Source organism: Streptomyces sp. NPDC037242, from assembly GCF_055604165.1.
In genome coordinates, this window is record NZ_JBVJUY010000031.1 from 56,273 (window position 1) to 104,540 (window position 48,268).

At 73.2% G+C, this 48,268-nt stretch carries 48 protein-coding genes (1 of these 48 only partly in view); 15 read left to right on the forward strand and 33 right to left on the reverse strand.

Translation table 11 applies throughout. From position 1 onward, the window contains the following. The 3 genes in view from ACZ7GJ_RS29790 to ACZ7GJ_RS29800 are tightly spaced (at most 33 nt apart) and all read right to left on the reverse strand, a layout consistent with a single transcriptional unit that may run on beyond the window. Positions 1–655, reverse strand: the 5' portion of a protein-coding gene (locus ACZ7GJ_RS29790) for an acetyl-CoA C-acetyltransferase (protein ID WP_470756003.1). It extends 503 nt beyond the left edge of the window; the window shows 655 of its 1,158 coding nt (coding positions 1–655); the start codon lies at positions 653–655; the stop codon falls past the left edge of the window. Between the two features lie 23 nt (positions 656–678). Next, positions 679–1,287, reverse strand: coding sequence for a TetR/AcrR family transcriptional regulator (locus tag ACZ7GJ_RS29795; protein ID WP_365923904.1), 609 nt, complete (start codon positions 1,285–1,287; stop codon positions 679–681). A gap of 33 nt (positions 1,288–1,320) precedes the next feature. Continuing rightward, positions 1,321–2,136 (reverse strand): SDR family oxidoreductase, encoded by an 816-nt coding sequence (locus ACZ7GJ_RS29800; protein ID WP_470756004.1) that lies wholly within the window; start codon positions 2,134–2,136, stop codon positions 1,321–1,323. An 88-nt stretch (positions 2,137–2,224) separates the two neighbouring features. On the opposite strand from ACZ7GJ_RS29800, the gene ACZ7GJ_RS29805 reads away from it, so the two are divergent. Further along, complete coding sequence (locus tag ACZ7GJ_RS29805; RefSeq protein WP_470756005.1) at positions 2,225–3,370, forward strand: acyl-CoA dehydrogenase family protein; 1,146 nt, start codon at positions 2,225–2,227, stop codon at positions 3,368–3,370. Further along, positions 3,370–4,356: an acyl-CoA dehydrogenase family protein gene (locus ACZ7GJ_RS29810; RefSeq protein WP_470756006.1), complete on the forward strand. Its 987-nt coding sequence runs from the start codon at positions 3,370–3,372 to the stop codon at positions 4,354–4,356. The genes ACZ7GJ_RS29805 and ACZ7GJ_RS29810 overlap by 1 nt, the downstream gene beginning before the upstream one ends. 40 nt (positions 4,357–4,396) lie before the next feature. Here the strand turns inward: ACZ7GJ_RS29810 and ACZ7GJ_RS29815 are convergent, their stop codons facing one another. Continuing rightward, a complete protein-coding gene (locus tag ACZ7GJ_RS29815; RefSeq protein WP_470756007.1) occupies positions 4,397–4,753 on the reverse strand; it encodes a hypothetical protein in 357 nt (118 codons plus the stop codon). Positions 4,754–4,823: 70 nt separating this feature from the next. Continuing rightward, complete coding sequence (locus ACZ7GJ_RS29820; RefSeq protein WP_470756008.1) at positions 4,824–5,552, reverse strand: SDR family NAD(P)-dependent oxidoreductase; 729 nt, start codon at positions 5,550–5,552, stop codon at positions 4,824–4,826. An 87-nt stretch (positions 5,553–5,639) separates the two neighbouring features. On the opposite strand from ACZ7GJ_RS29820, the gene ACZ7GJ_RS29825 reads away from it, so the two are divergent. Together ACZ7GJ_RS29825 and ACZ7GJ_RS29830 are read left to right on the forward strand one after the other, a co-directional pair. Next, on the forward strand, positions 5,640–6,251 hold the full coding sequence (locus ACZ7GJ_RS29825; protein ID WP_470756043.1) for a PadR family transcriptional regulator: 612 nt from the start codon (positions 5,640–5,642) through the stop codon (positions 6,249–6,251). A 108-nt stretch (positions 6,252–6,359) separates the two neighbouring features. Next, on the forward strand, positions 6,360–6,884 hold the full coding sequence (locus ACZ7GJ_RS29830) for a pyridoxamine 5'-phosphate oxidase family protein (protein ID WP_470756009.1): 525 nt from the start codon (positions 6,360–6,362) through the stop codon (positions 6,882–6,884). 8 nt (positions 6,885–6,892) lie between these two features. On the opposite strand, the gene ACZ7GJ_RS29835 is transcribed toward ACZ7GJ_RS29830, so the two are convergent. The 7 genes from ACZ7GJ_RS29835 to ACZ7GJ_RS29865 form a co-directional block, all read right to left on the reverse strand. Continuing rightward, on the reverse strand, positions 6,893–8,218 hold the full coding sequence (locus ACZ7GJ_RS29835) for a DUF1906 domain-containing protein (RefSeq protein WP_470756010.1): 1,326 nt from the start codon (positions 8,216–8,218) through the stop codon (positions 6,893–6,895). Between the two features lie 83 nt (positions 8,219–8,301). Beyond that, positions 8,302–9,393, reverse strand: a complete 1,092-nt coding sequence (locus tag ACZ7GJ_RS29840) for a hypothetical protein (RefSeq protein ID WP_470756011.1) — start codon at positions 9,391–9,393, stop codon at positions 8,302–8,304. Continuing rightward, a complete protein-coding gene (locus ACZ7GJ_RS29845; RefSeq protein WP_470756012.1) occupies positions 9,390–9,587 on the reverse strand; it encodes a hypothetical protein in 198 nt (65 codons plus the stop codon). The genes ACZ7GJ_RS29840 and ACZ7GJ_RS29845 overlap by 4 nt, the downstream gene beginning before the upstream one ends. Before the next feature lie 83 nt (positions 9,588–9,670). Next, entirely contained in the window at positions 9,671–10,132 is a 462-nt protein-coding gene (locus ACZ7GJ_RS29850; RefSeq protein ID WP_470756013.1) for a GNAT family N-acetyltransferase, read from the reverse strand. Positions 10,133–10,346: 214 nt separating this feature from the next. Next, positions 10,347–11,807 carry a glutamate synthase subunit beta gene (locus ACZ7GJ_RS29855; protein WP_365923824.1) on the reverse strand — a complete coding sequence of 487 codons (1,461 nt, stop codon included), beginning with the start codon at positions 11,805–11,807 and terminating at the stop codon, positions 10,347–10,349. Beyond that, a complete protein-coding gene (gltB, locus tag ACZ7GJ_RS29860) occupies positions 11,800–16,338 on the reverse strand; it encodes a glutamate synthase large subunit (protein ID WP_470756044.1) in 4,539 nt (1,512 codons plus the stop codon). The genes ACZ7GJ_RS29855 and gltB overlap by 8 nt, the downstream gene beginning before the upstream one ends. Positions 16,339–16,713: 375 nt before the next feature. Continuing rightward, the gene (locus tag ACZ7GJ_RS29865; RefSeq protein WP_470756014.1) at positions 16,714–17,445 is read right to left on the reverse strand and encodes a VIT1/CCC1 transporter family protein; all 732 of its coding nucleotides are present in this window, start codon (positions 17,443–17,445) and stop codon (positions 16,714–16,716) included. Positions 17,446–17,714: 269 nt separating this feature from the next. Between ACZ7GJ_RS29865 and ACZ7GJ_RS29870 the strand changes: the two genes are divergently transcribed. The 7 genes from ACZ7GJ_RS29870 to ACZ7GJ_RS29900 all read left to right on the forward strand — a co-directional run bounded on the left by ACZ7GJ_RS29870 (position 17,715) and on the right by ACZ7GJ_RS29900 (position 26,599). Further along, positions 17,715–18,701, forward strand: a complete 987-nt coding sequence (locus ACZ7GJ_RS29870; protein WP_470756015.1) for an ADP-ribosylglycohydrolase family protein — start codon at positions 17,715–17,717, stop codon at positions 18,699–18,701. Positions 18,702–19,189: 488 nt separating this feature from the next. Next, entirely contained in the window at positions 19,190–20,359 is a 1,170-nt protein-coding gene (locus tag ACZ7GJ_RS29875; RefSeq protein WP_470756045.1) for an ADP-ribosylglycohydrolase family protein, read from the forward strand. Continuing rightward, positions 20,356–21,501: an ADP-ribosylglycohydrolase family protein gene (locus ACZ7GJ_RS29880; protein WP_470756016.1), complete on the forward strand. Its 1,146-nt coding sequence runs from the start codon at positions 20,356–20,358 to the stop codon at positions 21,499–21,501. Before ACZ7GJ_RS29875 ends, ACZ7GJ_RS29880 begins: the two co-directional genes overlap by 4 nt. Before the next feature lie 431 nt (positions 21,502–21,932). Continuing rightward, positions 21,933–23,624, forward strand: coding sequence for an ADP-ribosylglycohydrolase family protein (locus ACZ7GJ_RS29885; protein WP_470756046.1), 1,692 nt, complete (start codon positions 21,933–21,935; stop codon positions 23,622–23,624). Then, positions 23,621–24,547, forward strand: coding sequence for a ribokinase (rbsK, locus tag ACZ7GJ_RS29890; protein WP_470756017.1), 927 nt, complete (start codon positions 23,621–23,623; stop codon positions 24,545–24,547). Before ACZ7GJ_RS29885 ends, rbsK begins: the two co-directional genes overlap by 4 nt. Continuing rightward, a complete protein-coding gene (locus ACZ7GJ_RS29895) occupies positions 24,544–25,779 on the forward strand; it encodes a CaiB/BaiF CoA transferase family protein (RefSeq protein ID WP_470756018.1) in 1,236 nt (411 codons plus the stop codon). Before rbsK ends, ACZ7GJ_RS29895 begins: the two co-directional genes overlap by 4 nt. Before the next feature lie 4 nt (positions 25,780–25,783). Next, entirely contained in the window at positions 25,784–26,599 is an 816-nt protein-coding gene (locus tag ACZ7GJ_RS29900; protein ID WP_470756019.1) for an HpcH/HpaI aldolase/citrate lyase family protein, read from the forward strand. Between the two features lie 34 nt (positions 26,600–26,633). Here the strand turns inward: ACZ7GJ_RS29900 and ACZ7GJ_RS29905 are convergent, their stop codons facing one another. The 12 genes from ACZ7GJ_RS29905 to hisI all read right to left on the reverse strand — a co-directional run bounded on the left by ACZ7GJ_RS29905 (position 26,634) and on the right by hisI (position 37,393). Next, positions 26,634–28,001, reverse strand: a complete 1,368-nt coding sequence (locus tag ACZ7GJ_RS29905; protein ID WP_470756020.1) for a glycosyl hydrolase family 28-related protein — start codon at positions 27,999–28,001, stop codon at positions 26,634–26,636. Positions 28,002–28,130: 129 nt separating this feature from the next. Further along, on the reverse strand, positions 28,131–29,159 hold the full coding sequence (gene lgt, locus ACZ7GJ_RS29910; RefSeq protein WP_470756021.1) for a prolipoprotein diacylglyceryl transferase: 1,029 nt from the start codon (positions 29,157–29,159) through the stop codon (positions 28,131–28,133). Positions 29,160–29,246: 87 nt separating this feature from the next. Next, entirely contained in the window at positions 29,247–30,185 is a 939-nt protein-coding gene (locus ACZ7GJ_RS29915) for a DsbA family protein (protein WP_470756022.1), read from the reverse strand. Positions 30,186–30,280: 95 nt separating this feature from the next. Then, on the reverse strand, positions 30,281–31,096 hold the full coding sequence (trpA, locus tag ACZ7GJ_RS29920) for a tryptophan synthase subunit alpha (RefSeq protein WP_470756023.1): 816 nt from the start codon (positions 31,094–31,096) through the stop codon (positions 30,281–30,283). After that, complete coding sequence (gene trpB, locus ACZ7GJ_RS29925) at positions 31,093–32,349, reverse strand: tryptophan synthase subunit beta (protein ID WP_393818638.1); 1,257 nt, start codon at positions 32,347–32,349, stop codon at positions 31,093–31,095. Before trpB ends, trpA begins: the two co-directional genes overlap by 4 nt. Positions 32,350–32,552: 203 nt before the next feature. Next, complete coding sequence (gene trpM / locus ACZ7GJ_RS29930) at positions 32,553–32,762, reverse strand: tryptophan biosynthesis modulator TrpM (protein WP_365923850.1); 210 nt, start codon at positions 32,760–32,762, stop codon at positions 32,553–32,555. Positions 32,763–32,771: 9 nt separating this feature from the next. After that, positions 32,772–33,581 carry an indole-3-glycerol phosphate synthase TrpC gene (gene trpC, locus ACZ7GJ_RS29935; protein WP_470756024.1) on the reverse strand — a complete coding sequence of 270 codons (810 nt, stop codon included), beginning with the start codon at positions 33,579–33,581 and terminating at the stop codon, positions 32,772–32,774. A gap of 162 nt (positions 33,582–33,743) precedes the next feature. Further along, complete coding sequence (locus tag ACZ7GJ_RS29940; protein ID WP_470756025.1) at positions 33,744–34,238, reverse strand: DUF2752 domain-containing protein; 495 nt, start codon at positions 34,236–34,238, stop codon at positions 33,744–33,746. A 68-nt stretch (positions 34,239–34,306) separates the two neighbouring features. Next, entirely contained in the window at positions 34,307–34,564 is a 258-nt protein-coding gene (locus ACZ7GJ_RS29945; protein ID WP_470756026.1) for an HGxxPAAW family protein, read from the reverse strand. Positions 34,565–34,791: 227 nt separating this feature from the next. Next, a complete protein-coding gene (locus tag ACZ7GJ_RS29950) occupies positions 34,792–35,484 on the reverse strand; it encodes a TIGR02234 family membrane protein (RefSeq protein ID WP_470756027.1) in 693 nt (230 codons plus the stop codon). 14 nt (positions 35,485–35,498) lie between these two features. After that, positions 35,499–36,989 (reverse strand): anthranilate synthase component I, encoded by a 1,491-nt coding sequence (locus ACZ7GJ_RS29955; protein ID WP_470756028.1) that lies wholly within the window; start codon positions 36,987–36,989, stop codon positions 35,499–35,501. Positions 36,990–37,009: 20 nt separating this feature from the next. Further along, on the reverse strand, positions 37,010–37,393 hold the full coding sequence (hisI, locus tag ACZ7GJ_RS29960; protein WP_470756029.1) for a phosphoribosyl-AMP cyclohydrolase: 384 nt from the start codon (positions 37,391–37,393) through the stop codon (positions 37,010–37,012). An 84-nt stretch (positions 37,394–37,477) separates the two neighbouring features. Between hisI and ACZ7GJ_RS29965 the strand changes: the two genes are divergently transcribed. After that, a complete protein-coding gene (locus ACZ7GJ_RS29965) occupies positions 37,478–38,110 on the forward strand; it encodes a TIGR03085 family metal-binding protein (RefSeq protein WP_365923862.1) in 633 nt (210 codons plus the stop codon). A gap of 21 nt (positions 38,111–38,131) precedes the next feature. On the opposite strand, the gene ACZ7GJ_RS29970 is transcribed toward ACZ7GJ_RS29965, so the two are convergent. The 9 genes from ACZ7GJ_RS29970 to hisD are packed head-to-tail and all read right to left on the reverse strand — an operon-like array spanning position 38,132 to position 45,110. Next, on the reverse strand, positions 38,132–39,358 hold the full coding sequence (locus ACZ7GJ_RS29970; protein WP_470756030.1) for an MFS transporter: 1,227 nt from the start codon (positions 39,356–39,358) through the stop codon (positions 38,132–38,134). 38 nt (positions 39,359–39,396) lie between these two features. Beyond that, the gene (hisF, locus tag ACZ7GJ_RS29975; protein ID WP_470756031.1) at positions 39,397–40,152 is read right to left on the reverse strand and encodes an imidazole glycerol phosphate synthase subunit HisF; all 756 of its coding nucleotides are present in this window, start codon (positions 40,150–40,152) and stop codon (positions 39,397–39,399) included. Continuing rightward, positions 40,149–40,538: a RidA family protein gene (locus ACZ7GJ_RS29980; protein ID WP_470756032.1), complete on the reverse strand. Its 390-nt coding sequence runs from the start codon at positions 40,536–40,538 to the stop codon at positions 40,149–40,151. Before ACZ7GJ_RS29980 ends, hisF begins: the two co-directional genes overlap by 4 nt. Then, complete coding sequence (gene priA / locus ACZ7GJ_RS29985) at positions 40,535–41,272, reverse strand: bifunctional 1-(5-phosphoribosyl)-5-((5-phosphoribosylamino)methylideneamino)imidazole-4-carboxamide isomerase/phosphoribosylanthranilate isomerase PriA (protein WP_470756033.1); 738 nt, start codon at positions 41,270–41,272, stop codon at positions 40,535–40,537. The genes ACZ7GJ_RS29980 and priA overlap by 4 nt, the downstream gene beginning before the upstream one ends. Next, the gene (gene hisH / locus ACZ7GJ_RS29990) at positions 41,272–41,922 is read right to left on the reverse strand and encodes an imidazole glycerol phosphate synthase subunit HisH (RefSeq protein ID WP_470756034.1); all 651 of its coding nucleotides are present in this window, start codon (positions 41,920–41,922) and stop codon (positions 41,272–41,274) included. Before hisH ends, priA begins: the two co-directional genes overlap by 1 nt. Continuing rightward, complete coding sequence (locus ACZ7GJ_RS29995) at positions 41,919–42,086, reverse strand: hypothetical protein (protein WP_470756035.1); 168 nt, start codon at positions 42,084–42,086, stop codon at positions 41,919–41,921. The genes hisH and ACZ7GJ_RS29995 overlap by 4 nt, the downstream gene beginning before the upstream one ends. A gap of 2 nt (positions 42,087–42,088) precedes the next feature. Then, positions 42,089–42,682 carry an imidazoleglycerol-phosphate dehydratase HisB gene (gene hisB / locus ACZ7GJ_RS30000; protein WP_365923874.1) on the reverse strand — a complete coding sequence of 198 codons (594 nt, stop codon included), beginning with the start codon at positions 42,680–42,682 and terminating at the stop codon, positions 42,089–42,091. Next, on the reverse strand, positions 42,679–43,791 hold the full coding sequence (locus ACZ7GJ_RS30005; protein ID WP_470756036.1) for a histidinol-phosphate transaminase: 1,113 nt from the start codon (positions 43,789–43,791) through the stop codon (positions 42,679–42,681). The genes hisB and ACZ7GJ_RS30005 overlap by 4 nt, the downstream gene beginning before the upstream one ends. Beyond that, the gene (hisD, locus tag ACZ7GJ_RS30010; RefSeq protein WP_470756037.1) at positions 43,788–45,110 is read right to left on the reverse strand and encodes a histidinol dehydrogenase; all 1,323 of its coding nucleotides are present in this window, start codon (positions 45,108–45,110) and stop codon (positions 43,788–43,790) included. The genes ACZ7GJ_RS30005 and hisD overlap by 4 nt, the downstream gene beginning before the upstream one ends. Before the next feature lie 150 nt (positions 45,111–45,260). On the opposite strand from hisD, the gene ACZ7GJ_RS30015 reads away from it, so the two are divergent. The 3 genes from ACZ7GJ_RS30015 to ybaK are packed head-to-tail and all read left to right on the forward strand — an operon-like array spanning position 45,261 to position 48,134. Next, on the forward strand, positions 45,261–46,859 hold the full coding sequence (locus tag ACZ7GJ_RS30015) for an oxidoreductase (RefSeq protein WP_470756038.1): 1,599 nt from the start codon (positions 45,261–45,263) through the stop codon (positions 46,857–46,859). A 46-nt stretch (positions 46,860–46,905) separates the two neighbouring features. Beyond that, positions 46,906–47,643, forward strand: coding sequence for an LON peptidase substrate-binding domain-containing protein (locus ACZ7GJ_RS30020; protein ID WP_470756039.1), 738 nt, complete (start codon positions 46,906–46,908; stop codon positions 47,641–47,643). Beyond that, positions 47,643–48,134, forward strand: coding sequence for a Cys-tRNA(Pro) deacylase (gene ybaK / locus ACZ7GJ_RS30025; protein ID WP_470756040.1), 492 nt, complete (start codon positions 47,643–47,645; stop codon positions 48,132–48,134). Before ACZ7GJ_RS30020 ends, ybaK begins: the two co-directional genes overlap by 1 nt. The last annotated feature ends 134 nt before the right edge of the window (positions 48,135–48,268 follow it).

A 48,268-nucleotide genomic window follows, 5' to 3' on the forward strand; every position in this document is an offset into this window, starting at 1 on the left:
GGGTGGTGTCGCGGCGCGGGCCCTCGTCCGCCGCCACCCCCCCGTACGGCACGATCTCCCGCTCGAAACGGCCCTCGTCGATCGCGCGGATCGCCCGCAGGTGGCTGGAGAGCGCGAAGCGCTCCATGTCCTGCCGGGAGATCCCCCACTTCTCGGCGATGAGCTGCGCGCCGTGGAACTGGTTCACCGGGGCGTCGCCGTACCGCTCCCGCCAGCCCGCCGACCCCGCGTACGGGCCCTGTGCGAAGCCCAGCGGCTCCGCCGCCTGCCGCGACGCGAAGGCGATCGGGATCATCGACATGTTCTGGGTGCCGCCCGCGACCACCAGGTCCTGCGTGCCGGACATGACGCCCTGCGCCGCGAAGTGCACCGCCTGCTGCGAGGACCCGCACTGGCGGTCGATGGTGACCCCGGGCACCTCCTCCGGCAGGCCCGCCGCCAGCCACGCCGTGCGGGCGATGTCCCCCGCCTGCGGCCCCACCGTGTCGAGGCAGCCGAAGACCACGTCCTCCACCGCGGCCGGGTCCACCCCGGACCGCTCGACCAGCGCCTTCAGGACGTGCGCGCCGAGGTCGGCCGGGTGGACCGCCGACAGGCCCCCCTTGCGCCGCCCCACGGGGGTGCGTACCGCTTCGACTATGTAGGCCTCGGGCATCGGGACTCCTCGGGGTTTCCGGGTCAGGTGCGTACGGCGATCCCGTCCAGCACCATCGACAGGTACTGGCGGGCGATCTCCTCGGGGCTGTGCCGGCCGCCGGGCCGGTACCAGGACGCCGCCACCCACACCGTGTCGCGCACGAAGCGGTAGGTGAGGCGGATGTCGAGGTCGGCGCGGAAGACCTGGGCGGCGACCCCTCGCTCCAGCGTCCCCAGCCACGCCTTCTCGAACTTCTGCTGCGAGTCGGAGAGGTAGTGGAAGCGGGGCTGGACCGACAGGTGCCGGGACTCCTTCTGGTAGATCGCGACGGCGGCGCGGTGCCGGTCGATCTCCCGGAAGGACTCGGTGACGAGGGCCTCGATGGTCTCCCTGGGGCCGAGGCCCGCGGCGAGGACGGTGTCGTAGCCCTGCCACAGCTCGTTCAGGAAGGCCGAGAGGATCTCGTCGAGCATCGATTCCTTGGAATCGAAGTGGTAGTAGAGGCTGCCGGCGAGCATGCCGGCGGCGTCTGCGATCTTGCGGACGGTGGTGGCGTTGTAGCCCTGCGCGGCGAAGACCTCGGCGGCGGTGGCGAGGAGTTCTCGACGGCGCTCGGGCGAGGCCGTCACCTGCGGCTTCTTCTTCTGCATCGGCTCGTTGGTTGGCACGCGTCCATTCTCGGCCTACGCGCGCTGGCTGCTGACCGACACGGTCTCGCCCGTCATGTACGAGGAGTAGCCGCTGGCCAGGAAGACGATGACGTTGGCCACCTCCCAGGGCTCGGCGTACCTGCCGAAGGCCTCACGGGCGGTCAGTTCGCGCAGCAGTTCCTCGCTGGTGACCTTCGCCAGGTGCGGGTGCATGGCCAGGCTCGGGGCGACGGCGTTGACCCGTACGCCGAACTCGGCCGCCTCCAGCGCCGCGCAGCGGGTCAGTGCCATCACCCCGGCCTTGGCTGCGGCGTAGTGGGCCTGGCCCGTCTGGGCGCGCCAGCCGACGACGGAGGCGTTGTTGACGACGACCCCGCCCCGGCCGGACGCCTTCAGGGAGCGCAGTGCGGCGCGGGTGCAGCGGAAGGTGCCGTTCAGGGTGACGTCGAGGACCTTGCCCCACTGCTCGTCGGTCATGTCGACGAGGTCGGCGGTCCCGCCGAGTCCGGCGTTGTTGACGATGATGTCGAGGCCGCCGTGGGTCTGTTCGGCGAGTGCGAAAAGGGCCCGCACCTGCTCCTCGTCGGTGACGTCGCACGGGAGGGAGGTGACGCGGTCGGCGCCGAATTCGGCGGCGAGCGCGTCCTCGGTCTCCTTCAGGCGCCGGGCGTGCGCGTCGCCGATGACGATGCGGGCGCCCTCCTCCAGGAAGCGGCGGGCGGTGGCTCCGCCGATCCCGGCGCCGGCGGCGGCGGTGACGACGGCCGCGCGGCCCGTCAGCAGGCCGTGCCCGGCGGTGTACTCGGGCGGGTTCATGCCCGTACCTCCTTGGTCCTCGACGCTGCTCATGGCCGTACGTTAACCTACCAAACACTTGTTAGGGAAGGATGTGCGCATGCGGCGTCGCCATCGCCGCCCCGAAGGAGGCGAACACCTGATGGATCTCACCCATTCGGCGGAGGTGGAGGCCTTCCGGGAGCGGGCGCGGGCCTGGCTGGCCGCGCACGTGCCCGCCGCGCCCCTGCCCTCCTTGGAGACCGCGGAGGGCTTCGCGGCCCACCGGGAGTGGGAGGCCCTGCTGCACGCCGACCGCTGGTCGGTGGTGTCCTGGCCCGAGGAGTACGGGGGCCGGGGCGCGGACCTTGAGCGGTGGCTGGTCTTCGAGGAGGAGTACTGGGCGGCGGGCGCGCCCGGCCGGGTCTCCCAGAACGGCATCAACCTGCTCGCACCTACCCTCTTCGACCACGCGACGGCGGAGCAGCGGGCCCGGGTGCTGCCGTCCATGGCGAGCGGCGAGGTGATCTGGGCACAGGCCTGGTCCGAGCCGGAGTCGGGCTCCGACCTGGCCTCACTGAAGGCGCGGGCGGTGCGCACCGAGGGCGGCTGGCTGCTGTCCGGGCAGAAGACCTGGTCCTCGCGGGCGGCCTTCGCGGACCGGGCGTTCGGCATCTTCCGCACGGATCCCGAGGCCCCGAAGCCGCACCAGGGGCTGACGTATCTGATGTTCGACCTGCGTGCGCCGGGGGTGACGGTGCGGCCCATCGGGCGGCTCGACGGCAAGCCGGCCTTCGCGGAGCTGTTCCTGGACGAGGTGTTCGTACCGGACGCGGACGTGATCGGGGAGCCGGGCCAGGGCTGGCGGATCGCGATGTCGACCACCGGCAACGAGCGCGGGCTCACCCTGCGCTCCCCCGGCCGGTTCCTGGCCGCCGCGGACCGGCTGGTGTCGCTGTGGCGGACGGCGGGCGATCCGTCCGACACGGCGCTGCGGGACCGGGTGGCGGACGCGGTGGTCGGGGCGCGCGCCTACGAGCTGTTCACCTGGGCGGGCGCCTCCCGCTTCGCGGCGGGCGCGACCATCGGCGCCGAGTCCAGCCTGAACAAGGTGTTCTGGTCGCAGTACGACATCGCCCTGCACGAGACGGCACTCGACCTGCTGGGGCCGGACGCGGAGCTCGCGGAGGGCGAATGGGCCGAGCCGTGGATCTTCTCGCTTGCCGGGCCGATCTACGCGGGGACGAACGAGATCCAGCGCGACATCATCGCCGAGCGGCTGCTCGGCCTCCCGAAGGGCCGCCGCTGATGCACTTCCTGCCGACCGGGGAACAGTCGGACTTCGCCCGTACGCTGCACGACCTGCTCGGAGCCGCGGACGTCCCCGCGGCGGTACGGGCCTGGGGCTCCGGGGACCACGGCCCGGGGCGGGCGCTGTGGGGGCGGCTGGCACGGACGGGGCTGTTCGCCCTGGCCGCGGACGAGGCGTACGACGGGGCCGGGCTGCTGCCGCTGGAACTGTCGCTCGGCTTCGTCGAGTTGGGCCGGGCGGGGGTGCCGGGGCCCGTGGTGGAGACGGCGGCCGCCTCGGTCCTGCTGTCCGAGCTGGGCGACGGGGCGCTGGCGAAGCGGTTCCTCCCGGGTCTCGTGGCGGGCGAGGCCTCGGCGACGCTGACCCTGCCGGGCGGGTCCCCGTACGCCCTGGACGCCGACGCGGCGACGTACCGCTTCGCCGTGTCGCAGGCGGGTGAGCTCCGGCTGGCGGGCGACGGCCCGGGCGGGCTCCTGGCGTCCACGGACCCGGCGCGGCGGCTGTCTCTGCCGGCTCCCGGAGGTGAGCTCCTCGCGGCGGGCCCGCGGGTGGTGGCGGCGGCGGAGTCGGCCGGCCGCTGGGCACGGCTGCTGACGGCCGCCCAGTGCCTCGGCATCGGCGAGGCACTCCTGGCCCGCACGGTGGAGTACGCGAAGCAGCGCACGCAGTTCGGCACGCCGATCGGTGGTTTCCAGGCGGTCAAGCACCGGCTGGCGGACACGCTGCTCGGGCTGGAGTTCGCCCGGCCGCTGCTGTGGGCGGCGGGCCTGTCCCTGGAGGCGGGCGATGTCGCGGCGGCGAAGCTCACCGCCGGCGAGGCGGCGTACGCGTCGGCCATGACGGCGCTCCAACTGCACGGCGCGGTCGGCTACACCCAGGAGCTGGACCTCTCCCTGTGGCTGCGCAAGGCCCGCCCGCTGCGCGACGCGTGGGGCACGCCCGCGCAGTGCCGCGCGGCGGTCCTCGGGGCGCGGGTGCGGTAGCGCGGGTGCGCCGCCGGGCCGAACGCGGGGCGCCCCGGTTTCAGCGGAACTCGCGCACGACCTCGATCCGGCCGACGATGTGCGCGTTGAACTCGTCCAGCTCCTCCGCCGGGACCCACAGCTCCAGGATCGTCTCGCCGCCGGCCTGCTGGACCGGGTAGCGGGACAGGAAGGCGGTGTCGACCTCGAAGCGCGTCACGAAACCCGCGCCGTCGTGCTTGACGTTCCAGTCGCGGGCGATGCGGATCGCGTAGTCCTCGTCGAGGACGGGGTAGAAGATCGGCTGCTCGGGCAGCCGCGGCGGCCAGGCCCGGAAGCCGAGGGCGCGGACGAGGTCGAGCTCGACGGGGCCTGTCGGGCGCCAGAGGGTGGTGGTCGGGGTCGGGGTCGTGGACATGCGCCTGACGCTACGGCGCGGGGAGGGGCTCTGGCCAGCGGATATGGCGAGGACGGGCAGCAGTCGGCCGTCAGGCGGTCGTCATGCCGCCGTCCACGGTGAACTCCGCGCCCGTGACGTACGAGGACGCGTCCGAGCAGAGGAAGAGGACCAGCTCCCCGACCTCCTCAGGCCGTCCCATCCGGCCCAGCGGGACGTGCGACCAGTCCCGGCCCGCGACCGCCGCGGCCACCATGGGGGTGTCGACCGCCCCCGGGTGCACCGAGTTGACCCGGATCCGGTCGCCCGCCAGGTCCAGCGCCGCCGACCGGGTCAGCCCGCGGAGCCCGAACTTGGTGGACCCGTACGCCGCGTGGCCCGGGATGCCGACGAGCCCGGCCGTGCTGGAGATGTTCACGATCGAGCCGCCGCCGGCCGCCCGCAGCAGCGGGGCCACCGCCTGGATGCCGAGGAACGGTCCCAGCAGGTTGACCCGCAGCAGTGCCTCGAAGTCCGCGAGCCGCTGCTGCTCGACGTGGGCCGTGCGCCACAGCGCCGCGTTGTTGACCAGCGCCGAGACCGTGCCGAAGGCGCGCACGGCCTCCCGTACGACCTCCGCCCAGCTCGCCCCGTCGGCCACGTCGTGCCGTACGAACAGCCCCTGGTCGCCGAGTTCCGCCGCGACCGCCCGGCCCTCGTCCTCCCGTACGTCGGTGACCACCACCCGCGCTCCGGCCTCCGCGCACAGCCGGGCCTCCGCCGCGCCCTGGCCGCGCCCGGCGCCGGTGATGACGACGACCTTCCCTGCCAGTGAGGTCACGGCTCCACCCTCCTAGGTGTTCTGATCAGGAATACTTCTAGCAGTCATATCCAGTCGGAGGAAGGGGCGTTGCCGACCGGCCATAGACTGCGCTGCGTGGCAGACGACACGAACAGGCGCACGCTCCCCGCGACCGGCTGGGCGGTGCTCGGACTGCTCTCCTTCGGTGAGGAGCTCTCCGGCTACGACCTGAAGAAGTGGGCGGACGGATCGCTGCGCTTCTTCTACTGGAGCCCCTCCTTCAGCCAGATCTACAGCGAGCTCAAGCGCCTGGAGCAGGCCGGCTACGCCTCCTCCCGGACGGTCGCCCAGGAGACCGGCACCCGCGACAAGCGCGTCTACCGGATCACGGACGAGGGCATGGCGGCCGTACGGGAATGGGCGCGCGGGGCGCCCGTCGACCCGCCGGTGCTCAAGCACGGGCCGATGCTGCGGCTGTGGCTCGGCCACCTGCTGGAGCCGGAGCAGATGCGCGAGGTCCTCGTACGGCACCAGGAGTACGCGGAGGACATGCGCCGCCGGGCGGTGGCCGACGCGGAGAGCGCGAAGGGCGAGGCGGCGTGGGCGTACCCGGCGCTCACCCTCAAGTGGGCCGAGCGCCACTACGCCTCGGAGCGGGACCTCGCGGCGGCCATGCTGGAGGACATCGAGGCACTGGTGGCCGGCGGCGCGCCCGCCGAGCCGGACGAACGCCCGTAGGTCCGCAGGTCCGTACGCCCCCGCAGGCCCGAGTGCCCGGCAGCGGCCGGGCGCCGGCCGGGCGCGCGCCTGAACGGCCGCTGCCCGGTCAGGCGCTTTCATGGGGGCATGACGAAGAACAACTGGGCGTCGTTCGAGAAGGCGGAGCCGGAGTTCGCGGCGGCGGTCCGGGCCCGCTTCGCGCAGTACCCCCACCACGTGCTGGCCACCCTGCGCAAGGACGGCTCCCCGCGGGTGACCGGGCTGAACGTCGACTTCCGCGGCGGCGAGATGTGGCTCGGCATGATGCCGGGGTCGATGAAGGCCAAGGACCTGCAGCGCGACCCGCGCTTCGCGCTGCACAGCAATCCCGGCGAGGGCGAGACCATGCCGGACGGGGACGTACGGATCTCCGGGCTCGCGGTGGAGATCGTCGACCCGCCCGAACTGCACCGCTACGCGGAGGAGACGGATTCCCCGCATCCGTTCCACCTCTTCCACGCGGACCTGACGGAGGTGGTCCACGTCGGCGTCGAGGGGGACGACCTGGTGGTCAGCTCGTGGACCCCGGCGCACGGGATGCGCACCGTCCGCCGGGGCGACGACGACGAGCCGCCGCGGGAGGATCCGGCTCCCGCGGGACCCGTCAGCTGAGGGACCCGTCAGCTGAGGAAGCCGACGGCCCCGAAGGCGGCGGGGGTGACGTCGACCCAGTTGCGGTCGATGTTGATCGTGACCCCGCCGTAGGAGGCGTCGTGGTCACCGCGGAACTGGTGGGCGCGGCGCGGGCCGGCCCATTGCCGGGTGCCCTGGGGCAGGCCCATGTCGGCGTCGCCGACGGAGGCCGAGCCGTTCCAGCGGGCCACCCAGAGCACGTCCGGCATGGCCTGCGGGGCCTGCTCGTAGTGGGCGCTCAGCGCCTTGGCGCCCGAGCTCGCCGAGACGTAGGCCGCCGCGCGGTAGCCCAGCTCGTGCAGCCGGACCGTCCAGGCCGTGAGGTAGGCGACGACGGGGGCGTCCCAGGTCGCGCGGTCCGTGTAGTTCTCCAGGTCGTTGTAGAGGACCGTGCCCTCGGCCAGGCCCAGGTTCCGGGCCGCGGCCACGGCGCCCTCGGCCTCGGCCCGGCCCTGGTCGTTGGCCCGGGAGGGGTCGGAGGACAGGCCGGTGCTACTGCTGCGCCAGGGCTGCGGGCCGACCCAGATCGGCATCAGGTGCCAGCCCGCCGCGGTCTGGCGGCTGACCCAGCCGGCCGTGAGCTGCGGCTGGGCGCAGGCCCGGGCGCGGCCGCCGATGTAGACGCCGATCGCGCCGAAGGGCGACTCGGCCCGCCAGGTGTCCATCGAGTACGGGGTGGGGGCGGTGCAGGCGTCGAAGCCCTCGCCGCGGAACGGCTCCTGGGCGGTACGGGCGCCTGGCCCGGCGGCGACGGCCGGCTCGGCGAGCACGGGGCGCGGCGCCGGGCGCGGGCCGGGGCGCGGGCCCGGTGCGGCGGCGCCCCCTGCCGCACGGCCCCGCTCCAGGACCTCTCGTACCGCGTCGGAGGCGACCCCGTACGAGACGGTGGCCATCACCCCGGAGCGGTGCAGGGCGTACCGCAGCTCGTGGCTGTCGCCCCGGGACGGGGGCAGCGCGTCGCCCCCGTCGACGCCGAGCGTGGGGACGTCGGCGCGCGGCGGGGCCCCGTCGAGGGGCTCCAGGTGCAGGGTGTCGGCGCGGTCGGCGACGGCGCGCCCGGTGGCGCACTCGCTCTGGGCACCGGCGTGCCCGAGGTACAGGGTGGGCAGGTCGAGGCGCAGGCAGGCGCCGGGGTTGCGGTCGAGGTCGACGATGCGCCAGTCGGCGGGGACGGAGAGGCGCAGGCCGCGGTAGTCGACGGTGCGGCCGTCGTCGCCGGGGGCCGTGCGGGCCGGGACGGCGGCGACGGCGGCCGCGGAGGGGACCAGCAGGGCGGCGCCCAGCAGGCAGCGGAGCAGCGTACGGGAGGGCATGTGACCCACTGTTACCAGACGCCGGAGCCCCTCAACTGCGCCGAGGAGCCCGGCCGATGGCCCGTACGGCCTAGCCGCGCGGCCTAGCCGTCCTGCTGGTCCGCGAAGGCGGGGAGGGCGAAGATCCGCTCCTTGCCCGACTCCTCCATGAGTTCGACCAGGGGCAGGACCAGCTCCCACAGGTCCTGCTTGTCGACCTCGCGGACGAGGGCGTCCAGTTCGGCGTCGCCCAGTCCGGCGGCGGCGTCCGCCACCACCTTCCGCGCGTCTTCGGGCAGTACGCCGACCAGCGGGAGGAACTCCCCCCACAGCGCGGTCGCCACGACGGCCCGTACGACCCCGGCGAGCACCTCCGGGTCGCGCAGCGAGTCGAGGCGGGCCACCGCGAGCCGGTCCTCCTCGCCGAGCAGGGCGACGAGCGGCAGCAGCGCCTCCCAGAGCCCCTCGGCGTGAGTCACCCGCACGAGCGAATCGAGCTCGGCCCCGTCGAGGCGGGCCGTGAGCTGGGCGATCCGCAGCCGCTGTGCGCCGCCGACCATGGCCGCGACGGCGAGGGCCTCCTCCCAGAGGCCGCCGGCCGCGGCGGCCCGGACGACCGAGCCGAGCCTGTCGTCGCCCATGAGTTCCAGGATCCGCGGCAGCCGCTCGGGCAGGTCCACGTAGAACCCGGCGCGCAGGACGGCGGTGTCGCTGACCTGTTCCAGGATCCGGCCGAGGACCTGGTCGCGCATGTGGCCGACGAAGCGCCCCATGGTGAGGTGGTCGCCCCGGTCCGCCAGGACGACGGCGATCCGTACGACGAGCCCCTCGTCGAGCCGGTCCACGATCCCGGCGATCCTCCTCGGGTCGAGGTGGGCGCACGACTCCGCGGTGAAGGAGACGGGCAGCTTGGCGATGATGTCGTCGGCGCGGCCGGCCTCCAGCCGGCCGGCGACGGCGGCCGCCAGTCGGGGGCCCAGCGCCTTCTGCGAGATGGCGGCCGCGACCCCGGCCGGCACCAGCTTGGTCGCGGCGGCGATCCGGTCGAGCATCTCGGGCGCCCGGTCGTTCAGCACGGCGGTGACCTGCTCCCGGAAGGCCCGTACGTCCGCGTCGGGCAGCCCGCCGAGGAACGCGAGCTCGGCGGGCGCCGCGCCCAGCAGCCTGGCGACCTTCTCCACCTCGGCCCGGCTCACCGGAACAGCACCTTGCGTACGGCGCCGCGCGCGAGGGCGGGCACCAGCTTGAGCGCCTCTTCGGCGGCCTCGCTCAGCCCGCCGGCCTGCCGAGCCCGCTCGGCCTTCAGTGCCTGGGCGAGCCGCGCCAACTCCCCGGCGGGCAGCCCCTTGAAGGATTCGGGAGGCGTGGCGCCACCCAACTCCGCTCCCAATCGGCCAAGTTCCTCATCGACACTCACGGGATGACCTCCCACACCAGAGACGACGGCTCGCCCCGAGCGTGGTCCCGTATTGACTAATAGTCAATACTCGCGGGTAGGGCAGTGGCCGCCCGCACCATGAGGACGTCCACCTCGTCCTGAGCCTCGACGGCGAACCCGTACCGCTCGTACAGCGCCTGCGCGGCGCTCCCCCGCAGCACGCCCAGCCGCAAGTCGACCCCGGCGGCGTCGGCCCGCTCCACAACGCCCTGCAGCACGCGGGACCCTATGCCCCGGCCCTGGTGCTCGGCGGCCAGGTAGAAGTGCTCCAGCAGCAGCCCGTCCCCGTCGGGCCGCACGGTGAAGCACCCGACCACCTGCCCGCGCGCCACCAGTACGGAGGAGTACTCCGCGGAGAACGAATCCCGCAGCCGCTGCCGCACCCGGTGCTCGTCGTACCGCCCGAGCCTCTCCAGATCCCCCCGCAGGACCTCGGCCCGCAACTCGGCGAGCACCTCCACGTCCCCGCCCTCCGGCGCCCTTACCTCGACATCCATCGGACGAGTATCCCAAGCCCCCTGCCGGCCCCGCGGACCGCCCGGTGGCGGGCCCGGAACGCCACCGCGCCCGCCATCCCTGGTCGGGGACATGGCGGGCGCGGTGTCAGAATTCCGTACGCCGTTGTACGGACCGTATGAGGGGTCCTCCCGGGGGAGGGGTCCTGCCGGCGTGCTTCCCTCCCCGCGCCGGGGCGCGGGGAGGGGGTGACGGTCAGACCGTCAGTGAGCGGTCCGTCGGCTTGACGGGGTACGGGAGGGCGCTGGTGCCGGTCAGGAAGCGGTCCACGCCGCGGGCGGCCGAGCGGCCCTCCGCGATGGCCCACACGATGAGCGACTGCCCGCGGCCCGCGTCACCGGCGACGAAGACGCCGTCGACGTTGGTCGCGTAGGAGGCGTCGCGCTCGATGTTGCCGCGTGCGTCCAGGGCCAGGCCGAACTGCTGGACCAGGCCGTTCTCCTGGTCCGTGCCGGTGAAGCCCATCGCCAGGGTCACCAGCTGCGCGGGGAGGACGCGCTCGGTGCCGGGCTTCTGGACGAGCTTGCCGTCGACGAACTCGACCTCGACCAGGTGGAGGGCCTGGACGTTGCCGTCCTCGTCGCCCTCGAAGTGGGTGGTGGAGACGGAGTAGACCCGCTCGCCGCCCTCCTCGTGCGCCGAGGTGACCTTGTACAGCATGGGGAACGTCGGCCAGGGCTGTCCCGTGGGACGGTCCTCGGACGGCTTCGGCATGATCTCCAGCTGCGTGACCGAGGCCGCGCCCTGGCGGTGGGCGGTGCCCACGCAGTCCGCGCCGGTGTCGCCACCGCCGATGACGACCACGTGCTTGCCCTCGGCCGTGATGGGGGGCGCCACGAAGTCGCCCTCCTGGACCTTGTTCGCGAGGGGGAGGTACTCCATCGCGAAGTGGATCCCGCGCAGGTCGCGCCCCGGGACCGGCAGGTCGCGGGAGACGGTGGCGCCCGCCGCGATCACGACGGCGTCGTAGCGCTTGCGCAGCTGTACGGCGTCCAGGTCGCGGCCGATCTCCACGCCCGTACGGAACTTGGTGCCCTCCGCGCGCATCTGCTCGATGCGGCGGTTGATGTGCACCTTCTCCATCTTGAACTCGGGGATGCCGTACCGCAGGAGGCCGCCGATGCGGTCGGCCCGCTCGTACACGGCGACCGTGTGGCCGGCCCGCGTCAGCTGCTGCGCGGCCGCCAGGCCCGCCGGGCCCGAGCCGATGACGGCGACGGTCTTGCCGGACAGGCGCTCCGGCGGCTGCGGGGTGACGTTGCCGTTGTCCCACGCCTTGTCGATGATCGAGACTTCGACGTTCTTGATCGTGACGGCCGGCTGGTTGATGCCGAGGACGCACGCCGACTCGCACGGTGCGGGGCACAGGCGTCCCGTGAACTCCGGGAAGTTGTTCGTCGCGTGCAGCCGCTCCGACGCCGCCGACCAGTCCTCGCGGTACGCGAAGTCGTTCCACTCCGGGATGAGGTTGCCGAGCGGACAGCCGTTGTGGCAGAACGGGATGCCGCAGTCCATGCAGCGGCCGGCCTGCTTGCTGATGATCGGGAGCAGCGAGCCCGGAACGTAGACCTCGTTCCAGTCCTTCAGCCTGTCGGCCACGGGACGGGTGCAGGCGGTCTCGCGCGGGGTGGTGAGGAAGCCCTTCGGGTCAGCCATTGGTCGCCGCCTCCATCATCTTCTCGGTGGTCTCGGACTCCGAGAGTCCGGCCAGCTCAGCGGCGTCCTTGGCGGCGAGCACTGCCTTGTACGTGGTCGGGATGATCTTGCTGAAGCGGTCCACCGCGGCGGACCAGTCAGCCAGGAGCTTCGCGGCCACGGTCGAGCCGGTCTCCTCCTCGTGGCGGCGCACCACATCGTGCAGCCACTGCTTGTCCGTGTCGGACAGCTCGGTCTCGACGGCGCCGGCGTTGCCGACGTTGACGTTGTTGCGGTCGAGGTCGATGACGTACGCGACGCCGCCCGACATGCCGGCCGCGAAGTTGCGTCCCGTCTCGCCGAGAACGACCGCGTGGCCACCGGTCATGTACTCGCAGCCGTGGTCGCCCACGCCTTCCGAGACGACCAGCGCGCCGGAGTTGCGGACGCAGAAGCGCTCGCCGGTGCGGCCGCGCAGGAACATCTCGCCGCCGGTGGCTCCGTAGCCGATGGTGTTGCCGGCGATGGTGGAGTACTCGGCGAGGTGGTCGGCGGCGCGGTCCGGGCGGACCACGATCCGTCCGCCGGAGAGGCCCTTGCCGACGTAGTCGTTGGCGTCGCCCTCCAGGCGCAGGGTGATGCCGCTCGGCAGGAAGGCGCCGAAGGACTGGCCGGCGCTGCCCGTGAAGGTCAGGTCGATGGTGTTGTCGGGCAGGCCCGCGCCACCGAACTTCTTGGTGACCTGGTGGCCGAGCATGGTGCCGACGGTCCGGTTGATGTTGCGGATCGCGACCTGGGCGCGGACCGGCTGGGCGCTCTCGGCGGAGTCGGCGTTCAGCGCGTCGGCGGCGAGCTCGATGAGCTCGTTGTCGAGGGCCTTGGCCAGACCGTGGTCCTGCTCGATCAGGGCGTGGCGGACCGCGCCCTCGGGCAGCTCCGGCACGTAGAAGAGCGGCTCGAGGTCGAGGCCCTGCGCCTTCCAGTGCGTGACGGCCTTGCTGGTGTCGAGCAGCTCGGCGTGGCCGACGGCCTCCTCGATCGAGCGGAAGCCCAGCTCGGCGAGGAGCTCGCGCACCTCCTCCGCGATGAACTCGAAGAAGTTGACGACGAACTCGGGCTTGCCGGAGAAGCGGTCGCGCAGGACCGGGTTCTGCGTGGCGATGCCGACCGGGCAGGTGTCCAGGTGGCAGACGCGCATCATGACGCAGCCGGAGACGACGAGCGGCGCGGTCGCGAAACCGAACTCCTCGGCGCCGAGCAGCGCGGCGATGACGACGTCGCGGCCGGTCTTGAGCTGGCCGTCCGTCTGGACCACGATGCGGTCGCGCAGCCCGTTGAGCAGCAGGGTCTGCTGGGTCTCGGCGAGGCCGAGCTCCCAGGGGCCGCCCGCGTGCTTGAGCGAGGTGAGCGGGGAGGCGCCCGTACCGCCGTCGTGGCCGGAGATGAGGACGACGTCCGCGTGGGCCTTGGAGACGCCCGCCGCGACCGTACCCACGCCGACCTCGGAGACCAGCTTCACGTGGATGCGGGCGACCGGGTTGGCGTTCTTGAGGTCGTGGATCAGCTGAGCCAGGTCCTCGATGGAGTAGATGTCGTGGTGCGGCGGCGGGGAGATCAGGCCGACGCCCGGGGTGGAGTGCCGGGTCTTGGCGACCCACGGGTAGACCTTGTGGCCGGGCAGCTGGCCGCCCTCGCCGGGCTTGGCACCCTGCGCCATCTTGATCTGGATGTCGTCCGCGTTGACCAGGTACTCGCTCGTGACACCGAAGCGGCCGGAGGCGACCTGCTTGATGGAGGAGCGGCGCGCCGGGTCGTACAGGCGGTCCGGGTCCTCGCCGCCCTCACCGGTGTTGGACTTGGCGCCCAGCTGGTTCATGGCGATGGCGAGGGTCTCGTGCGCCTCCTTGGAGATGGAGCCGTACGACATGGCGCCGGTGGAGAAGCGCTTGACGATGTCGGCGACCGACTCGACCTCGTCGATGGAGATGGCCGGCCGGGCCTCGGTGTTGAAGCCGAAGAGGCCGCGGAGCGTCATCAGGCGCTCGGACTGCTCGTTCACCCGGTCCGTGTACTGCTTGAAGATGTCGTACCGGCGGTTGCGGGTGGCGTGCTGGAGGCGGAAGACCGTCTCCGGGTCGAACAGGTGCGGCTCGCCCTCGCGGCGCCACTGGTACTCGCCGCCGATCTCCAGCGCGCGGTGCGTGGCCGCGATGCCGGAGGCCGGGTACGCCTTGGCGTGGCGGGCGGCCACCTCCTTGGCGACGACGTCCAGGCCGGCGCCGCCGATCTTGGTGGCGGTGCCGTTGAAGTAGGTCTCGACGAACTCCTCGTTCAGGCCGACGGCCTCGAAGACCTGGGCGCCGCGGTAGGAGGCGACGGTGGAGATGCCCATCTTGGACATGACCTTCAGGACGCCCTTGCCGAGCGCGTAGATCAGGTTCTTGATGGCCTGCTCCGGCTCCAGGCCGGACAGGAAGGTGCCCGCGCGCAGCAGGTCCTCGACGGACTCCATGGCGAGGTACGGGTTGACCGCGGCCGCGCCGTAGCCGATGAGCAGCGCGACGTGGTGGACCTCGCGCACGTCGCCGGCCTCGACCAGCAGACCCACCTGGGTGCGCTGCTTGGTGGCGATGAGGTGGTGGTGCACGGCGGAGGTGAGCAGCAGCGAGGGGATCGGCGCGTGCTCGGCGTCCGAGTGGCGGTCCGAGAGGACGATCAGGCGGGCGCCGTTCTCGATGGCCGCGTCGGCCTCGGCGCGGATCTCCTCGATCCGCGCGGCCAGCGCGTCGCCGCCGCCCGAGACCCGGTAGAGGCCCGAGAGGGTGGCCGCCTTCATCCCCGGCATGTCGCCGTCGGCGTTGACGTGTATCAGCTTCGCGAGCTCGTCGTTGTCGATCACCGGGAAGGGCAGCGTGACGCTGCGGCAGGACGCGGCGGTCGACTCCAGCAGGTTGCCCTGGGGGCCGAGCGAGGACAGCAGCGAGGTGACGAGCTCCTCGCGGATGGCGTCCAGCGGCGGGTTGGTGACCTGCGCGAAGAGCTGCGTGAAGTAGTCGAAGAGCAGTCGCGGGCGCTCGGACAGCGCCGCGATCGGGGAGTCCGTACCCATGGAGCCGAGCGGCTCGCCCGCGGTACGGGCCATCGGCGCGAGGATGATGCGCAGCTCTTCCTCGGTGTAGCCGAAGGTCTGCTGGCGGCGGGTGACCGAGGCGTGGGTGTGGACGATGTGCTCGCGCTCGGGCAGGTCCGACAGCTCGATCTCGCCGGTCTCCAGCCACTCCGCGTACGGCGCGGCGGCGGCCAGCTCGTTCTTGATCTCGTCGTCCTCGATGATCCGCTTCTGGGCGGTGTCGACGAGGAACATCTTGCCGGGCTGCAGGCGGCCCTTGCGGACGACCTTGGCCGGGTCGATGTCGAGCACGCCGACCTCGGAGCCGAGGACGACGAGGCCGTCGTCGGTGACCCAGTAGCGGCCGGGGCGCAGGCCGTTGCGGTCGAGGACCGCGCCGACCTGGGTGCCGTCGGTGAAGGTGACGCAGGCCGGGCCGTCCCAGGGCTCCATCTGCGTGGAGTGGTACTTGTAGAACGCGCGACGGGCCGGGTCCATCGAGGTGTGGTTCTCCCACGCCTCGGGGATCATCATCAGCACGCTGTGCGGCAGGGAGCGGCCGCCGAGGTGGAGCAGCTCCAGGACCTCGTCGAAGGACGCGGAGTCGGAGGCGTCCGGGGTGCAGATCGGGAAGATCCGGTCCAGTGCGCCCTCGCCGAAGGCGTCCGACGCCAGCTGGGACTCGCGGGCCTTCATCCAGTTGCGGTTGCCCTTGACCGTGTTGATCTCGCCGTTGTGCGCGACGAAGCGGTACGGGTGGGCGAGCGGCCAGGACGGGAAGGTGTTCGTCGAGAACCGCGAGTGGACCAGGGCCAGCGTCGACGCGAAGCGGCGGTCGGAGAGGTCCGGGAAGAAGGGCTCCAGCTGGCCGGTGGTCAGCATGCCCTTGTAGACGATGGTGCGGGCGGAGAGCGACGGGAAGTAGACCCCGGCCTCGCGCTCGGCGCGCTTGCGCAGCACGAAGGCCTTGCGGTCGAGCTCGATGCCGGTCGTCCCGTTGCTGACGAACAGCTGGGAGAAGGCCGGCATGGTGGCGCGGGCGCCGTTGCCGAGGAGGTCCGGGGTGACCGGGACCTCGCGCCAGCCGAGGACCGTGAGGTTCTCCTCGGCGGCGATGGCCTCGATCTGCGCGACGGCCTGTGCGGAGTCGTCGGCGGGGAGGAAGGCGATGCCGACGGCGTACGCGCCGGCCTCGGGGAGCTCGAAGCCGGCGACCTCGCGCAGGAAGGCGTCGGGCACCTGGGAGAGGATTCCGGCGCCGTCGCCCGAGTCGGGCTCGGAGCCGGTGGCGCCTCGGTGCTCAAGGTTCCGCAATACGGTCAGTGCCTGCTCGACCAGCGTGTGGGTCGCCTCGCCGGTGAGGTTCGCCACGAAACCGACGCCACAGGCGTCCTTCTCGTTGCGCGGGTCGTACATGCCCTGCTGGGCGGGGCGACCGTCCATGGGCGACCAGGCGGTGGTGCTGAGGCCGGTCGCGGAGTGCGTGGATGCGGAACGCATCGGCTCTCCCGTCGTCGTCGTGGCATATGTGCATAGCCGAGGGACGACGTTGGCCCTCTGCGAAATTTCGTGCAGATTACATGATGACGACTATCCCGAGAAGCGGATATGTCATTCCAGCATGCGGACACTGCCCGAAGCGGGAAGGGGGGACTTTCGCAGGTGTGGGGCGAACCGGTCACGGGGCGAAGGTCCCGACGCGGGTGGGCCTCATTGCCCGCAGCGCCCTGGTCTGATGCCCGGCGGACACGGGATCGAAACCGCCGAGTAACTGACTAAATATGTTGCCTACTGCATAGTGTCTCACTCCCAGCGCGGTCAGCCTACGGCTCCACCGATCCAGGTTCCCAGGATGTACGTCACACCGGCGGCCGCGCCACCCAGCGCGAGCTGCCGCAGACCGCTGTACCACCAGGACCGGGCGGTGACCCGGGAGACGACCGCCCCGCAGGCGAAGAGCCCCACCAGGGCCAGCAGCACCGCGGGCCACAGGCTCGTGGCGCCGAGCAGGTACGGCAGTACGGGGAGCAGCGCGCCCAGCGCGAACGACCCGAAGGAGGACACGGCCGCGACCAGCGGCGACGGCAGGTCGTCGGGGTCGATCCCGAGCTCCTCGCGGGCGTGGATCTCCAGCGCCTGCTCGGGGTCGCGGGAGAGCTGCATGGCCACCTCGCGGGCCAGTGCCGGCTCGACACCGCGCGAGACGTAGAGCTCGGCGAGCTCCTCCATCTCGTCGATCGGGTGCTTGCGCAACTGCTGACGCTCTATGTCGAGTTCGGCGAGGACGAGCTCACGCTGCGAGGCGACCGAGGTGTACTCTCCGGCCGCCATCGAGAAGGCACCCGCGGCGAGCCCCGCCAGGCCGGTGATCACGACGGTGTGCGGGGAGACCGCGCCGCCGGCCACACCGGTCATCAGGGCGAGGTTCGATACGAGACCGTCCATGGCACCGAAAACGGCCGGCCGCAGCCATCCGCCGTTGACGTCACGGTGCGTGTGGTTGTCGCGGTGGGCGGTGTGCAGCGGCGCTTCGATGTCGATGATGGACATGCCGAATATCTCCCCTTTTGTACGAGTGGGTACGCGAAGGCGGCTCCGCGCACGACACGCAGGCACCCACTCCCCCTGAACACCTCGAAACTACGCACGATTTCAATCGCCCGCCAGCAAGGAAGGCCGTACTTACCTGGGGTTTTGCGGGTCGGCGACCGGGTGACGGCAGTGCGGGCGGGGCGTTTTGCAACGGGCGACAAACCGCATGCCGTGGCACAAATCCCCCAAGGGCTCAATATGAGTCCCATCAAGTGGAGAGGCGCGCCATGGAGCTGATTGCATGCAATCCGCAGGTCCTCCTCGAACGGGCCAGGGGCGCTCTTCTGGGACTCGCGGTGGGTGACGCGCTGGGCGCCCCCGCGGAGAACATGAAGCCGTCGGAGATCCGGGCGAAGTGGGGCCGTATCGAGGGCTTCGTGTCGGAGGACCCTGCGGGCACGGACGACACCGAGTACGCGATCTTCTCCGGGCTGCTGCTGGCCCGCCACGGCTCGGCCCTCACGGTCTCGCACGTGGAGCGGGCCTGGCACCACTGGATCGCCGACCTCGACGAGGGGCCGTTCCGCGGGGCCGGCTTCTCCGAGCGGGGCACCCTGGAGAACCTACGGCGCGGGCTCGCGGCCCCGATCTCGGCCCAGCACCGCCACGCCTGGTCGGACGGCCTGGCCATGCGGGCGGCGCCCTTCGGGGTCTTCGCGGCGGGCCGCCCGGCGGAGGCGGCCCGCCTGGTCGCGATCGACGGCTGCGTGAGCCACGACGGCGAGGGCATCTACGGCGGCCAGGCGGTGGCCGCGGGCGTCGCGGCGGCCATGGCCGGCGGCAGCGCGGCCTCGGTGATCTCGGCGGCGCTGTCGGTCATCCCCTCCGACTCCTGGACGGCCCGCTCCCTGCGGCGGGCGGTGACGGCCGCCCCGCGCGGTGAGCGGGCGGTCCGCTCGGCCGTCGTGATCGGCGGCTACCCGTGGACGGACCTGGCCCCCGAGGCCGTCGGCCTCGCCTTCGGGGCGTTCGCCGCGTGCGCCGGCGACTTCCCGGGTTCGGTGCTCATGGCGGTGAACATGGGCCGGGACGCGGACACCACGGCGGCCGTGGCGGGCGCGCTGTCCGGTGCGATGTCCGGCACCTCCGCGATCCCCTCCACCTGGTCCTCGGCGATCGGCCCGGTCCGCGGCAGCTGCCTCCCCTCGATGCGCGGCTACCACGTCCTGGACATCGCGGACCTCCTCACCCCGGAATACGAGACCCCCCGATGACACCCTCCCCGGCCCCCGCCCCTTTCACCCCGGACCCCCTGTCCGACCCGCCGACGGGCGCGGCCCGGCCCGCCACCGCGGCGCCGGCCACCACTGCCCCGTCGGCCGCGCCTGGCCCGGAGTCCGCGGCTTCCGCGGTGGTCGCGGCAGTGCCCGTGTCCGCGGCAGGCGCAGCACGGCCCGCCTGCTCGCCGTCGGCCTCCTCCTCCTCCTCCTCCTCGGCCGAGCCTGGCGCGGTGGTCGCGCTCTCCGCGGTCGTCGCGCCTTCCACTGCGACCGCGTCGGCAGCTGGCGCAGTGGCGCCCGTGTCCCCGTCGGCAGCGCCTCCCGGGGTGGCCGCCGCGCTCGACGGGACACCGGCCGGGCTCGGGCTCGCGGTGGCGGACGCGGCGGTCGGCGTTGAGCGGGTGGCGCGCGGGCGGGCTCGTACCGTCGTCGCGGTCTCCGGTTCGAGCGGGGTCGAGGCGCGGGCCGCGGCGGCCGGCGGGGTGCGCCGGATCGAGGGGCTCCTCCTCGGGCTCGCCGCGGGCGACGCCGCCGGGTGGCCCGCGGCCCGCCACCGCGCCAGCCGGATGCCCGAGTGGACCCGCCGCCTCACCCGCGAGCTCGACACCTTCGCCGAGCAGAACGCGACCACGACCCTGCCCGTACCGATCGCGCTGAACCAGCCCCCGGAGCCGCTGCGCCTCGGCCCCTCCGACGACGCCGAGTGGGCCGCCTTCGCCGCCGAGTCCGTACTGACGGCCGCCGGGGTCCTGCTCAGCGACCTGAGCCGGTCGCGCCGGATGCGCGCCGCCATCGACCTCGCCTGGAACGCCCTGGCGAGCGAGGTGGCGGCCGCGGCCGAGCGGGCCCCCGAGGTCGAGTCGGCGGTACTGCCGCTGCGCGCCCGGATCTCCGTACGGGCCGGGCTCGGCAACCTCGCCACCGGCCTGCGCCCGCCCGCCACCGGCCACGACAACCCGCACTACTTCGACGACGCCGCCTGCATCCGCGCCTGCGTCCTCGCCGTCGTCCACCCCGGCGACCCCGTCGCGGCCGCCGACCTCGCCGAGTTCGACGCCCGCTACACCCAGGACGGCGACGGCGTCCACGGCGCCCGCGCGATGGCCGCCGCCATCGCCACCGCCCTCGGCTGCGGGGACCCCGACCACGCGGTGGACGCCGCCGTCGACGCGGCCCTCGAACAGCTCCCCGCCTCCACCGAGATCGGCCGCAACGCGCGCCACGCCGTCAAACTCGCCCGTACCCATACGGGCGGTGGCGGCGCGTTCGCCATCGTCCCCACCCTGGAACACGAGATCGTGGACCACGTCTACAGCTACGGAATCGCCGCCGCCGAGACCGTCCCGGTCGCCCTCGCCCTCGCAACCGCCGCCCGCGGCAAGGTCGTCGAGGCGGTCCCGGCCGCCGCCTGCCTGTCCCGCGTCGCGGACTCCGCGCCGGCCCTCGCCGGAGCGCTCACCGGCGCGCTCGGCGGCGGCGACTCGATCCCGCCGGCCTGGCGAGACGCGTGCCGGACCCTCTCCGGCTGCGCCCTCCCCCGCCTCGCCGGCACCGATCTCGTCGAACTCGCCGCACTGCTCACGCGTACGGAACTCACTTCACCCAAGTCCCAGCCCCAGAACCAGACCCAAGGAATGATGATTCGGACATGACGCTCACGTTGGAGGACCGGGCCGCAGGCGCCCTCGTCGGAGCCGCCGTCGGCGACGCCCTCGGCGGCCCGGTCGAAGGCTGGACCCCGGAGCAGATCGTGGAACGGCACGGTGGCCGCGTCCACGGCATCGTCGGCCCGTGGCACGAGGACTGGCGTACGGCCAGGCCCATCGCGCCGTACCACAAGGGCGACGGGCACGTCACCGACGACACCCTCATGACGCACGCGCTGGTACGGGTCTACGAGGCCGTCCGGGACCACCTGGACGCGTACGCGGTCGCCGAGCACCTGGTCCCGGACCTGATGTCGACACCGCGCTGGATCCCGGAGCTGGAGGCGCACGCCCTGCCGCTCCAGCGGGTGTTCCTCGCGGAGAAGTGGATCGTCGCGCGGATCCACTACGCCCACGTCGACCCGCGCGAGGCCGGGGACGGCAACATCGTCAACTGCGGCGCGGCGATGTACATGGCGCCGGTCGGCATCGTCAACGCGGGCAATCCCGGCGGGGCGTACGCCGAGGCGCTGGACGTCGCGGGGGCCCACCAGTCCTCGTACGGGCGGGAGGCCGCCGGGGTGTTCGCGGCGGCGGTGGCGGCGGCGTGCGCCCCCGGGGCCACGGCCTCTTCGGTGGTGGACACCGCGCTGTCGCTGGCCAAGGACGGCACCCGCGCCGCCATCGCGGCCGTCTGCGAAGCGGCCCGGCGCCACCGGGACTTCGAGTCGGCGCTCGCCCCCCTGCGGGCGGCGGTGGCCCCGTACGACTCGGTCGGCCCGGACTACCGCGCGCCCTCGCTCGGCGCGCGCCGCCCCTCCCGGCTCCACGCCATCGAGGAACTCCCGGTCGCCCTAGGGATGCTGCTCGTCGCGGACGGGGGGTACGAAGCCTCGGTCCTGGGCGCCGTCAACTACGGGCGGGACTGCGACTCGATCGCCACCATGGCCGGGGCCCTCGCGGGGGCCCTGGGCGGTGAGGCCGTGGTCCCCGCCGGCTGGGCGAAGCAGGTCGCCGAGGCCAGCCGCCTGGACCTGCACGCCCCGGCCGCGTCCCTGGCCGCCGTGGCCCGCGAGGTCTTCACCCGCGACCGCACCCGCCGCCGCGCCCACGAGTCGGCCTTCACCACCCTGACGACCCCCCGATGACCCCCGCCGAAACCCCCGGCCCCGGCCCCGCCGGGGCAGTCGCCCCGCCTACGACCGCCACCCCGTCCCGGGCCGGCAGCCCCACCGACGCCCCCGCCCCCGGCCCCGGCCAGAAGGACGGCTCCGCCAGGGCAACCGGCCCGAGTACGACCGATATCCCGGCCCGGACCGGCAGCCCCACCCTCCCGCCTCACCGATCCGACACCTCCGACTCCAGCCAGGAGGGCAGCCCCGCCAGGGCAACCGACCCGGCTACGACCGCCACCCCGTCCCGAAGCGGGACACCTGCCGGGACAACCGGCCCCACCACAGCACCCCGCCGGGGTACGCCCACTGCCCCGGCCCAGATCGGCAGCCCCGCCGGGGCAACCGGCCCTGGTGCGGGCCCGGTTCGGGGGCTCGGTCCCGGGCCTGCCGACGGCGGCGCCGAACTGATCCGGCTGACCTGGGCCCAGCCGGAGGACCTGGTCGGGCACGAGTTCCGCCAGGCGGCCGAGGACGGGCGGGGGGCAGCCGCCGAGCCGCTGCTGCGCACCTGGCTGGCGGCGGGCGGGCACCCGGCTCCCGAGCGGGCGGGCTCCTCCCCCACCCCCGCCTCCCCGGCGCTGCGCGCCCTGGCGTCCGACCTCCTGACCGCCCTCGCCCAGCTCCCGCTCCCCCAGGCCCCCGCCGAACCGGAGTCCTGGCCGGCCATCACCGCGACCTGGCCCGCACGGGCGGCGGCCGCCGGCACCGACGGCCAGGCCGCGCCGGCCCACCCCGGCCCACCCGGAGCCGAGGCAGCCGCCGGAGGCGGGGCGCTGTCCGAGGCCGGAGCGGCGGCCAGGACCGCAGCAGCGCACGGGCCGGAGGCTGCCGCCAGGACCGGGGCAGCGCCCGCAGCCGGAGCAGCGGCCGGGATGGCAGCAGCGCACGGCGCCGGGTCGGCGAGTAGGACCGCGGCAGCGCCCGGACCCGAGGCAGCCACCGGGCCAACGCACGGGACCGCGGCACCGCACGGGACCGGGGCAGCGGCCAGGACCGGAGCGGTACCGCACGGAGCCGGAGCACCCGCGGCGGCGAGCGGCGGCGGAGGCGGGTTCGTGGGGCGGCTGGAGGCGGCTTGGGTGGGGCGGGCCGTCGGGTGTCTGCTCGGCAAGCCCGTCGAGAAACTGCCGCTCCACGGGATCCGGGCCCTGGCCCGGGCCACCGGGAACTGGCCGCTGAACGACTGGTTCACAGCCAAGGGCGTACCGCCCGAACTGCTCGCCGCCCACCCGTGGAACCGCCGCTCCGCCCCCACCTCACTCGCCGAGAACATCGACGGCATGCCCGAGGACGACGACCTCAACTACCCGCTCCTCGGGCTCCGCCTCCTCCAGCGCCACGGCAAGGGCTTCACCACCGCCGACGTCGGCCGCCTCTGGCTCGACGAACTCCCCGCCGGCCGCACCTTCACCGCCGAACGCGTCGCCTACCGCAACCTCCTCCAGGGGCTGGAACCCCCGGCGACCGCCACCCGCCACAACCCCTTCCGCGAATGGATCGGCGCGCTCATCCGCGCCGACGTGCACGGCTGGACCAACCCCGGCGATCCGGCCGCCGCCGCGGCCCAGGCCTACCGGGACGCCGCCCTGACCCACACCGCCAACGGCGTCTACGCCGCGCTCTTCGTCGCCGCCGCGACCGCCGAGGCCGCCACCGGCCGGGCCGACGTCCACACCGCGCTCCGGGCCGGGCTGGCCGTCGTACCGCCCGGCTCCCGCCTCGCCGAGGCCGTCCGCTTCGGGATCACTGCGGCAGAGCGGGAGACCGACTTCGACCGGGTCGTCGACCGGCTGCACGCCCGCTACGGCCGCCACCACTGGGTCCACGCCCTCCCCAACACCGCCCTGATCGCCGCCGCCCTCACCCACGCGGACGGCGACTTCGGCCGGTCCATCTGCCGTGCCGTGTCCGGTGGTTGGGACACCGACTCCAATGGGGCCACCGCCGGAGCCCTCGCCGCGCTGGTCGTCGGCGAGGTCCCGCACCGCTGGTCCGCGCCCCTGAAGAACCGCCTCGCCACCAGCGTCGCCGGCTTCGACGGCATCGGCTTCGACACCCTCGCCCACCTCACCGCTCAGGAGGCAGCCCGCTCATGACGGCCATCGCCGTGCTCGGCAGTACCAACATGGACCTCGTCGCCTACGTCCCCAAGGCCCCCCGCCTCGGCGAGACGGTGACCGGCCGCGCGTTCCGCACCGTCCCCGGCGGCAAGGGCGCCAACCAGGCCGTCGCCGCCGCCCGCTCCGGCGGGGAGGTGGTGATGATCGGCGCGGTCGGGGCCGACGAGTTCGGCGTACGGCTGCGCTCCGCGCTCGCCGCGGCGGGGGTGGAGACGGCCGCCCTGCGCACCGTCGAGGGCGCCAGCGGCACCGCGCACATCACCGTGGACGACGAGGGCGCCAACAGCATCATCGTCATCCCGGGCGCCAACGCCCACGTCACCGGCCTGGAGGCGGGTGACGAGTCCCGCATCGGCGCCGCCGGCTCCCTCCTCCTCCAGCTCGAACTCCCCCTGTCCGCCGTCCTGGCGGGGGCCCTCGCGGCCCGCGCCCACGGCGTGCGCACGATCCTCACCCCGGCTCCCGCGCAGCCGCTGCCCGCCGAACTCCTCGCCGCCACCGACCTGCTGGTGCCCAACGAGCACGAGGCCGCCGCCCTCACCGGGCTCACCGACCCCCGCCAGGCCGCCGAGGCCCTGCTCAACGACGTGCCCGAGGTGGTCATCACGCTCGGCGCGGCCGGGGTGCTGTACGCCGCCCGCGGGCGGGAGCCGCTCTCCGTGCCCGCGCCGCGGGTCCGGGCCGTGGACACCACCGCCGCCGGGGACACCTTCGTGGGCGCCCTCGCCGTGGCGCTGGGCGAGGGCCGGGCCATGCCCGAGGCCCTGCGCTGGGCCTCGGCGGCCGCCGCGCTCTCGGTCCAGCGCCCCGGCGCCCAGGACTCGATGCCGACCCGCGCCGAGACCGACGCCGCGCTCGCCCCGGCAGGTCACAACCCCGCGCCCGGAGCCGCGTCATGACGCCGATGCCCGACACCGCGCCCAAGTCCGACACCGCGCCCCGAACGCAGGGGCCCCTGCAAGGCCTGCGCGTCCTCGACCTGGCCACCCTCTTCGCCGGGCCCCTCGCCGCCACCCTGCTCGGCGACTTCGGCGCCGAGGTGGTCAAGGTCGAGCACCCCCGCCGCCCCGATCCCTCCCGCGGCCACGGCCCCGCCAAGGACGGCATCGGGCTCTGGTGGAAGCTCCTCGGGCGGAACAAGCGGACGATGACCCTCGATCTCTCCACCCCGGGCGGCCGGGACACCCTGCTGCGCCTCGCCGCCACCGCCGACGTGATCGTCGAGAACTTCCGGCCCGGCACCCTGGAGCGCTGGGGACTGGGCTGGCCCGAGCTGTCCGCCGCCAATCCCCGGCTGATCCTGACCCGCGTCACCGCGTTCGGCCAGGAGGGCCCGTACGCCCACCGCCCGGGCTTCGGCACCCTCGCGGAGGCGATGAGCGGGTTCGCCGCGATCACCGGCGAGCCCGACGGGCCGCCGACGCTGCCGCCGTTCGGGCTCGCGGACTCGATCGCCGCGCTGACCACCGCGTACGCCGTGATGACGGCGCTGGCCGGCCGCGACCGCACCGGGCAGGGGCAGGTCGTGGACCTGGCGATCATCGAGCCGATCCTGACGGTGCTCGGCCCGCACCCGCTCTGGTACGACCAGCTCGGCTACGTCCAGCCGCGCACCGGCAACCGCTCCACCAACAACGCCCCCCGCAACACCTACCGCAGCGCGGACGGCCGCTGGCTGGCGGTGTCCACCTCCGCCCAGTCCATCGCCGAGCGCGTCGTACGGCTGGTCGGCCGGCCGGAGCTGACCGCCGAGCCGTGGTTCGCGACCGGCTCCGGGCGCGCGGCCCACGCGCACGTGCTCGACGAGGCGGTCGGCGGCTGGATCGCCCGCCACAAGGCCGAGGAGGTCGTGGCCGCCTTCGAGGAGGCCCAGGCCGCGGTCGCGCAGGTCTACGACGTACGGGACGTCATGGCCGATCCGCAGTACGCGGCCCTGGACACGGTCACGGAGGTCGAGGACCCGGAACTCGGCCCGATCCGGATGCAGAACATCCTCTTCCGCCTCTCCGAGACCCCCGGCGGCATCCGCTGGGCCGGGCGCCCGCACGGCGCCGACACCGACGCCGTCCTCGACGAACTCGGCCTGAGCCCGGCCGAGATCAGCGCTCTCCGCAGTGAAGGGGCCCTGTGATCCTGTGATCCTGACCTGGCTCTACGTACCCGGCGACCGCCCCGAGGTGGTCGTCAAGGCCCTGCGCTCCGGCGCCGACGCCGTCATCGTGGACCTGGAGGACGCGGTGTCGGCCTCCCGCAAGGAGTACGCCCGCGCCGCCACCGCCGAACTGCTCACCGGACGCCACCAGGTGCCCGTCCACGTCCGGGTCAACGCCCTGGAGTCCCCCTGGGCCGGCGCCGACCTCACCGCCCTCAGCGGCCTGCGGGGCCTGGCCGGACTGCGCCTGCCCAAGATCTCCGCACCCGGGCAGATCTCCCGCGTCGCCGAACGCACCGGCGGGGTGGCCCTGTACGCCCTGCTGGAGTCCGCGCTGGGCGTGGAGCGCGCGTACGAGATCGGCCGCGCGCACCCCGCCCTGCGCGGGCTCTCCCTCGGGGAGGCCGATCTACGGGCCGACCTCGGGGTCAGCGCCGAGGCGGGGCTGGACTGGCCGCGCTCGCGCGTGGTGCTGGCGGCCCGCGCGGCGGGGCTGGCGCCTCCGGCCCAGTCGGTGTTCCCCGACATCCGGGACCTGGAGGCGCTGGCCGTCTCCTGCGCGCGCGGCCGGGCCCTCGGGTTCCTCGGCCGCTCGGCGATCCACCCGCGCCAGCTCCCGGTGATCGAACGGGCGTACCTGCCGGGTCCGGAGGAGGTCACCGCCGCCGAGGAGATCGTCACGGCCGCCCGGGCCACGCCGGGGGCGCTGGCGCTGCCCGACGGCCGGTTCGTGGACCCGGCCGTCGTGGCGGCGGCGCACCGCACCCTGACGCTGTCCCGGCGCACCGACCGGGGGTGAAGGGGGGTGACCGGCGGCCGGGGCGGCCGCCGGGTCAGCTGTTCAGGGCCGACCAGAGCCACTGGCCGCCGACCCGTACGTACAGCCGCTTGTTGACCGAGTCCACGGCCATGGTGCCGTCCAGCGGCTGGCGGGTGAAGGAGGCGTCGTTGACCGGGCCGGGGACCAGCCGCAGCGGCGGGTTCGGGGCGTTCTTGACCGGGATCGTGCCGGTCGCCTGGGCGCCGCTGCTGCCGTAGCTGTTCTCCACCCGGAAGTCGCCGGTGGACGACTGCTCGTAGTAGATGTGGGTGCCGGTCGGCGCGGTGCCGTAGAGCCCGACGACGTTGCGCAGCACCGCGGTCGAGCCGGGACCCGAGTAGAGGGCCACCCCCGCGTTGACCGTGGCCCTGCCCGCCTTGTTGGCGATGACCACGTTCTCCAGGGCGCTGGAACTCGCCGCCCAGCTGATGATGTTGCGCGCGGTGGCCGGGGTGCCGGCCGCGAAGTCGCCGGCGAAGCAGTAGATGTTCGTCGCGTAGACGTGCGTGCAGCCGGCGTCGGTCTTCAGGTGCGGGCCGCCCTGCATGCGGGAGGTCTCGAACTTGCAGTCCGTGATGTAGATGCCGTTGGGGTTGTTGGAGGTGACGGCGCCCTGGCCCACCCACAGCGCGCCGGTGCCGAAGGCCTCGATGCGGCAGCCGATGAAGTGGATCTGGTTGATGTTGTCCTGGCTGTGCCCCCAGGCGCCGGCGGTGGCGGAGGAGGCGTTGCGCAGCCAGATGTTGGGCTGGGTGGTGCTGCCGGTGGTGCCGGTGCTGTCCTCGATGACGAGGTTGTAGAAGCGGGAGTCCCAGAACTCGACGGCGTCGATGCACATGTCGTTGTTGGAGGACATGAAGACGTCGCGGAAGTAGGAGTTGTTGTTGTAGTAGAGCTCCAGGAGCAGGCCGGTCTTGCGGTTGCCGTTGAAGCCGAGGTTCTCCACGGCGCAGTAGCGGCGGTGGGTGGAGCCCGTGGAGCCGGATGTGCCCGTGCCGGACATCCGCAGCAGGATGCCGTCGCCGCCCTTGATCAGGGTGGACGCCTTGGCGCCCGCTCCGGCGAGACGGATGCCGTCGCCCTTGACGGCCAGGGCCGGCTGCCCGGGGGTGGGCTTGACCAGGTACTTCCCGACGGGGAAGTGGACCGTGCCGCCGCCGGCGGCGGCCGCCGCGTCGAGCGCCGCCTGGATCGCGGGGGCGTCGTCGGCCGAGCCGTCGCCGACCGCCCCGTACGCCTTCACGTCGAACCGGTCGGGCGTGCCCTCGGCCGTCGTCGCCGCGGCGGCCGGGCCGGTGCCCAGTACGGCGGCCCCCGCGGCCAGTCCGGCCACGGCCCCGGTGAGCAGTGCCCGGCGTGCGGTCTTCGGCTGTTCGTTCATGGTCTCCCCCTCGACGGTGCGATCAACGAACATGATCATGCCAGGGGGCTGCGACGGTTCCCCCCGGGCCCGCGCCCATGACGAAGGGGGGCGCCGCGTCACACGCGGCGCCCCCCTCCGGTTCGGTCGTCAGCGCTTCTCGGCCTCCGCCGCCTGGCCTTCGCCCGGCTCCGCCTTGCTCAGGTCGGTCTTGCTCAGATCGGCCTTTACGGCGCTCTGCGGCTGGGCCGCTTCCTCAGCCTCGGCCTCGTCGGCAGTGGCGTCGTCGTCCTTCGGCTCCGCCGAGGCATCGGCGTCGACAGCCGCATCGGCCGGAGCCGCGCCGTCCGCCGCCGGAGCGTCGGCGGCATCGGGCTCGACGACCTCCTCGCGGCCCGGCCGCAGCTTCGCGGACAGCACGAAGTAGGTGACGGCGAGCACGAACACCAGGATCGAGGTCCAGACGTTCAGCCGCAGGCCCAGGATGTGGTGGGCCTCGTCGACCCGCATGTACTCGATCCAGCCGCGGCCGACGCAGTACGCGGCCACGTACAGGGCGAACGCCCGCCCGTGCCCGAGCTTGAAGCGGCGGTCGGCCCAGATGACGAGCGCGGCGACGCCGATGCACCACAGCGACTCGTAGAGGAAGGTCGGGTGGTAGGTCCCGGCGACCCGGTTCGGGCCCTCGGAGATCTCCACCGCCCACGGCAGGTCGGTGGCGCGGCCGTACAGCTCCTGGTTGAACCAGTTGCCCCAGCGTCCGCAGGCCTGGGCCAGCGCGATCCCGGGGGCGAGGGCGTCCGCCCAGGCCGGCAGCGGGATGCCGCGCAGGCGGCAGCCGATCCAGGCGCCCACCGCGCCGAGCGCGATGGCGCCCCAGATGCCGAGGCCGCCCTGCCAGATCTTGAAGGCGTCGACCCAGTCGCGGCCCTCGCCGAAGTAGAGCTGGTAATCGGTGATCACGTGGTAGAGGCGACCGCCGACCAGGCCGAACGGAACCGCCCACACGGCGATGTCCGCGACCGTGCCCGGCTTTCCGCCGCGGGCGACCCAGCGCTTGTTGCCGAGCCAGACGGCGACGAAGACGCCGATGATGATGCAGAACGCGTAGCCGCGCAGCGGGATCGGTCCGAGATGGATCACGCCGGTGGACGGACTGGGAATGAAGGCAAGGTTCATGGCAGACCCGACGCTACCCTGCCGGGCGGCAGGGACCGCAACCCGCCCGGCAAGCTGCTGCTGAATCGAGACTGGGCCGGACCCGGCCTACTCCTGCGAAGTCCCCCTGGGGGTGGGCTTGGCACCCGCCTTCGACCGGGAGGACGCCGATGCCGAGGGCGATGCGGAGGCCGATGCCGACGCCGCCGCGCCCGACGCGGAGGCCTTCGGGGTGGCCGCCCCGCCGCCGGTGCCCTTCGCCGCCGCCTCCACCTTCTCCTTGAGCTTCTGCGGGGTCAGCGGGTCGGCCTGGTCGGCGAAGATGTCCTTGCCGTCGAGCTGCACGGTCGGTGTGCCGCGGAACTTCCCGGCGCGGAAGGCCTCGTGCGACTTCTTCACCCAGGCGTCGTGCTTGCCGTCCTCGACGCACGAGCGGAACTCGGCGGTGTCGAGCCCCTCCACCTTGCCCGCGAGCTCCAGCAGCTTCGCGTTCTTCCCGAACGCGTCGTTGATCTCCTCCGGCTGGTTCTGGAAGAGCACGTCGTGGTACGCCGGGAACTTGCCCGCGTCCTGCGCGCAGGCGGCCGCATTGGCGCTCTTGAGCGATCCGCTGCCGCCCATGTTCCCGTCGATCAGGGTCACCAGGTGGTAGTCGACCTTGAGCAGGCCCTTGGCCTCCAGCTCCTGGGTGACGGCCCGGTAGTTGTCCTCGAAGGCCTTGCAGGCGGGACAGCGGAAGTCCTCCCATACGGTGAGGGTGGACTTGGCCTCGTCCTTGCCCGCCCGGATGGCGAGGGCGTCCTTGCCGGTGGCCCCCGAGGGCGCCACCACCGGGCCGCCCTTGGCCGAAGATCCGTCCTTGCCGGTGTTGGCCGCGATCAGGCCGACGACGGCCGCCAGGCCGAGTACGCCGACCACCGCCGCCGACACGACGAGGGTCCGCCGGCGCTTGTCCCGGGCCTTCTGCCGCTCGCGCTCCACGAGGAGTCGCTCCCTGGCCGATCGTTTCGTCGCATCGCGGTTCGCACCGTCGTTCTTCTCGCTCACGCCCGGCCAAACGAAGCGGGGAGGCACTCGCGTGCCTCCCCGCTCCCACTTCCACCCGATCGGGCTACAGAACCCTCATCGGGACCCGCCCGGCGTCAGGACCTGCGTACGCCTTCCGCAAGCTCGCCCGCCAGAGCCTGTACGGCGGCCAGCCCGGCCGGCTGGTCCGGCGCGTCCAGCAGCAGCTTCACGAAGGCCGAGCCGACGATGACGCCGTCGGCGAAGCCCGCGACCTCCTTGGCCTGGACGGCGTTGGAGACGCCGAGGCCGACGCAGACCGGCAGTTCGGTGGTGGTGCGGGTGCGGCGCACCAGCTCCTGGGCCTCGTTGCCGACCGATTCGCGGGTGCCGGTGACGCCCATCAGCGAGGCGGCGTAGACGAAGCCCGAGCCGGCGGCCGTGATGGTGGCCAGCCGCTCGTCCTTGCTGCTGGGGGCCACGACGAAGACGGTCGCCAGACCGTGCTTCTGCGCGTGCTCGCGCCACAGCGCGGACTCCTGGACCGGCAGGTCGGGCAGGATGCAGCCCGCGCCGCCGGCCGCGGCGAGCTCTGCCGTGAACCGCTCGACGCCGTAGCGGTCGATGGGGTTCCAGTACGTCATCACCAGGATCGGGGCGCCGGTCGCCTCGTGCGCCTCGCGCACGGTGCGGATCACGTCGGCGATCTTGACGCCGCCGCGCAGGGCGATGTCGTCGGCGGTCTGGATGATCGCGCCGTCCAGCACGGGGTCGCTGTGCGGGAGGCCGACCTCGACCACGTCCGCACCGCCCGCGATGACGGCCTTGACGGCCTCGATGGCCCCGTCCACGGTCGGGAAGCCGGCCGGGAGGTAGGCGACGAGGGCCGCGCGGTTCTCGGCCTTGGCCTTGGCGAGCGTGGTGCTCAGCAGCTCGATGTTGCCCGTGCTCACTTCGACTCCCCCTCGGCAGCGCCGTCGTACAGCCCGAAGTAGCGGGCGGCCGTGTCCATGTCCTTGTCACCGCGGCCGGACAGGTTGACCACGATCAGGCCGTCCTTGCCCAGTTCCTTGCCCAGGTCGAGGGCGCCCGCCAGGGCGTGCGCGGACTCGATCGCCGGGATGATGCCCTCGGTGCGCGAGAGCAGGCGCAGGGCCTGCATCGCCTGGTCGTCGGTGACCGCGCGGTACTCGCCGCGGCCGGAGTCCTTGAGGTAGGAGTGCTCCGGGCCGATGCCCGGGTAGTCCAGACCGGCCGAGATCGAGTAGGGCTCGGTGATCTGGCCCTCCTCGTCCTGGAGGACGTAGCTGCGGGAGCCGTGCAGGATCCCGGGCTCGCCCGCGGTCAGGGTGGCCGCGTGCTCGCCGCTCTCGACGCCGTGCCCGGCGGGCTCGAAGCCGACCAGGCGGACGCCGGCGTCCGGGATGAAGGCGTGGAAGAGGCCGATGGCGTTGGAGCCGCCGCCGACGCAGGCCGCGACGGCGTCGGGCAGCCGGCCCGTGCGCTCCAGGATCTGGCGGCGGGCCTCGACGCCGATGACCCGGTGGAAGTCGCGGACCATGGCCGGGAAGGGGTGCGGGCCGGCGACCGTGCCGAAGAGGTAGTGGGTGCGGTCCACGTTGGCGACCCAGTCCCGGAACGCCTCGTTGATGGCGTCCTTGAGGGTGCGGGAGCCGGACTTCACCGCGATGACCTCGGCGCCGAGCATCCGCATGCGGGCGACGTTCAGCGCCTGGCGCTGGGTGTCGATCTCGCCCATGTAGACGGTGCATTCGAGGCCGAAGAGGGCGCAGGCGGTGGCCGTGGCCACGCCGTGCTGGCCGGCGCCGGTCTCGGCGATGACGCGGGTCTTGCCCATGCGCTTGGTGAGCAGCGCCTGGCCCAGCACGTTGTTGATCTTGTGCGAGCCGGTGTGGTTCAGGTCCTCGCGCTTGAGGAAGATCCGCGCACCGCCGGCGTGCTCGGCGAAGCGGGGCACCTCGGTGAGGGAGCTGGGGCGGCCGGTGTAGTTGACCATCAGGTCGTTGAGCTCGGCCGCGAAGGCCGGGTCGCCCTTGGCCTTCTCGTACTCGACGGCGACCTCGTCCACGGCGGCGACGAGCGCCTCCGGGATGAACTTGCCGCCGAAGTCGCCGAAGTAACCCTCGGCGTTGGGAACGTGACCCTCCGGGTCCGGAATGAAGAACTCGCTCGTGGTGCTGGACATGCCCAGTGCTCCTACGGATTGCGGCGCGGGTGGTTTCACCGTATTGCGCCGCCCGCCCGTCGCGCGCACACCCCGCTGGGGCATGCCGTGCGTACGGTACGGAGCGTCCCGCCCCGGAGCCGGTCGGCTCGGGCGGCAGGACGTACGGGGACACCCGCGGCCGCGGTGCGGCTACACCGGCTGCACCGGGCGGGCGGTCCTCGTTACGGCGCGACTGCGCCGCGCCATCGCATGCCGTTGACCTGACCGGGCTCGGAGCCGATCACGTACCGGACCCGCCGCCCGTGCACGCGCCGGGCCGGGGCGCGGCAGCCGCGAGGGCGGCAGCCGCGCGCCAGGGGCGCGTGCGCCGTCGGCACGCCGGCCGGGCCGGAGCCCGGTCGGGTGCGGACGGAGGGGCGGTTGGGGGCCATGGGTACGGGTCAGCTCCGCCCGTGGCGCAGGGCGGGGTGGGCGCCGGCGGCGACGAGGTCGGCCACGGCCGCCTTCGGGTCGCGGCCGGTCACCAGGGACTCCCCCACGAGGACGGCGTCGGCGCCCTCGTTGGCGTAGGCGATCAGGTCGTGCGGCCCGCGGATGCCGGACTCGGCAACCTTGACGATGTGGGCCGGGATCTCGCCGACGACGCGCTCGAAGGTGGAGCGGTCGACCTTGAGGTCCTTGAGGTTGCGGGCGTTCACGCCGATGATCTTGGCACCGGCGGCGACCGCGCGCTCGATCTCCTCCTCGTCGTGGACCTCGACGAGCGGGGTGAGACCGATGGACTCGGCCCGCTCGATGAGGGAGACGAGGGCCTCCTGCTCCAGGGCCGCGACGATCAGCAGCACGAGGTCGGCGCCGTAGGCGCGGGCCTCCCACAGCTGGTACGCCGTGACGATGAAGTCCTTGCGCAGGATCGGGATGTCCACGCGGGCGCGGACGGCCTCCAGGTCGGCGAGCGAGCCGCCGAAGCGGCGCTGCTCGGTGAGGACGGAGATGACCGCCGCACCGCCCGCCTCGTAGTCGGCGGCGAGCCCTGCCGGATCGGCGATGGCTGCCAGCGCGCCCTTGGACGGGCTGGAGCGCTTGACCTCGCAGATCACCTTGACGCCGTCGCCGCGCAGGGCCGCGACGCCGTCCTTGGCCTGGGGCGCCTTGGCGGCACGCTCCTTGAGCTCGTCGAGGCCGACGCGAGCCTGCCGTTCGGCAAGGTCTTCGCGGACCCCTTCGATGATCTCGTCGAGCACACTCACGCGAGCGGCCCCCTTCCGGGTCGATGACGGTCGGCCGCCTTGCAGACACGTACAACTGCAAGGTCAGCAATTCAAATGGTATCCGCAGGACGCCTTGCCCTCCGCACGCGGTTGACGGCGTCCCATTAAGTGGACATTCGGAATCTGCACTTCATCTATACCTCAGGGGGCCAGTGCCGAGCCGAAGGGCAGGTTCCGGACAACCGAGAAGGCCAGGGCCAGGGTGCCGATGGCCCACCAGTGCATTGGTTTCAGGGCGAACCGTGCGGAAGGGCCGCCCCGAGCGGCGCGAACCAGCCACAGGGCCATGAAGCCGGCGAAGACGAAATAGCCCAGGACCGCCATGGCATTCGCCCCGAAAGCGGTGACGAGATCGCCGTGGGCGAACGCGTGCGCACTGCGCAGTCCGCCGCAGCCGGGACAGAGAATTCCGGTGAGCCTGAACAGCGGGCAGACCGGATAGTGGCCCGGCTCGTTGGGGTCCACGGTGCCCACGTACGCGAGCGCCGCGGCGGCCGCGGCCAGCGTGAGCGCCGGGGCGGCCAGCCGCCGGGCCCGGGAGGGGTCCGGTGCGGGGGCCGGTACGGGGGCCGGTGCCGGGGGCGGCACCGTGTCGGAGGTGCGGGAGGCGTCCACCTGCTGATTCTCTCCGGTCATGACAAAAGGCGCAGCCCGACGGGGCCACGCCTTTCGAAGCCGACGGTTCGGTGGCCGGCGCTGCCTGCTCAGACCTTGGCCGGGACCTTGGCGGCGTTGGCGGCGATGACCTCGGCGAGGTCGTGGTGGGTCGCCTTCGGCGCGCCCATGCCCGCGGCCCTCATCGCCATGCCCACGACACCGCCGATCGCGACGACGACGAGGCCGGCCCAGAAGCCGTACGGGTTCGCCAGCACCATGAAGGCGCCGGAGACGCAGAAACCGATGAAGGCGATGATGACACCGGTCCAGGCGGCCGGGGTGTGTCCGTGGCTAGTGCCCGCCATGAGTTGCTCCTCGTTGGTCTGGGTTGCTCTGTCGAACGCCGCACGTGCTGTGCCGAACGCTCGGTGGTCATTGTCCCGCACCGGGACGGGTCCGCGTCCAGCGGGTCGGTCCGGACGGGGTGCGGGCCCTGCCGGGACCCCGCCGGGGCCCTGCCGGGACCCCGCCGGGGCCCTGCCGGGACCCCGCCGGGGCGCTGCCGGGACCCCGCCGGGGCGCGCTCGCGCCCCTAGCGGGTCGGGTCCTCGCCGCGGTCCAGGGCCTTCCACAGGTCCTCGGGCCGGTCCGGGTCCACCGCCCCGGCCTTGCGGATGCGCGGGCTGCCGTCACGCTCGTAACGGCCGCCCATGGCCGGCCAGCCCCGCCCGTAGCGCAGGGCCAGCAGCCCCGCCAGCAGGATCAGGGCCGCGCCGGCGGCCGTGACGTAGGGCCACGCCGTGTGCGTCAGCCCGGCCACGTGCGCCGCGGTGTCCGCGGCCGTACGGGCGGCCTCCGCGTCCAGCGCCCGGCGCCCGTCGGCGTTGAAGACGGCGGCCAGGGCCGCGCCCAGGCCGCTCAGCGCGAGCAGCCCTGACACCAGCAGCCGGCTCTTGCCGCGTACGGCGAACACGGCGACCAGGGCCGCCAGGCCCACGATCGCCAGAGCCGCGGGGAGGCCGGTGACGGCCCGCCCGTCCGCGGTCAGCGGCAGCGAGCCGTCGCCGAGGGCGGCGGTGCCCCGGGCCCAGACGCGCCCGGAGGCGAGCAGGACCACGGTGGCGCCGAGCGTGCCGAGCAGCAGGGCCACGGCCACGCTGCGGCGGCTGCTGCGGCTGGCCGCGGTGTCGGGGTCCGCGGCGGTGTCGGCGTCGATGTCGGGGCCCTCGGCGGACTCGGAGGCGGCATCGTTTCGGGGCGGGGGTACGGCACTCACGTACCCCACTATCCCCTACGCCCTCAGCGCCTGTGGAGGCGGTTCGCCGCTCCCACCGCGCGGAGCACGGCGGCCGCCTTGTTGCGGCACTCGTTGTCCTCCAGCTCGGGCACCGAGTCCGCGACGACGCCCGCGCCGGCCTGGACGTACGCCGTGCCGTCGCGCAGCAGCGCCGTACGGATGGCGATGGCGGTGTCGGAGTCCCCGGCGAAGTCGAGGTAGCCGACGCAGCCGCCGTACAGGCCGCGGCGGGAGGGTTCGAGCTCCTCGATGATCTGCATGGCGCGCGGCTTGGGCGCGCCGGACAGGGTGCCGGCCGGGAAGCAGGCGGTGAGCACGTCGAAGGCGGTCCGGCCCTCGGCGACGCGGCCCGTCACGGTCGAGACGATGTGCATGACGTGCGAGTACCGCTCGATGGTCATGAAGTCGACGACCTCGACGGAGCCCGGCTCGCAGACCCGGCCGAGGTCGTTGCGGCCCAGGTCGACGAGCATGAGGTGCTCGGCGCGCTCCTTGGGGTCGGCCAGCAGCTCCTGCGCGAGCTCGTGGTCCTCCTGCGGGGTCGCGCCGCGGTGCCGGGTGCCGGCGATCGGGTGCACCATGGCGTGGCCGTCCTCGACCTTGACCAGGGCCTCGGGGCTGGACCCGACCACGTCGAAGCCGTTCTCGAAGCGGAACAAGTACATGTACGGGGACGGGTTCGTGGCCCGCAGCACCCGGTAGACGTCCAGCGCGGAGGCGTGGCAGGGGGTCTCGAACCGCTGCGAGGGCACCACCTGGAAGGCCTCGCCGGCCCGGATCCGCTCCTTGATGTCCTCGACGGCGGCCTGGTACTGCTCGCCGCCCCACAGCGCGTCGAAGGGCGGCAGCGCCGATTCCGGCAGCGGGGCCGGGGTGTAGGGCGCGGGCCGCGCGAGGTCGGCCTCCATGGCGTCGAGCCGCGCGACGGCATCGGCGTAGGCCTCGTCCACGCCCGTGTCGAGGTCGTTGTGGTTGATGGCGTTGGCGATGAGCAGGACCGTGCCGTCCCAGTGGTCCAGGACCGCCAGGTCGGAGGTGAGCAGCATGGTCAGCTCGGGCAGCTTGAGGTCGTCCGTGCCGTGCTCGCCGATGCGCTCCAGGCGGCGCACGATGTCGTAGCCGAGGTAGCCGACCATGCCGCCGGTGAAGGGCGGCATGCCGGAGGCGAGGTCGCGGGGGGTGTGCAGGGCCTCGACGGTCTGCCGCAGGGCCTCCAGCGGGTCGCCGTCGGTCGGGACCCCGGTGGGCGGGGTGCCGATCCAGTGGGCCTGGCCGTCCTGGACGGTCAGGGTCGAGTCGCTCCGCACGCCGACGAAGGAGTAGCGCGACCAGGACCGGCCGTTCTCGGCGGACTCCAGCAGAAACGTCCCCGGACGTTCGGCGGCCAGCTTCCGGTAGAGCCCGACGGGGGTGTCCCCGTCGGCCAGCAGCTTGCGGCTCACGGGGATGACGCGGCGGTCGGCCGCGAGCTTGCGGAACGTGTCGAGATCCATCGGGTGGGACCTTTCCTTACCTATTCGGCGGCCTGGCCGGAAGCGTCGGCCAGGGGCAGGACATCGGCATCGAAGCAAGTGCGGGCACCGGTGTGACAGGCCGCCCCGACCTGGTCCACCTTGACGAGCAGGGTGTCGGCGTCGCAGTCGAGGGCGACGGACTTCACGTGCTGGAAGTGGCCGGAAGTGTCCCCCTTCACCCAGTACTCACTGCGGCTGCGCGACCAGTACGTGCAGCGTCCGGTGGTCAGGGTGCGGTGCAGGGCCTCGTCGTCCATCCAGCCGAGCATGAGCACCTCGCCGGTGTCGTACTGCTGGGCGATGGCCGGTACCAGACCGTCCGCGGAGCGCTTGAGGCGCGCGGCGATGGCGGGGTCGAGGGAAGACGTACTCATGGGTGCCATTGTGCCGCGAGAAGGCCGCGGTTACGGATCACTGTCCGCCTGATGAGCAGGCACGGGGCGGGTTCCGGCCGTAGGCTGGCCCGCATGTCTACCCATGCGAAGCGTGAACGACTGCTGTTGGCCGACCTGTTGGAAGCGGCCGGTCCGGAGGCTCCGACGCTGTGCGACGGCTGGAGCGCGCGGGAGCTGGCGGCGCACGTGGTCGTCCGGGAGCGCCGGCCGGACGCGGCGGGCGGTCTGCTGCTGAACGTGCTGAAGGGCCGTCTGGACGCGGCGATGGCCGAGTACACGGCCAAGCCGTACGAGGAGCTCATCCAGCTGATCCGCACCGGCCCGCCGAAGCTCTCGGTGTACGCGCTGAAGCAGATCGACGAGGCGGCGAACGCGGTGGAGTTCTACGTGCACGCGGAGGACGTGCGCCGTGCGCAGCCGGACTGGTCGCCGCGGGCGCTGGACCCGGTGTTCTCGGACGCGCTGTGGTCCCGGCTGGAGAAGCTGGCCCGTCTGACGGGCCGCCGCTCGCCGGTGGGCCTGGTGCTGCGCCGCCCCAACGGCCAGACGGCGGTGGCGCACAAGGGTGCGCCGGTGGTGACGGTGACGGGCGAGCCGGGCGAGCTGACGCTGTTCTGCTTCGGCCGCCAGGACGCCGCCGCGGTGGAGCTCGACGGCGAGAAGTCGGCGGTGGCCGCGCTGACGACGGCCAAGCTCGGCATCTGACCTCGCCGGGGACGGCCGCGCTCAGGCGAAGGCCAGTTCCGCGCGGCGGACCGCGGGCGCCGACGTGCCGACGACGGCGCCCGCCATGCTCAGCGCGCCCCCGGCGAGGAACACCGGGGTGATCCCCCACAGGTCCGCCGCCACTCCGAAGACGGGGTACGCCAGCGGGGCCAGGCCCACCGCGGTGAAGGCCATCACCGAGCTGACCCGCCCCAGGTACGCGGGATCCGTGGCCGTCTGGATCAGGGCGACGGCCAGCCCGCCGCAGATCCCGCACACCAGGCCCGTGACCAGGGCCAGCGCCACCGCCGAGGCCAGCGTCGGCGCCAGCGCCAGGGCGCCGATGCCGGCCGAGCCGAGGATCAGGGTGAGGTTTTGGACCGCCCCCGCCCGGGGGAAGCGCGGGAGAAGGGTGAGGACCAGCGCGCTGCACGCCGCGCCCACGCCCAGCGCACCGATGATCCAGCCGACGCCGCCCGGGCCCCAGTCCCGTTCCCCGGCCAGCAGGATCAGGCCGAGGGTCATCGGCGCCGAGGTGCCGAGCTGGCTCAGCGCGCCCGAGAGTACGAGCGGCCCTATGAGCCCGTGCCGCCGTATGTACGCCAGGCCGGAGCGGAGCTGGACCCAGGGGGTCTCGGCGGGCCTCGGCTCGGCGGGCCCGGCGGCGGAGGCCGCGGCGGTGGTGGCGGCCGGCGCGGAGATGCGTACCGTCAGCAGCAGCACGAGCGAGACCCCGAACAGGGCCGCGGCCACCCCGAAGGCCGCCGCGGGCCCGCCCAGCCCCATCGCGAGTCCCGCCACCGGCGGCCCGGCCGTGTGGCCCACGCGTTCCGCCAGGCTGCGCAGCCCCTGCACCCGCACCAGCTGTCCCGGCCCGGCGATCCGCGGCGGCAGCGCCCCGACGGCCGGCATGAACAGCGCGTCCACGACGCCGAAGACCAGCGCGACCAGCACCAGGACCGTCAGCCCCGGGGAGGTGAGGGCGACGACCGCCGCCAGCGCCAGGACCACCGCGCACCGCACCGCGTCCGAGGAGATGACGACGAGGCGGGGGCCGAACCGGTCGGCCACCACCCCGCCGCCCAGCATGAGCAGCGCGCGCGGCACCGCGCCCGCCGCCATGACCAGGCCGACCTCGCCGGGTCCTGCGGCCTGGGCCGCCGCCCAGCCGAGGGCGAGGAAGTAGATCCCGTCGCCGATCAGCGAGGCGGCGTAGGCGGCCAGCCAGCGCCATACGTTCCGGTTCAAGCCCCGCCCCCCCCGGGCAACTCGACGAGCTGCGCGGGTCAGCGGACCGGGTGGCCCGCCTCGCGCAGAGCGGCCTTGACCTCGGAGATCCGCAGGTCGCCGAAGTGGAACACCGACGCCGCGAGCACCGCGTCGGCGCCCGCTGCGATCGCCGGCGGGAAGTGCGCGAGTTCACCCGCGCCGCCCGAGGCGATCACCGGGACCGTGACGTGCTTGCGCACGGCCGCGATCATCTCGGTGTCGTACCCGTTCTTGGTACCGTCCGCGTCCATCGAGTTCAACAGGATTTCCCCGGCGCCCAGTTCGGCCGCCCGGTGCGCCCACTCGACGGCGTCGATGCCGGTGCCGCGGCGGCCGCCGTGCGTGGTGACCTCGAAGGAGCCGGTGGCGGTGCGGCGGGCGTCCACCGACAGCACCAGCACCTGTCGGCCGAAGCGCTCCGCGATCTCCTGGATGAGCTCGGGCCGGGCGATGGCGGCGGTGTTGACGCCGACCTTGTCCGCGCCCGCCCGCAGCAGCTTGTCCACGTCGTCCGCGGCGCGGACCCCGCCGCCGACGGTCAGCGGGATGAAGACCTGCTCGGCGGTGCGGCGCACCACGTCGTAGGTGGTCTCGCGGTTCCCGGAGGACGCGGTGATGTCGAGGAAGGTCAGCTCGTCGGCGCCTTCGGCGTCGTACAGCTTGGCCATCTCCACCGGGTCGCCCGCGTCGCGCAGGTTCTGGAAGTTGATGCCCTTGACGACCCGGCCGTTGTCCACGTCCAGGCAGGGGATCACCCGTACGGCAAGGGTCATGGTGACACCTCCTTGTACGCCTCGACCTCGACCTCGACGACCATGCTGGGGTCGACGAAGCCGGAGACGATGATCATGGAGGCGGCGGGGCGGACCTCGTCGAACAGCGTCTTGTGGGCGCGGCCGACCTCGTCCACGTCCCGGGCGTGCGTGAGGTACATCCGGGTGCGCACCACGTGCTCGGGGCCGAGGCCCACCTGCTCCAGCGCCTTGAAGGCGACGCCGAAGGCGCCTACGGCCTGGTCGTACGGGCCGTTGGCCGCGGCGGCGGTGCAGCCGGAGACCAGGACGAGGCCGTTGGGGAGCTGGACGGCGCGGGAGTAGCCGATGACGTCCTCGTAGGCGCCGCCGGAGGAGATGCGACGGACATCGGGAGTGCTGCTCATGCGGAGACCACCTTCAGGGCTTCTTCCAGGGTGAAGGCCTTGGCGTACAGGGCCTTGCCGACGATCGCGCCCTCGACGCCCAGCGGCACCAGCTCGGACAGCGCGCGCAGGTCGTCCAGGGAGGAGACGCCGCCGGAGGCGACGACGGGCCGGTCGGTGGCGGCGCAGACGTTGCGGAGCAGCTCCAGGTTGGGGCCGGTCAGCGTGCCGTCCTTGCCGATGTCGGTGACGACGTAGCGGGCGCAGCCCTCGGAGTCCAGGCGGGCGAGGGTCTCGTAGAGGTCCCCGCCCTCGCTGGTCCAGCCGCGGCCCTTGAGGGTGGTGCCGCGTACGTCGAGGCCGATCGCGATCCTGTCGCCGTGCTCGGCGATGGCCTTGGCGGCCCACTCGGGGGTCTCCAGGGCGGCGGTGCCGAGGTTGACGCGGGTGCAGCCGGTGGCCAGGGCGGCGGCGAGCGAGGCGTCGTCGCGGATGCCGCCGGACAGCTCGACCTTGATGTCCATGGCGCCGGTGATCCCGGCGACCAGCGCGCGGTTGTCACCGGTGCCGAAGGCGGCGTCGAGGTCGACCAGGTGCAGCCATTCGGCGCCCGCGGCCTGCCAGGCGAGGGCCGCCTCCAGCGGGGAGCCGTAGGAGGTCTCGCTGCCGGACACGCCGTGCACGAGGCGTACGGCCTGGCCGTCGCGGACGTCGACCGCGGGGAGCAGTTCCAGCTTCGCTGAGGGCACAGTCATCACAGGGTCTCGATCCAGTTGGTGAGGAGCTGGGCTCCGGCGTCGCCGGACTTCTCGGGGTGGAACTGGGTGGCCCACAGGGCCCCGTTCTCCACCGCCGCGACGAAGGGCTCGCCGTGGGTGGCCCAGGTGACCTTGGGGGCGCGGATCAGCGGGTTGGTGACTTCCAGGGACCAGTCGTGCGCCGCGTAGGAGTGCACGAAGTAGAACCGGGCGTCGGCGTCGAGTCCGGCGAAGGCCTGGCTGTCGGCCGGGGCCTCGACGGTGTTCCAGCCCATGTGGGGGACGACCGGGGCCTTGAGCGGGCCGACCGTGCCGGGCCACTCGTCCAGGCCCTCGGTCTCGACGCCGTGCTCGATGCCGCGTTCGAAGAGGATCTGCATGCCGACGCAGATGCCCATGACCGGGCGGCCGCCGGAGAGCCGGCGGCCGATGATCCAGTCGCCGCGGACGGACCGCAGGCCCTGCATGCAGGCGGAGAAGGCGCCGACGCCGGGGACGAGGAGTCCGTCGGCGTCCATGGCCTTGTCGTAGTCGCGGGTGATCTCCACGTCCGCGCCGGCGCGCGCGAGGGCGCGCTCGGCGGAGCGGACGTTGCCGAAGCCGTAGTCGAAGACCACGACCTTCTTGGTGGGGGCGGCAGCGCTCATTCCCAGATTCCTTGGATTCGCAGGACTCCGGCGACGAGACACATCGCGGAGGCGATGGCGAGCAGAATGACGACCGACTTGGGCATCTGCTGCTTCTGGAAGGAGTACACGCCACCGGCCAGGAACAGGCCGATGACGATCAGGATGGTGTTGAGGCCGTTCACGGCTAGAGCGCGCCCTTCGTGGAGGGCAGGATGCCGGCCGCGCGCGTGTCGAACTCGGCGGCGTAGCGCAGGGCGCGGGCGAGGGCCTTGAACTGGCACTCCACGATGTGGTGGGCGTTGCGGCCGTACGGGACGTGGATGTGCAGGGCGATCTGGGCCTGCGCGACGAAGGACTCGAAGATGTGCCGGGTCATCGTCGTGTCGTAGGTGCCGATCATCGGCGCCATGTTCTCGGGCTCGGTGTGCACGAGGTACGGGCGGCCGGAGAGGTCCACGGTCACCTGCGCGAGGGACTCGTCGAGCGGCACGGTGCAGTTGCCGAAGCGGTAGATGCCCACCTTGTCGCCGAGGGCCTGCCGGAAGGCGGCGCCGAGCGCGAGGGCGGTGTCCTCGATGGTGTGGTGGGTGTCGATGTGCAGGTCGCCCTCGGTCTTGACCGTGAGGTCGAAGAGGCCGTGGCGGCCGAGCTGGTCGAGCATGTGGTCGTAGAAGCCCACACCCGTCGAGACGTCGACCTGGCCGGTGCCGTCGAGGTTTATCTCGACGAGGACCGAGGTCTCCTTCGTGGTCCGTTCGACCCGTCCGATGCGGCTCATGCGTGCTGCTCCTTCTTCAGTGCGCGAACCGCTTCCAGGAACGCGTCGTTCTCGGCCGGGGTGCCCGCGGTGACCCGCAGCCGGCCCGGTACGCCGTTGTCCCGGACCAGGACGCCCTGGTCGAGGATCTTCTGCCAAGCGGTGTGGGAGTCCTCGAACGTGCCGAACTGGATGAAGTTCGCGTCGGACTCGGTGACCTCGTAGCCCAGTGCCCGCAGTTCGACGGCCAGGCGGTCCCGCTCGACCTTGAGCTGCTCGACGTAGCCGAGGAGGGTGTCGGTGTGCTCCAGGGCGGCCAGCGCGGTCGCCTGGGTGACGGCCGACAGGTGGTACGGCAGGCGCACCAGCTGTACGGCGTCCACGACCGCGGGGTGTGCGGCCAGGTAGCCCAGGCGCAGGCCGGCTGCTCCGAAGGCCTTGGACATGGTCCGGGAGACCACCATGTTCGGGCGGCCCTCGATGAGGGGCAGCAGCGAGTCGCGGTGGCTGAACTCCACGTACGCCTCGTCCACGACGACCAGCGAGGGCTTGGCCGCCTGCGCGGCCTCGTAGAGGGCGAGGACGGTCTCCGCCTCGACCGCGGTACCCGTGGGGTTGTTGGGCGAGGTGATGAAGACGACGTCGGGGGCGTGCTCCGCGATGGCCTGCTCGGCCGCCGCCACGTCGATGGTGAAGTCGTCCCGGCGCGGGCCGGAGATCCAGCCGGTGCCGGTGCCGCGGGAGATCAGCGCGTGCATCGAGTACGAGGGCTCGAAGCCGATCGCGGTGCGGCCGGGCCCGCCGAAGGCCTGCAGCAGCTGCTGGATGACCTCGTTGGAGCCGTTGGCGGCCCATACGTTCTCCCGCGCGACCGGGTGCTTGGCCGTACGGGTGAGGTAGGCGGCCAGCTCGGTGCGCAGCTCGACCGCGTCCCGGTCGGGGTAGCGGTTGAGGGTGCGGGCGGCCTCGGTGACGCGCTCGGCGATCCGCGCCACGAGCTCCTCGGGGAGCTGGTAGGGGTTCTCGTTGGTGTTCAGCTGGACGGGCACGTCGAGCTGGGGGGCGCCGTACGGGGTCTTGCCGCGCAGCTCGTCCCGGATGGGGAGGTCGTCGATTCCGATGGCGGTCACTGGGTCGGCACCTTCCATCCGAAGCGGGCCTTGAGGGCCGCGCCGTGCGCGGGGAGGTCCTCGGCCTCGGCGAGGGTCACCACGTGGTGGGTGACCTCGGCGAGGGCGTCGCGCGTGTAGTCGACGATGTGGATGCCGCGCAGGAAGGACTGCACGGACAGGCCCGAGGAGTGGCAGGCGCAGCCGCCGGTGGGCAGCACGTGGTTCGACCCGGCGCAGTAGTCGCCGAGCGAGACCGGGGCCCAGGGGCCGACGAAGATCGCGCCGGCGTTGCGCACCTTGGCGGCCCAGGCAGCCGCGTCGGCGGTCTGGATCTCCAGGTGCTCGGCGCCGTACGCGTCGACGACCTTGAGGCCGTCCTCCAGGCTGTCGACCAGCACGATCGCGGACTGCTTGCCCGCGAGGGCAGGCTTGATCCGGTCCTCGACGTGCTTGGTGGCCGCGACCTGCGGCTCCAGCTCCTTCTCCACGGCGTCCGCGAGCTCCGCGGAGTCCGTGACGAGCACGGCGGCGGCCAGCGGGTCGTGCTCGGCCTGGCTGATCAGGTCGGCGGCGACGTGCACCGGGTCGGCCGTGGAGTCGGCGAGGACGGCGATCTCGGTCGGGCCGGCCTCGGTGTCGATGCCGATCTTCCCGGTGAAGTAGCGCTTGGCGGCGGCGACCCAGATGTTGCCGGGGCCGGTCACCATGTTCGCCGGGGCGCACTCGTCGGTGCCGTACGCGAACATCGCGACGGCCTGGGCGCCGCCGGCCGCGTACACCTCGTCCACGCCGAGCAGCGCGCACGCGGCGAGGATCGTCGGGTGCGGCAGGCCGTCGAAGTCGGCCTGCGGCGGGGACGCGAGCGCGATCGACTCGACGCCCGCCTCCTGGGCCGGTACGACGTTCATGACGACGGAGGACGGGTACACCGAGCGGCCGCCCGGGGCGTACAGCCCCACGCGTTCCACCGGAACCCACTTCTCGGTCACGGTTCCGCCGGGGACCACCTGGGTGGTGTGTTCGGTGCGGCGCTGGCCCCGGTGCACGATCCGGGCGCGCCGGATGGACTCCTCCAGGGCGGCGCGGACGGCCGGGTCGAGCTCGTCGAGAGCGGTCTTGAGGGCCTCGGCGGGCACCCTGACCTGCTCCAGCTTCACTCCGTCGAACTTCTGCGCGTACTCGATCAGCGCCGCCGTGCCACGATGATGGACGTCCTCGCAGATGGGCCGCACCTTCTCCAGGGCGGCTTCCACGTCGAACTCGGCACGGGGCAGCAGATCGCGCAGGGCGCCACCCTCGGGGAGGGCGTCACCGCGCAGGTCGATACGAGAGATCACCCCCCGATTCTCTCAGACCGCCTCGCGGCACCGTTCGCCCGTATCACTGGTTGATACACGCCCCGGATGTCACTGGCGGCCGTTAGCGTTCGTGTACACGCAGTGCGCGGGCAGCCGCTGCGAAGGTGTGACCAGCGGAGGGGGGCCGCCATGGCCGAAACACGCACGGGTGAGGAGCCGGACGATCTGACCGGTCCGGAACTCCGGATGTGGAGCGCGTACCGGACGGGCAGCGTCTGCGATCTCAGCACTCGGGCAGCCGAGGAGGACGATCCGCACGCCGACCGGGTCTGGGGCCCCGAGCGCACCGTCCGCGCCCAGGTGGTGGCACTGCTGCTGCTCCACGGACCGCCGCCGGTCCCGGGCCGGGTCGCCTCGCTGAAGCTGCGCGGTGTGCGCATCACCGGCCGCCTCGACCTCTCCGGCGGCACGGTCTCCCCGTACGTCGAACTCCAGTCCTGCCGCTTCGACAGCGAGATCCAGCTCTCGGAGGCCCGCTTCGGCACGCTGCGGCTGATGAACTGCGCCGTGCCCCGGCTGGAGGCGGCGCGGCTGCACACCGAGGGCGACTTACACCTGCCGCGGTGCCGGGTGGCCCGCGGGATCCGGCTGACCGACGCGCAGATCGGCACCGACCTGCTGATCAGCCAGGCCGTCGTGCAGCGCGACAACAAGGGGCGGGCGATCACCGCCGACGGGATATCGGTCGCGCAGGACTTCCAGGGCGAGCTGCTGGAGACGTACGGGGAGGTGAGCCTGCGCGGCGCCAAGGTCGGCGTGTCGATGAACCTGCGCGGGGCCCGGCTGCGCAATCCGTACGGGCGGTTCGCGCTCAACGCGCCCCAGCTGACCGTCGAGCGGACCCTGTACCTGACCTCGATCGCCCTGGACCACGTCCCCGGCACGAACTCCTCCACTCCCCCGTACGGGCTGGGGCTGACGCCGACGCGCGGGCAGCGGGCGCAGCGCTTCGAGTGCCGGGGCGGGCTGCGGGTGGACGACGGGCGCTTCGGCGACGCCATCGACTTCTACGGCGCGCGGTTCGTGCTGACCGACGAGCAGGAGATATCGCTGCGCCGGATCCAGACCCCGGAGTTGCGCTTCGTGGGCGAGCGGCCGGAGCGCGGGCGCGTGGTGGTGTCCGGGGCCAAGGTGGTCAAGCTGGTCGACACCGCCACGAGCTGGCCGGGCCCGGGCGGGGTGTCCATCGAGGGCTTCGTCTACGAGAACCTCGCGCCCCGCGGCCACTTCCCCCTCTCCCGCCGGCTGGCCTGGGTCGAGGCGGCCACGCCCGAGTACTCGCCGGAACCGTACGAGCGCCTCGCCGCGGTCCTGCGGGCGTCCGGGGAGGACGCGGACGCCCGCGAGGTGCTCCTCGCCAAGCAGCGCAGGCGCCGGGCGACGCTGCCGCCGGGGGTGAAGGCGTGGGGGTACCTCCAGGACTGGACGGTGGTCTACGGCTACCGCCCGGGCCGGGCCGCGCTGTGGATGGCCGTGCTGTGGGCGGCGGGCACCCTGCTCTTCTCCTGGCACGGCGAGCCCACGGCGATCAAGGAGGACGAGCATCCGCAGTGGGACGCCGCCCTCTTCGCCCTGGACCTCCTGCTGCCCGTGATCGATCTCGGGCAGGACGGCCAGTGGAAGTTGTCGGGCGGATGGCAGTGGGGGGCGGCGACACTGGTCGTCCTGGGATGGATCCTGGCCACGACGGTGGCGGCGGGCGCCTCCCGGCTGCTGAGGCGGGGGTGACCGGCGGGAGAGACGCTCCAGGGCACGGGCCACTACCCTGTGCGTCGTGACCACCGTTCGCCTGCCCCTCTTCCCCCTGAACTCGGTGCTGTTCCCGGGACTCGTCCTCCCGCTGAACATCTTCGAGGAGCGTTATCGCGCCATGATGCGCGAGCTGCTGAAGACGGGCGAGGAAGAGCCGCGCCGTTTCGCGGTCGTCGCCATCCGCGACGGCCGCGAGGTCGCGCCGACCGCCCCGGGCCTGCCGGACCAGACCGCCGTGCCCGACCGCGGTCCGGCCGCCGGTTTCGGCGCCGACCCGATCCAGGCCTTCCACCGCGTCGGCTGCATCGCGGACGCGGCGACGATCCGGGAGCGGGAGGACGGCAGCTTCGAGGTCCTCGCCACGGGCACCACGCGGGTGCGGCTGCTCTCCGTGGACTCCTCGGGCCCGTTCCTGACGGCGGAGCTGGAGGAGCTGCCGGAGGACTCCGGCGACGGCGCGGGAGCGCTGGCCGAGGGGGTGCTGCGGGCCTTTCGCAACTACCAGAAGCGGCTGGCCGGAGCCCGCGAACGCTCCCTGACGGGGACGGAACTGCCCGACGAGCCGTCGGTGGTCTCGTACCTGGTGGCCGCGGCGGCGGTGCTGGACATCCCGGCGAAGCAGCGCCTGCTCCAGGCCCCGGACACCGCGACCCGGCTCGCGGAGGAGCTGAAGCTGCTGCGCGCGGAGACCGCGGTGATCCGCCACCTCCCGTCGCTCCCGGCGGTGGACCTGACGCGCACCCCGACGAGCCCGAACTGATGGCGAAGAAGAAGCCGCCGGCCGGGACCCCGGCGATCGCGGCCCTCACGGCGGCCGGTGCGGAGTTCTCGGTGCACGCGTACGAGCACGACCCGGCGCACCCCTCGTACGGCGAGGAGGCGGCGCAGGCCATGGGGGTCTCCCCGGACCGGGTCTTCAAGACCCTGGTCGCGGAGGTGGACGGGGTCCTCACGGTGGCGGTGGTCCCGGTCTCGGGCTCGCTGGACCTGAAGGCGCTGGCGACGGCCGTCTCCGGCAAGCGGGCGGCGATGGCCGACCCGGCGCTGGCGGAGCGCACCACCGGCTATGTCCGCGGTGGCATCTCCCCCCTGGGGCAGCGCAAGCGCCTGCGCACGGTGGTCGACGCGTCTGCCTCTGGGCACGCCACGATCTGCGTCTCGGCGGGCCGCCGCGGCCTGGAGGTAGAGCTCCCCCCGACCGCCCTCACCACCCTGACGGGGGCCCTGCTAGCCCCCATCGCCCGCCCGTAGCCCGCGGCGCCGGCCCGGCCGACATCGGGACTCCGCCCCGGCGCCCCGGGGGGGGGGGGGCGGGGGGGGGGGGGGGGTGGTTTTGGTGTCTGCCTGCGGGGGGGGGGTGTTTGTTTCCCGAGAGAACCCACCCC

What these genes read in the sequence shown, in the direction of transcription:
- ACZ7GJ_RS29905 (WP_470756020.1), bottom strand. Translation starts at nt 28,001, where the DNA reads ATGAACGAACAGCCGAAGACCGCACGCCGGGCACTGCTCACCGGGGCC.
- trpM (WP_365923850.1), bottom strand. Translation starts at nt 32,762, where the DNA reads ATGGCCCCCAACCGCCCCTCCGTCCGCACCCGACCGGGCTCCGGCCCG.
- trpB (WP_393818638.1), bottom strand. Translation starts at nt 32,349, where the DNA reads ATGTCCAGCACCACGAGCGAGTTCTTCATTCCGGACCCGGAGGGTCAC.
- ACZ7GJ_RS29955 (WP_470756028.1), bottom strand. Translation starts at nt 36,989, where the DNA reads ATGGATCTCGACACGTTCCGCAAGCTCGCGGCCGACCGCCGCGTCATC.
- ACZ7GJ_RS29965 (WP_365923862.1), top strand. Translation starts at nt 37,478, where the DNA reads ATGTCTACCCATGCGAAGCGTGAACGACTGCTGTTGGCCGACCTGTTG.
- ACZ7GJ_RS29810 (WP_470756006.1), top strand. Translation starts at nt 3,370, where the DNA reads ATGCACTTCCTGCCGACCGGGGAACAGTCGGACTTCGCCCGTACGCTG.
- ACZ7GJ_RS29855 (WP_365923824.1), bottom strand. Translation starts at nt 11,807, where the DNA reads ATGGCTGACCCGAAGGGCTTCCTCACCACCCCGCGCGAGACCGCCTGC.
- hisF (WP_470756031.1), bottom strand. Translation starts at nt 40,152, where the DNA reads ATGACCCTTGCCGTACGGGTGATCCCCTGCCTGGACGTGGACAACGGC.
- priA (WP_470756033.1), bottom strand. Translation starts at nt 41,272, where the DNA reads ATGACTGTGCCCTCAGCGAAGCTGGAACTGCTCCCCGCGGTCGACGTC.
- ybaK (WP_470756040.1), top strand. Translation starts at nt 47,643, where the DNA reads ATGGCGAAGAAGAAGCCGCCGGCCGGGACCCCGGCGATCGCGGCCCTC.
- gltB (WP_470756044.1), bottom strand. Translation starts at nt 16,338, where the DNA reads ATGGACGGTCGCCCCGCCCAGCAGGGCATGTACGACCCGCGCAACGAG.
- ACZ7GJ_RS29830 (WP_470756009.1), top strand. Translation starts at nt 6,360, where the DNA reads ATGACGAAGAACAACTGGGCGTCGTTCGAGAAGGCGGAGCCGGAGTTC.
- rbsK (WP_470756017.1), top strand. Translation starts at nt 23,621, where the DNA reads ATGACGGCCATCGCCGTGCTCGGCAGTACCAACATGGACCTCGTCGCC.
- ACZ7GJ_RS29870 (WP_470756015.1), top strand. Translation starts at nt 17,715, where the DNA reads ATGGAGCTGATTGCATGCAATCCGCAGGTCCTCCTCGAACGGGCCAGG.
- ACZ7GJ_RS29940 (WP_470756025.1), bottom strand. Translation starts at nt 34,238, where the DNA reads ATGACCGGAGAGAATCAGCAGGTGGACGCCTCCCGCACCTCCGACACG.
- ACZ7GJ_RS29850 (WP_470756013.1), bottom strand. Translation starts at nt 10,132, where the DNA reads ATGGATGTCGAGGTAAGGGCGCCGGAGGGCGGGGACGTGGAGGTGCTC.
- ACZ7GJ_RS29800 (WP_470756004.1), bottom strand. Translation starts at nt 2,136, where the DNA reads ATGAGCAGCGTCGAGGACCAAGGAGGTACGGGCATGAACCCGCCCGAG.
- ACZ7GJ_RS29945 (WP_470756026.1), bottom strand. Translation starts at nt 34,564, where the DNA reads ATGGCGGGCACTAGCCACGGACACACCCCGGCCGCCTGGACCGGTGTC.
- ACZ7GJ_RS29805 (WP_470756005.1), top strand. Translation starts at nt 2,225, where the DNA reads ATGGATCTCACCCATTCGGCGGAGGTGGAGGCCTTCCGGGAGCGGGCG.
- ACZ7GJ_RS29835 (WP_470756010.1), bottom strand. Translation starts at nt 8,218, where the DNA reads ATGCCCTCCCGTACGCTGCTCCGCTGCCTGCTGGGCGCCGCCCTGCTG.
- ACZ7GJ_RS29980 (WP_470756032.1), bottom strand. Translation starts at nt 40,538, where the DNA reads ATGAGCAGCACTCCCGATGTCCGTCGCATCTCCTCCGGCGGCGCCTAC.
- ACZ7GJ_RS29895 (WP_470756018.1), top strand. Translation starts at nt 24,544, where the DNA reads ATGACGCCGATGCCCGACACCGCGCCCAAGTCCGACACCGCGCCCCGA.
- ACZ7GJ_RS29815 (WP_470756007.1), bottom strand. Translation starts at nt 4,753, where the DNA reads ATGTCCACGACCCCGACCCCGACCACCACCCTCTGGCGCCCGACAGGC.
- lgt (WP_470756021.1), bottom strand. Translation starts at nt 29,159, where the DNA reads ATGAACCTTGCCTTCATTCCCAGTCCGTCCACCGGCGTGATCCATCTC.
- hisI (WP_470756029.1), bottom strand. Translation starts at nt 37,393, where the DNA reads ATGGCACCCATGAGTACGTCTTCCCTCGACCCCGCCATCGCCGCGCGC.
- ACZ7GJ_RS29880 (WP_470756016.1), top strand. Translation starts at nt 20,356, where the DNA reads ATGACGCTCACGTTGGAGGACCGGGCCGCAGGCGCCCTCGTCGGAGCC.
- ACZ7GJ_RS29795 (WP_365923904.1), bottom strand. Translation starts at nt 1,287, where the DNA reads ATGCAGAAGAAGAAGCCGCAGGTGACGGCCTCGCCCGAGCGCCGTCGA.
- hisH (WP_470756034.1), bottom strand. Translation starts at nt 41,922, where the DNA reads ATGAGCGCTGCCGCCCCCACCAAGAAGGTCGTGGTCTTCGACTACGGC.
- hisB (WP_365923874.1), bottom strand. Translation starts at nt 42,682, where the DNA reads ATGAGCCGCATCGGACGGGTCGAACGGACCACGAAGGAGACCTCGGTC.
- ACZ7GJ_RS29865 (WP_470756014.1), bottom strand. Translation starts at nt 17,445, where the DNA reads ATGTCCATCATCGACATCGAAGCGCCGCTGCACACCGCCCACCGCGAC.
- ACZ7GJ_RS30015 (WP_470756038.1), top strand. Translation starts at nt 45,261, where the DNA reads ATGGCCGAAACACGCACGGGTGAGGAGCCGGACGATCTGACCGGTCCG.